50 protein-coding genes, 1 tRNA gene and 2 pseudogenes are annotated in these 57,671 nt (G+C 45.5%); 35 read left to right on the top strand and 18 right to left on the bottom strand.

Going from position 1 to position 57,671, the window contains the following annotated elements; translation table 11 throughout:
* The 5 genes and pseudogenes from BG260_RS14510 to BG260_RS03130 form a co-directional block, all read right to left on the bottom strand.
* Nucleotides 1-424: pseudogene (locus tag BG260_RS14510) on the bottom strand (paraslipin); the annotation flags it as partial.
* Nucleotides 421-1,374: pseudogene (locus BG260_RS03115) on the bottom strand (SPFH domain-containing protein). The pseudogenes BG260_RS03115 and BG260_RS14510, both read right to left, overlap by 4 nt.
* 2 nt (nt 1,375-1,376) lie before the next feature.
* Nucleotides 1,377-1,874 (bottom strand): NfeD family protein, encoded by a 498-nt coding sequence (locus BG260_RS03120; RefSeq protein ID WP_069130492.1) that lies wholly within the window; start codon nt 1,872-1,874, stop codon nt 1,377-1,379.
* A gap of 164 nt (nt 1,875-2,038) precedes the next feature.
* A complete protein-coding gene (locus BG260_RS03125; protein ID WP_069130493.1) occupies nt 2,039-2,329 on the bottom strand; it encodes a hypothetical protein in 291 nt (96 codons plus the stop codon).
* Between the two features lie 71 nt (nt 2,330-2,400).
* Nucleotides 2,401-3,090, bottom strand: a complete 690-nt coding sequence (locus BG260_RS03130) for an SOS response-associated peptidase (protein WP_069130494.1) — start codon at nt 3,088-3,090, stop codon at nt 2,401-2,403.
* A gap of 144 nt (nt 3,091-3,234) precedes the next feature.
* On the opposite strand from BG260_RS03130, the gene BG260_RS03135 reads away from it, so the two are divergent.
* The 4 genes from BG260_RS03135 to BG260_RS03150 all read left to right on the top strand — a co-directional run bounded on the left by BG260_RS03135 (nt 3,235) and on the right by BG260_RS03150 (nt 7,700).
* Complete coding sequence (locus BG260_RS03135) at nt 3,235-4,563, top strand: DNA polymerase Y family protein (RefSeq protein WP_069130495.1); 1,329 nt, start codon at nt 3,235-3,237, stop codon at nt 4,561-4,563.
* A gap of 107 nt (nt 4,564-4,670) precedes the next feature.
* On the top strand, nt 4,671-5,858 hold the full coding sequence (gene kbl, locus BG260_RS03140) for a glycine C-acetyltransferase (RefSeq protein ID WP_069130496.1): 1,188 nt from the start codon (nt 4,671-4,673) through the stop codon (nt 5,856-5,858).
* Between the two features lie 92 nt (nt 5,859-5,950).
* Nucleotides 5,951-6,907, top strand: coding sequence for an NAD-dependent epimerase/dehydratase family protein (locus tag BG260_RS03145; RefSeq protein WP_069130497.1), 957 nt, complete (start codon nt 5,951-5,953; stop codon nt 6,905-6,907).
* A gap of 169 nt (nt 6,908-7,076) precedes the next feature.
* Entirely contained in the window at nt 7,077-7,700 is a 624-nt protein-coding gene (locus tag BG260_RS03150; RefSeq protein ID WP_069130498.1) for a trimeric intracellular cation channel family protein, read from the top strand.
* 150 nt (nt 7,701-7,850) lie between these two features.
* Here the strand turns inward: BG260_RS03150 and BG260_RS03155 are convergent, their stop codons facing one another.
* Entirely contained in the window at nt 7,851-8,795 is a 945-nt protein-coding gene (locus tag BG260_RS03155; protein ID WP_069130499.1) for a DNA-3-methyladenine glycosylase family protein, read from the bottom strand.
* Nucleotides 8,796-8,971: 176 nt separating this feature from the next.
* On the opposite strand from BG260_RS03155, the gene BG260_RS03160 reads away from it, so the two are divergent.
* From BG260_RS03160 to BG260_RS03180, 5 genes are all read left to right on the top strand, one after another.
* A complete protein-coding gene (locus tag BG260_RS03160) occupies nt 8,972-9,187 on the top strand; it encodes a DUF433 domain-containing protein (protein WP_069130500.1) in 216 nt (71 codons plus the stop codon).
* Nucleotides 9,184-9,516 carry a DUF5615 family PIN-like protein gene (locus tag BG260_RS03165; protein WP_218089716.1) on the top strand — a complete coding sequence of 111 codons (333 nt, stop codon included), beginning with the start codon at nt 9,184-9,186 and terminating at the stop codon, nt 9,514-9,516. The genes BG260_RS03160 and BG260_RS03165 overlap by 4 nt, the downstream gene beginning before the upstream one ends.
* 162 nt (nt 9,517-9,678) lie before the next feature.
* Nucleotides 9,679-11,658 carry an alpha/beta hydrolase family protein gene (locus BG260_RS03170; RefSeq protein ID WP_083750069.1) on the top strand — a complete coding sequence of 660 codons (1,980 nt, stop codon included), beginning with the start codon at nt 9,679-9,681 and terminating at the stop codon, nt 11,656-11,658.
* Nucleotides 11,659-11,821: 163 nt separating this feature from the next.
* Nucleotides 11,822-13,138 carry an amidohydrolase gene (locus tag BG260_RS03175; RefSeq protein ID WP_069130502.1) on the top strand — a complete coding sequence of 439 codons (1,317 nt, stop codon included), beginning with the start codon at nt 11,822-11,824 and terminating at the stop codon, nt 13,136-13,138.
* 195 nt (nt 13,139-13,333) lie between these two features.
* Entirely contained in the window at nt 13,334-16,261 is a 2,928-nt protein-coding gene (locus BG260_RS03180; RefSeq protein WP_069130503.1) for a BamA/TamA family outer membrane protein, read from the top strand.
* A 73-nt stretch (nt 16,262-16,334) separates the two neighbouring features.
* Here BG260_RS03180 and BG260_RS03185 read toward each other — a convergent pair whose 3' ends face one another.
* The gene (locus BG260_RS03185) at nt 16,335-17,114 is read right to left on the bottom strand and encodes an outer membrane lipoprotein-sorting protein (RefSeq protein WP_069130504.1); all 780 of its coding nucleotides are present in this window, start codon (nt 17,112-17,114) and stop codon (nt 16,335-16,337) included.
* 130 nt (nt 17,115-17,244) lie between these two features.
* Between BG260_RS03185 and BG260_RS03190 the strand changes: the two genes are divergently transcribed.
* Genes BG260_RS03190 through BG260_RS03200 form a run of 3 tightly spaced genes read left to right on the top strand, consistent with a single transcriptional unit; the run spans nt 17,245 to nt 20,025 of the window.
* Nucleotides 17,245-18,432: a M20 metallopeptidase family protein gene (locus BG260_RS03190; RefSeq protein ID WP_069130540.1), complete on the top strand. Its 1,188-nt coding sequence runs from the start codon at nt 17,245-17,247 to the stop codon at nt 18,430-18,432.
* Nucleotides 18,433-18,436: 4 nt separating this feature from the next.
* Nucleotides 18,437-18,931, top strand: coding sequence for a WbuC family cupin fold metalloprotein (locus tag BG260_RS03195; RefSeq protein ID WP_069130505.1), 495 nt, complete (start codon nt 18,437-18,439; stop codon nt 18,929-18,931).
* Nucleotides 18,928-20,025 (top strand): NAD(P)/FAD-dependent oxidoreductase, encoded by a 1,098-nt coding sequence (locus BG260_RS03200; protein ID WP_069130506.1) that lies wholly within the window; start codon nt 18,928-18,930, stop codon nt 20,023-20,025. The genes BG260_RS03195 and BG260_RS03200 overlap by 4 nt, the downstream gene beginning before the upstream one ends.
* Nucleotides 20,026-20,106: 81 nt before the next feature.
* Here the strand turns inward: BG260_RS03200 and BG260_RS03205 are convergent, their stop codons facing one another.
* Complete coding sequence (locus BG260_RS03205) at nt 20,107-20,655, bottom strand: NUDIX hydrolase (RefSeq protein ID WP_176719421.1); 549 nt, start codon at nt 20,653-20,655, stop codon at nt 20,107-20,109.
* 417 nt (nt 20,656-21,072) lie between these two features.
* On the opposite strand from BG260_RS03205, the gene BG260_RS03210 reads away from it, so the two are divergent.
* Nucleotides 21,073-22,302: a S8 family peptidase gene (locus BG260_RS03210; RefSeq protein ID WP_069130508.1), complete on the top strand. Its 1,230-nt coding sequence runs from the start codon at nt 21,073-21,075 to the stop codon at nt 22,300-22,302.
* Nucleotides 22,303-22,450: 148 nt separating this feature from the next.
* On the opposite strand, the gene BG260_RS03215 is transcribed toward BG260_RS03210, so the two are convergent.
* A complete protein-coding gene (locus BG260_RS03215; protein ID WP_069130509.1) occupies nt 22,451-23,083 on the bottom strand; it encodes a methyltransferase family protein in 633 nt (210 codons plus the stop codon).
* A 118-nt stretch (nt 23,084-23,201) separates the two neighbouring features.
* Between BG260_RS03215 and BG260_RS03220 the strand changes: the two genes are divergently transcribed.
* Nucleotides 23,202-24,119 (top strand): PfkB family carbohydrate kinase, encoded by a 918-nt coding sequence (locus tag BG260_RS03220; RefSeq protein ID WP_069130510.1) that lies wholly within the window; start codon nt 23,202-23,204, stop codon nt 24,117-24,119.
* 6 nt (nt 24,120-24,125) lie between these two features.
* Entirely contained in the window at nt 24,126-24,716 is a 591-nt protein-coding gene (gene rdgB / locus BG260_RS03225; protein ID WP_069130511.1) for an RdgB/HAM1 family non-canonical purine NTP pyrophosphatase, read from the top strand.
* Nucleotides 24,717-24,756: 40 nt separating this feature from the next.
* Here rdgB and BG260_RS03230 read toward each other — a convergent pair whose 3' ends face one another.
* Nucleotides 24,757-25,137, bottom strand: a complete 381-nt coding sequence (locus BG260_RS03230) for a GxxExxY protein (RefSeq protein WP_069130512.1) — start codon at nt 25,135-25,137, stop codon at nt 24,757-24,759.
* Between the two features lie 166 nt (nt 25,138-25,303).
* Between BG260_RS03230 and BG260_RS03235 the strand changes: the two genes are divergently transcribed.
* Entirely contained in the window at nt 25,304-26,845 is a 1,542-nt protein-coding gene (locus BG260_RS03235; RefSeq protein WP_069130513.1) for a sodium:solute symporter, read from the top strand.
* 40 nt (nt 26,846-26,885) lie between these two features.
* Here the strand turns inward: BG260_RS03235 and serA are convergent, their stop codons facing one another.
* The 3 genes from serA to purF are packed head-to-tail and all read right to left on the bottom strand — an operon-like array spanning nt 26,886 to nt 30,591.
* Entirely contained in the window at nt 26,886-28,475 is a 1,590-nt protein-coding gene (gene serA, locus BG260_RS03240; protein ID WP_069130514.1) for a phosphoglycerate dehydrogenase, read from the bottom strand.
* Nucleotides 28,476-28,486: 11 nt separating this feature from the next.
* Nucleotides 28,487-29,089 carry a ribosome biogenesis GTP-binding protein YihA/YsxC gene (yihA, locus tag BG260_RS03245; protein ID WP_069130515.1) on the bottom strand — a complete coding sequence of 201 codons (603 nt, stop codon included), beginning with the start codon at nt 29,087-29,089 and terminating at the stop codon, nt 28,487-28,489.
* Nucleotides 29,089-30,591 carry an amidophosphoribosyltransferase gene (gene purF / locus BG260_RS03250; protein ID WP_069130516.1) on the bottom strand — a complete coding sequence of 501 codons (1,503 nt, stop codon included), beginning with the start codon at nt 30,589-30,591 and terminating at the stop codon, nt 29,089-29,091. The genes yihA and purF overlap by 1 nt, the downstream gene beginning before the upstream one ends.
* Before the next feature lie 122 nt (nt 30,592-30,713).
* Between purF and BG260_RS03255 the strand changes: the two genes are divergently transcribed.
* Nucleotides 30,714-31,172, top strand: a complete 459-nt coding sequence (locus tag BG260_RS03255) for a MauE/DoxX family redox-associated membrane protein (RefSeq protein WP_176719422.1) — start codon at nt 30,714-30,716, stop codon at nt 31,170-31,172.
* Here the strand turns inward: BG260_RS03255 and BG260_RS03260 are convergent, their stop codons facing one another.
* The 3 genes from BG260_RS03260 to BG260_RS03270 form a co-directional block, all read right to left on the bottom strand.
* The gene (locus BG260_RS03260) at nt 31,173-32,036 is read right to left on the bottom strand and encodes a mechanosensitive ion channel family protein (protein WP_069130518.1); all 864 of its coding nucleotides are present in this window, start codon (nt 32,034-32,036) and stop codon (nt 31,173-31,175) included.
* Between the two features lie 228 nt (nt 32,037-32,264).
* Entirely contained in the window at nt 32,265-33,743 is a 1,479-nt protein-coding gene (locus BG260_RS03265; RefSeq protein ID WP_069130519.1) for a DegQ family serine endoprotease, read from the bottom strand.
* A 255-nt stretch (nt 33,744-33,998) separates the two neighbouring features.
* Complete coding sequence (locus BG260_RS03270; RefSeq protein WP_069130520.1) at nt 33,999-34,427, bottom strand: Hsp20/alpha crystallin family protein; 429 nt, start codon at nt 34,425-34,427, stop codon at nt 33,999-34,001.
* Between the two features lie 418 nt (nt 34,428-34,845).
* On the opposite strand from BG260_RS03270, the gene BG260_RS03275 reads away from it, so the two are divergent.
* Nucleotides 34,846-37,236, top strand: coding sequence for a glycoside hydrolase family 31 protein (locus tag BG260_RS03275; RefSeq protein ID WP_069130521.1), 2,391 nt, complete (start codon nt 34,846-34,848; stop codon nt 37,234-37,236).
* A 299-nt stretch (nt 37,237-37,535) separates the two neighbouring features.
* Here the strand turns inward: BG260_RS03275 and BG260_RS03280 are convergent, their stop codons facing one another.
* Complete coding sequence (locus tag BG260_RS03280; protein ID WP_069130522.1) at nt 37,536-38,936, bottom strand: class II 3-deoxy-7-phosphoheptulonate synthase; 1,401 nt, start codon at nt 38,934-38,936, stop codon at nt 37,536-37,538.
* Between the two features lie 203 nt (nt 38,937-39,139).
* Here BG260_RS03280 and uvrA point away from each other — a divergent pair, with 203 nt between their 5' ends.
* From uvrA to BG260_RS03340, 13 genes are all read left to right on the top strand, one after another.
* Nucleotides 39,140-41,980: an excinuclease ABC subunit UvrA gene (gene uvrA / locus BG260_RS03285; protein ID WP_069130523.1), complete on the top strand. Its 2,841-nt coding sequence runs from the start codon at nt 39,140-39,142 to the stop codon at nt 41,978-41,980.
* 102 nt (nt 41,981-42,082) lie between these two features.
* Nucleotides 42,083-42,640, top strand: coding sequence for a hypothetical protein (locus BG260_RS03290; RefSeq protein WP_069130524.1), 558 nt, complete (start codon nt 42,083-42,085; stop codon nt 42,638-42,640).
* Nucleotides 42,641-42,757: 117 nt separating this feature from the next.
* The gene (gene secD, locus BG260_RS03295; protein WP_069130525.1) at nt 42,758-44,563 is read left to right on the top strand and encodes a protein translocase subunit SecD; all 1,806 of its coding nucleotides are present in this window, start codon (nt 42,758-42,760) and stop codon (nt 44,561-44,563) included.
* Between the two features lie 42 nt (nt 44,564-44,605).
* Nucleotides 44,606-45,535: a protein translocase subunit SecF gene (secF, locus tag BG260_RS03300; protein ID WP_069130526.1), complete on the top strand. Its 930-nt coding sequence runs from the start codon at nt 44,606-44,608 to the stop codon at nt 45,533-45,535.
* A 31-nt stretch (nt 45,536-45,566) separates the two neighbouring features.
* Nucleotides 45,567-45,911, top strand: coding sequence for an STAS domain-containing protein (locus tag BG260_RS03305; RefSeq protein WP_069130527.1), 345 nt, complete (start codon nt 45,567-45,569; stop codon nt 45,909-45,911).
* Between the two features lie 68 nt (nt 45,912-45,979).
* Complete coding sequence (locus BG260_RS03310) at nt 45,980-47,257, top strand: adenylosuccinate synthase (RefSeq protein WP_069130528.1); 1,278 nt, start codon at nt 45,980-45,982, stop codon at nt 47,255-47,257.
* A gap of 11 nt (nt 47,258-47,268) precedes the next feature.
* Nucleotides 47,269-48,375: a RuBisCO large subunit C-terminal-like domain-containing protein gene (locus tag BG260_RS03315; RefSeq protein ID WP_069130529.1), complete on the top strand. Its 1,107-nt coding sequence runs from the start codon at nt 47,269-47,271 to the stop codon at nt 48,373-48,375.
* On the top strand, nt 48,368-48,820 hold the full coding sequence (locus BG260_RS03320) for a cupin domain-containing protein (RefSeq protein ID WP_069130530.1): 453 nt from the start codon (nt 48,368-48,370) through the stop codon (nt 48,818-48,820). Before BG260_RS03315 ends, BG260_RS03320 begins: the two co-directional genes overlap by 8 nt.
* Before the next feature lie 145 nt (nt 48,821-48,965).
* A tRNA-Gly gene (locus BG260_RS03325) sits at nt 48,966-49,037 on the top strand.
* A 67-nt stretch (nt 49,038-49,104) separates the two neighbouring features.
* Nucleotides 49,105-49,371, top strand: coding sequence for a GIY-YIG nuclease family protein (locus BG260_RS14515; RefSeq protein WP_069130531.1), 267 nt, complete (start codon nt 49,105-49,107; stop codon nt 49,369-49,371).
* 171 nt (nt 49,372-49,542) lie between these two features.
* On the top strand, nt 49,543-49,788 hold the full coding sequence (locus BG260_RS14575; protein ID WP_083750071.1) for a GIY-YIG nuclease family protein: 246 nt from the start codon (nt 49,543-49,545) through the stop codon (nt 49,786-49,788).
* A gap of 150 nt (nt 49,789-49,938) precedes the next feature.
* Nucleotides 49,939-50,925, top strand: a complete 987-nt coding sequence (locus BG260_RS14325; RefSeq protein WP_069130532.1) for a DnaJ C-terminal domain-containing protein — start codon at nt 49,939-49,941, stop codon at nt 50,923-50,925.
* 71 nt (nt 50,926-50,996) lie between these two features.
* Nucleotides 50,997-51,785 carry a S1/P1 nuclease gene (locus tag BG260_RS03340; protein WP_083750072.1) on the top strand — a complete coding sequence of 263 codons (789 nt, stop codon included), beginning with the start codon at nt 50,997-50,999 and terminating at the stop codon, nt 51,783-51,785.
* Nucleotides 51,786-51,788: 3 nt separating this feature from the next.
* Here the strand turns inward: BG260_RS03340 and BG260_RS03345 are convergent, their stop codons facing one another.
* A complete protein-coding gene (locus BG260_RS03345; RefSeq protein WP_069130533.1) occupies nt 51,789-52,316 on the bottom strand; it encodes a macro domain-containing protein in 528 nt (175 codons plus the stop codon).
* A gap of 462 nt (nt 52,317-52,778) precedes the next feature.
* Here BG260_RS03345 and BG260_RS03350 point away from each other — a divergent pair, with 462 nt between their 5' ends.
* From BG260_RS03350 to BG260_RS03365, 4 genes are all read left to right on the top strand, one after another.
* Nucleotides 52,779-53,222, top strand: a complete 444-nt coding sequence (locus tag BG260_RS03350) for a hypothetical protein (protein ID WP_069130534.1) — start codon at nt 52,779-52,781, stop codon at nt 53,220-53,222.
* Nucleotides 53,223-53,465: 243 nt separating this feature from the next.
* Entirely contained in the window at nt 53,466-56,102 is a 2,637-nt protein-coding gene (clpB, locus tag BG260_RS03355) for an ATP-dependent chaperone ClpB (RefSeq protein ID WP_069130535.1), read from the top strand.
* Nucleotides 56,103-56,328: 226 nt separating this feature from the next.
* Nucleotides 56,329-56,556 (top strand): hypothetical protein, encoded by a 228-nt coding sequence (locus BG260_RS03360; protein WP_069130536.1) that lies wholly within the window; start codon nt 56,329-56,331, stop codon nt 56,554-56,556.
* A gap of 65 nt (nt 56,557-56,621) precedes the next feature.
* Nucleotides 56,622-57,593, top strand: a complete 972-nt coding sequence (locus BG260_RS03365; protein WP_069130537.1) for a 6-bladed beta-propeller — start codon at nt 56,622-56,624, stop codon at nt 57,591-57,593.
* The last annotated feature ends 78 nt before the right edge of the window (nt 57,594-57,671 follow it).

Genomic DNA, 57,671 nt, shown 5'->3' on the forward strand with positions numbered 1-57,671 from the left:
ATCTTGGCCCGTTCCTCAAATGTTTCGTCAAGGTCGAGAAGTCCAATCACAGACCGGGTTGTGGTTTGAGCGAGCTGCACCGCCGCATATCGATAATTGGTGATTCCATAACTGGCGTTAACGGGATCAACTACACTCAGATAAAGAACGCCATCCACTTCAACTTTCACATTATCCTTTGTGAAACACTCTTGAGGTTCAACCTCAATGTCTCTTCACACAGATCCTGCTTGTATACCACCTTATCCACAAAAGGAATGAGTGCGTGAAATCCGGGGCCTAGCGTTTTGTGATAGTTTCCGAGACGCTCTACGATGTGCGCATATTGGTTAGGTACCAGGCGCAATGCCTGTAAAAATTTGAATGTCAGATAGATCGCAAAAATCGCCAGTACAACCTGGCTAATCATATTTAATGTACTCATGATGTTGGCCCTTGTGGATTAGCTGATGAGGTTGAGTGACTGTTTTGGGTATGTTTCTTAAGTGTCCCAACCCCTTCAAAAAAGATCTTCAAATTGGCAGTTTCCGTTGGCAGCACCGAAACATTGGTGTTCTTAATTATTTTGCCAAACTGATCGATATATTGCTCTACGAGCTTGGTTTTAACTGCGATGTCTCCGCCCGGTTTTTCAATGGCCCTGGAAACCCGCCGGATACCATTGGCAGTAGCGGTTGCAACCAGTTCAATCTCTTTAGCGCGTCCTTTTGCTTCGTTGATTCGTCGCTGTCTCTGAGCTTCAGAGATTAAAATCTGACTTTGCTGCTCTCCCTTTGATTCGTTAATTCGAGCCTCTCTGTACCCTTCAGAGTTCGTGATTTCAGCACGTTTTTCACGTTCAGCCTCCATCTGTTTCTCCATGGTGTCCACGATATCATTTGACGGGCTGATGTTCTTAATCTCGTAGCGCATCACTTTAATGCCCCAGGGATCTGCGGCTTTGTCAATTTCCTGAACAATATTCTCGTTCATCATGTCGCGCTCCGAAAACGTGTCATCGAGGGTAATTTTGCCGATTTCGCTCCGCATGGTGGTTTGCGCAAGATTCACGGCTGCAGCGATGTAATTGGATATCCCATAACTGGCGCGATACGCATCCATCACCTTAATGTAGATGAGCCCGTCTACAGCTACTTCAATATTATCTTAGGTAATGCAGGTTTGGCTGGGTACATCAATCACCTGCTCACGCATCTCCTGCCGGTATGCGGCACGATCCACAAAAGGGATCATAAAATGAAACCCCGGAGATAGTGTCTTTTTATACTTTCCCAGGCGCTCCTGGATCACTTCTTCACGGAATTCCACAATGATGAAAAGGCGGGTTACAATCACAAAGAGGATTGCAAAAAATATGAGTAGTGCTGTCCACATATTCAGTTTTTATTTCGTTTTTTATGTTGCTCTTTAGAGGGATCTTTTACGCCCAAGGGCTCAACAATCCAGGTTGTATTTTCGCGGTATTGGATTCGTGCTTTTTCGCCCGCTTTAATGGTACCGTCAAGAGATTTGGCTCTCCAGCTTACTCCATCAAGCCGAATTCTCCCGCTGTTATCCTCTTCATTGATCTCTTCAATAACTTCCACTATCTGATCCATCGCCTCATAATCTTCGTCTGCATACTTAAAATAGCTTTCGGGCTTTAAATATTTTTTGATGAACGGCCGAATGGCGATAGTTAGAACCACTGATAAGATCAACCAAACGGCTACAGAAGATCCCACGCTCGAAAGCAGGCCAAAAAATCGAAGAACTCCCACGGTGAGACCGCTAAACCCTAAAAATAGAGCAACACCTCCGGGGAGTGCCATTTCAAGCAGCATCAGTAGAATACCACCGCCCAGAAATATCCAGGTTACTAGATCTGCATCCATATCGTATATATAGATTGATGTTTTTTGATTAGGAAGGGATTTGTACGGTTAAAATCTACAAAGGTTATCCTGTAAATTGAGATCTGCTAAAGATCTTATATCTTTCACACTGTTTATTTAAGTAGATAGTAACCTTACAAAGTCACCGGGTCTATACAGCTTTTTTATCCAAAAAACAGTTCGCTGTCCACCTCCTGTACCACGCGCCAGATCATGGTGCCGGAATCAAAAACGAGGTGAAAATATCGCTCTTCTTTGGTCAAAACCACATAGTGGTAGTGATAGGCTTTGCCGACCCTTTCGCGATGCGTTTGGCGGATTTGCTTAATCCGGTGCTTCTCTCCGTTGCGAAGTTCAAACCGGTAGGGCGTAACTGCGTGAGGCAGATCGGGGGTGCGGAATCCCCGCATGACATTGAGTACATTAATGGGCGGATATTTCTCTTCTTTGTTCATACTGCTTCCTCTGAATTGTGGAGAAACAGTTTAAACATATATCACACATATATCAATATGTGTGCAGAATTTTATGAGAAAAGATCCCGGTAGGGGTTGATGAGCTGCTTTCCTGAATTTCTGGCACTGTTCACATCTTTGCCAACCCGGTAGAAAGAGATGTCATCATTTGGCCAGGGACGCAGCAGGTCTTTGAGGGAGTCTGTATCTGCGTTTTCCGGGTCCAGCCAGATATCCAGTTCTTCATCCAGCAGCATGGCCGGCATCCGGTCGTGAAGTTCAGAAATGGGTTTGTTGGCTTCGGTGGTGATAATGGTGAAACTTTTGATGGGAGCCTCACCCTCTCTCTGTGGCTTCCACTCCTCATAGAGCCCGGCAAAGTTCATCAAGTCGGATCGCTTTTGTGTAATGTAGTGAGGAATTTTTTCACCTCCGGCTTTCTTCCATTCATAAAATCCATTTGCCGGGATCACACATCGTTTTGACTTGAAGGGTGAAGCATAAGACTTTTTCTGCTCCAATGATTCCGCCCTGGCATTAATCATCGAGTAGCCCGAGTCGATCTCTTTTGCCCAGAATGGAATCAGCCCCCAGCGATACTTGTCAATCTTTCGCTGATCTTCCCGCTGAACAATGACCGGCATATGCAGGCTCGGCGCCACATTGTAATTTTCTTCCACTGTGAATATCCCTTCCGGAGTTGCTCCGTATTTCTGCTGTAACTCCTGCAAGGTGGCTTTTAAAACGTAGCGTCCGCACATAGTGAGTGATTTATATGTCAGTGGGGTTTATTGAATGGTAAAGATAGGGAGAATTTTGGCGCCTCGTTTGGCTTTGATGATAGCGGAATAACAACCATAAAAATATATGTATGAAATATGTAAATAAACTTTTTATACTGTGGTATGGACCCGAAAAAGTATACCGATTATGATCTGGAACAGGATGTGCATCGCATAACGCTATACAGCACGGTAGCGAAAGAGCATCAGCACATTTCCCGTAAAAAAAGATTATATCTGCATCTGGATATGAACTGTTTTTACGCACAGGTAGAACAGCAGGCGTATAATCTCTACGGGTTACCGGTAGCGATGGGAGGCTGGCGTAAGCCGAACGGGGTGGCACGCGGCATTGTGGCTACAGCCAGTTACGAGGCGCGTTCGCTGGGAATAAAAACCGCCATGAGCGCATTTGAGGCATCACAAATTTGTCCATACCTGGTGTTTAAACAGATCGATTATGATAAGTACAAAGCGATCAGCCGGCAGCTGAAATCGATCCTCGACTCCTATTCACCGGAAGTGGAGAAGTACTCGATGGATGAGTACTTCATGGACATCACATTTTTGCTAAAAAAATCACGACATCAATTGGAAGGATATGCCCGGAAACTAAAAGAGGAAATTTATCGGAAGCTGGGATTGGTCTGTTCGGTGGGCATTGCAACCAGTAAAACCTATTCAAAACTGGCGTCAGATCTGCAGAAGCCAAAAGGGCTGTTCCTGATTCTCACACCGGATGATGCCGCCCAATATATCTACCCGCTCCCGATTGATGAAGTGTGGGGAATTGGAAGGCGCCGCTATGAGCACCTGAAAAAGTACAACATCCACACCATTGCCGATACGGTTAAGCAAGGGAAGGTGCCGTTTCAGAAACTGTTTGGAGAGATGCAGGGGCAACTCTTTTGGGAAACGGTAGCCGGACGAGACAAAGCGCGGGTGCTGACCGATCAGGTTCATATTCCGGATGAAGTCAGTTACATGCACACATTTTCGGACTGGACGGATAATCCCATTGAAGTGAAGGGCGAGATTGTCAAAGCCGTACGGAAAGTCTGCTACCGAATGCGTGGATATCAGCGAAAAGCAAGGCGCTGGGGTTGTCACATTCGCTACCAGGAAGCGCATTGGGATGGACATTCGTTTTCATTTACCACACCGGGGTTTACCAACCTGGACGACTATGTATTGGACGCATGCCTGACTGAAGCGATGCGAATTGTGAACAGTGCGCTGCAGAGAAATATCAAAATCAGGGGGATTGGCCTGCACACCATCGAAATGCAGCAGACCGAGCAGGGCGAACTATTTTTTCAGGAAGATAACGACCTGAAAGGGTTGACCCGGGCGGCCGACTGCCTGAATAACTGTTACGGACCCGATACAGTAGCAAAAGCGGCTATTCACGAAAGCGTAAAGGGGAAGACTCATTTTGTGAATCGGAGCTAACAGGTTGAACGGCGAAAAAATCGACGCTATGCCGGGCAAAAGACTCCTCATTTTTTCTTATTTTCAATCCGAAAATAGAGCAACTCATCAACTAAATCTGCCATACAATGTATTCAAACCTGAAAGACGATCTGCGAGCGGAACTGGATCAAATCAAAAAAGATGGACTGTACAAAGAGGAGCGGGTGATTACCACGCCACAGGGTGCCGTCATCAAAACCACAAAAGGGGCTGAGGTGATCAACTTTTGTGCGAATAACTACCTGGGACTATCATCTCATCCACGGGTATTGGAAGCGGCAAAAAAGACGATTGATGAGTATGGTTATGGGATGTCTTCGGTTCGATTTATTTGCGGAACTCAGACGATTCACAAAGAGCTGGAAGCAAAAATATCTGAATTTTTAGGTACCGAGGATACCATTCTCTACGCAGCTGCATTTGATGCGAACGGTGGAGTTTTTGAGCCGCTTCTTGGCAAAGAGGATGCCATTATTTCTGATCAGCTGAATCACGCTTCTATCATTGATGGAGTTCGGTTGTGCAAAGCTCAGCGATATGTGTACAAGCATAACGACATGGCAGACCTGGAAGAGCAACTGAAAGCAGCTTCCGGAGCCCGAACAAAAATCATCGCCACAGACGGTGTTTTCTCCATGGATGGAACCATCGCCCAGCTTGATAAGATTTGTGATCTGGCGGATAAGTACGACGCTTTGGTAATGAGTGACGAATGCCACTCAACGGGATTTGTGGGTAAAACCGGCCGAGGTGTACACGAATACAGAGATGTGATGGGACGGGTGGATATCATTACAGGAACCTTAGGTAAGGCACTTGGCGGGGCATCCGGTGGATTCACATCAGCACACAAAGAGATTGTGGATATGCTGCGACAGCGCTCACGTCCATACCTTTTTTCAAACACACTGGCTCCTGCTATTACCGGGGCATCCATTGAAGTGTTGAAGCTGTTGAGTGAAACAACAGAATTAAGAGATAAGCTGGAGGATAACACTACCTATTTTAGAAAAGCAATGACCGATGCCGGTTTTGATATAAAACCCGGAAATCATCCCATTGTGCCGGTGATGCTGTATGATGCAAAAGTGTCGCAGGATTTTGCCGAAAAACTTCTGGAGAAGGGAATATATGTGATCGGATTCTACTACCCGGTTGTTCCAAAAGGAGAAGCCCGGATTCGCGTTCAGCTATCTGCGGTTCATGAAAAAGAGCACCTTGATAAAGCGATCGAAGCATTTACAGAAGTGGGTAAGGAGCTTGGTGTGATATGATAAATAAGTAATGAATCTCAGAGTTCCCCTTCTGAGTTAAGGAGGGGAATGTTCTACCATAACTGAAATTGAGAATAATATAGACTGTAATAATGAGCAGAGTATTAGTAACCGGTGCTTGCGGACAGCTGGGAAGTGAACTGACTACTGAACTGAGAAAAATTTATGGCACAGAGAATGTAATCGCGTCCGACATTCGTGAGGCCAATGATCAAATAAGTGAAGGTCCGTTCGAATATCTGGACGTGATGAATAAAGAGCGGATTGAAGAGATTATAGAAACGTATGATGTCTCCATTATTTATCATCTTGCTGCGTTGCTCTCAGCCAACGCCGAAAAAAATATAGATCTGGCGTGGAAGCTTAATATGGATGGCTTACTCAATGTGCTGAAGATCGCAAAGGAAAAGAGTCTTGAGCGTATTTTCTGGCCGAGTTCAATCGCTGTTTTTGGTCCGGATACTCCAAAAAAAGATACTCCTCAAAACACACCGACCAATCCAACCACGGTTTATGGTATTACGAAAGTTGCCGGAGAGCAGTGGTGTGCCTATTTCCACAATAAATTTGGCGTGGATGTTCGCAGCCTCCGATATCCGGGACTGATCGGCTACAAATCGATGCCGGGTGGAGGTACAACCGATTATGCCGTGGATATTTATCACAAGGCCCTGGCCGGTGAAACCTTCTCCTGTTTTCTTGAAAAGGATGCCGCTCTCCCGATGATGTATATGAGTGATGCCGTAAAAGCGACAATTGATCTGATGCAGGCGTCCGAAGACCAGGTGAACGTGCGAACCAGTTACAATGTGTCAGCCATCAGTTTTACGCCGGAGGAGATTGCCAATTCCATCAAAAAACAAATTCCGGACTTTGAAATTGAATATGAACCGGACTACCGGCAAGAGATCGCCTCCTCCTGGCCGGATAGCATTGATGATTCGGCCGCCCGTTCCGACTGGGGATGGAAACACGAGTTCGATCTGGACAGGATGACAGCGGATATCCTCGAAAACCTACCTAAGATTATTGAAAAGGCAGAAAGATAAAATTCTGCGAAACTCTGCGAGAAAAATAATCTGGCCAAAAATGGGAGCTATATTCTAAACGAAATTTGATGGTTCTCGCTGAGTGACGCAGATGATCCGCGGAGTTGCGCAGAGTATTCAATACCATTCATTTTTTTCGTGGCAACGTAAATCATATAATGTTTAGCTGATGCCTATTGAACCTGAACAAATCATCCTGATCATTGAAGCCACAGGCACCTTCGCCTTTGCGGTATCGGGTGCAACGGCGGCAATCCGCAGCCGGTTTGACCTGTTTGGAATATTTGTTCTGGCATTTGCAACGGCCATTGGCGGCGGTACGATCCGCGACGTGATGATCGGAAATCTCCCCGTAAACTGGCTCACCGATACACTGGCCATCACCTCGGTTATTGCCGGATTTATCTTCACGCTTCTCATCTATCGGCGGATGAAAAAACTGGAGGGATGGCTCTTCGCCTTTGATGCGGCCGGACTCGGGCTTTTCACCGTTATGGGAACACAAATTGGCCTGGAAGCGGGAATGAGTGTGGGTATCTCCATCGCACTCGGAACCATCACAGGCTGCTTCGGTGGGGTGCTTCGGGATGTGCTGGCCGGAGATAAACCGCTTATTTTTCAGGAGGAGATCTACGCCATGGCTGCAGTCACGGGCGGAATTATATTTACCTTGATTTTACACTTCTTTGATACACTTTTTGTCGCTCAGCTAACCGGAATCGTTGTCATCGTACTCATCCGGGTCATCGTGGTGCGTTATAAAGTGGGTTTGCCGAGGATGAATGTCGACTAAAATCTAACCTGGCAACACCCTGCCTCAGCGAACCTCTGCGCAAAACTCAGCGTTTCTCTGCGAGAAAGATGATGAGGCTTATTTTTTGGAGTTATATTCTAAACGAAAATTTTTGTCTCTCGCAGAGTTGCGCAGAAGTTCGCAGCGGTTTTAACCACGCCCTTTCTTTTGGTTGATGACGTAGTTCAAAAACAGAAACTCAATGGCCGCTGCTTCATATCCTTTCCAGTTTTTGATCATTTTCAAGAATTGCTCCTCTGACGTATTTGAAGGATCGCCGCCATAGCTCATAATGATCCATTTTCGCAGCCCTTTCTCCTCATCACTTTTCATGTTGCTTGGAAAAACTGCTTCGGTCGTTTCGCGGAAGAGCATCAGATCTTGTGCCGAGGTTGGCCCGATTCCGCGAACTTTTGAGATTTTATCATAAAACTCCTGCGGATTAGCTTCTCTATCCAGATAATCCAAATCCACTTGACCGGCCAGGATATCCTGTGCGAGCCCAACCATATACTCACCTTTTCTAAGAGTCGGACCCATTTTTCGGATTTGAACCGGATCCGCTTTTGCTAGCTGAAAGGGACGTGGCCATGCGGGGAGAGTCTTGCCATGATGAGTTAAGTGAGTGCCGTAAGCCTCCCGAACCTTGAACGCCATCTTTTTGGCCGTAGGTTTATGAGCCATCTGCATCTGGATAATCCGGTTCATGATATCCTCGAGCAGTGTCCCGCGCGACATTCGTTTCAGACCGTAAAACTCTGTCAGCTTGGGACTAAGAATGGGATCATTTTCAGCCTGATCATACAGAGGACGAAGATCAAGGTGGGTGCCTAAAATCCTGGCCAATGTTCGATTTGCCTGATTGATTTCTTCTTTATTCAAATTTTCATCGGACTCAATATGAAACTCCGGCTTTCCCGGATCTCCGTTGAAAAAGATTGTGGCAACAATATCTCTTTCAACCAGCGGTATCGGCCGGGTAAACCCCTCTTCAAAAATGGTTTCAGGGTCATGCTCGTGGTCAAAGTAATTTTCCACATCGAGACAGATGAACCAGTCGTGCGGGGGAATAGATTTAAGCGTCCAGGAAGACATAAAATAGAGTGATTAAGGTGATATTGATTTTGAAAATCAAACTACAAAATGCTCGATAAACGTTCGGAAATATTTGTGAAATCACGAATCATAGATACAATTTGGCTTAAAATTTCTAAAATGATGGTTCGTTAACTATATTAATTGTACAGCATTTAATTTCTCATCATAGAATTATGGCCCCAGGTAACAATCCAATAGAAAAGCGAAAGGATGTTCTCGGGGGTACTCCGGTATTTAAGAGTACCCGTGTTCCTGTAAGCACTTTTTTTGAGTATCTCGAATTAGGCCATACGATTAATGATTTTTTGAACGATTTTCCAACGGTATCAAGAGAGCAAGCTATACAGGTACTTGAAAAATTCAAAGATCAACTGCTTCAGCCACAATGATTAAGGTTTTATTGGATGAATGCCTTCCAAAAAAATTGATCTACCGAATCAGGGAATTAGATGAGAATTTTATTGTGAAAACAACTCCGGATATGGGTTGGGCAGGCCTTACAAATGGAGAATTACTGGCAATATCAGAAAATAAGTTTGACGTGTTCATAACCAGTGATACGAATTTAAGTTTTCAACAGCCTATTCTTTCTACCACAATGCAGGTTATACTGATGAAAGCTCAAACGAATACGTATGACGATTTGCTGCCTTTGGTTAAAAAATTGCATTCTCTCATTAAAGACCATCAACCCGGTAAATTTATTAAAGTAGAATAAAAGGGAGAGTTTTTGATGGCTGACCTAGGGTATTATTAGTTGATATAACTCCTAAATTCGGTTTGGCATAAAAGAGACAACTTATAATTATCGGTATTTTTGCCTTTACCGATTTCTTATGGTTATTTCCGAGTATCTAAATATCAACCTCACTCTGAAAAAATGGCTCAACTACGTTACTTCCTTTTGACCACAATCATTTTCGCCTTAACCGGAATTCAATCCATCTATTCTCAAACCGTCATCGAAAGCTGGACGCCCGAAGCAATGGTTGACCAACCGGTTGTGGGGCCTCCCGCTATTTCACCGGACGGGTCGATGATTGCCTACACCATTCGTGAAACGAAAATGGAGGGTGAAGAGTCCGAATTTCTAACACACATCTGGGTTGCATCCGCTGACGGCTCTATGAACCGTCAATTCACCAGGGGCGATCAATCCGTGTCAAATCCACAGTTCTCACCGGATGGCCGGTTTCTATCATTTACGTCGCGCCGAAACGGAGAGAATCAGGTTTACCGGATGCATTTGAATGGAGGTGAAGCGGAGCAGATCACTCATGCAGAAAATGGAGTTGGCAGCTATGCCTGGTCGCCCGATGGAAACAAAGTGGCCTATACGATGAGAGATTCGGAATCGGAAGAGGAGAAAGAGCGTGCCCGTGAAAAACGTGATGTTACCGTGGTGGATACTAATTTTAAATTCTCCAGAATTTACGTTCAAACGGTTGGTGAAGATGATGCAAAAGCTCTTTACGCAGATGACGCTCACACTTCATCATTTGACTGGTCCCCGGATGGCTCAACAATTGTATTTGCCCATCAGCCAACTCCAAAAATTGATGACCGCTATAAGATGGATATCTCGACGGTGCCGGCCGACAGCGGGGCGGTTACGACACTTGTCGATTGGGAAGGAACGGACAGCTCTCCCCGTTACACACCGGACGGAAATTTCATCGTATTTACCTCTCATGGCAACGAGTTGGAGGCGATTGGATTACAGGATCTTTATGTGCTTGATTTAGAGAGTGGAGATATTCGTGATTTACCGCATACCTATGACAGAAATGCGAGTATTGTTGGGTTTGATACGAATGGACGGTTACTGATTCAGGAGCCCAGAAAAACAGTTTCGGCACTTTACAGGGTTTCACTTAACGGAGGTGATCCAACGTTGCTGACAGAAGAGGACGGGATTTATCGAGGTTTTGCGGTCAGTAATGATGGCAGTCATGTAGTTTTTAACTATCAAAACTCAGATCAGCCGGCTGAGGTTTATATGAGTGAATTGGATCAATTTTCAAAGCAGCAAGTGTCTGCATTGCATGATGAATCTGAATTCCCTGAAATGGGTAAGACCGAGCTGCTCACCTGGACATCTGATGATGGAATGGAGATCGAAGGACTGCTGACCTATCCGGTTGGTTACGAGGAGGGTGATCGGGTGCCGTTAATTCTGATGGTTCATGGCGGGCCGGCCGGTGTCTATTCTCAAACCTGGACAGGCGCGGGCAGTATCTATGCGATTCAATATTTTGCTGAAAAAGGATATGCACTTCTGCGACCGAATCCGCGAGGCAGTACCGGGTATGGTAAGGAATTCAGGTATGCGAACTTCCAGGACTGGGGCTTTGGTGATTATGAAGACCTCATGACAGGTGTCGATAAAGTAATTGAGATGGGTGTTGCCGACCCCAACCGCTTGGCTGAGATGGGATGGAGTTACGGCGGTTATATGACTTCGTGGATTGTTACACAAACAGACCGGTTCAAGGCTGTGAGTATGGGTGCAGGCTTGTCGAACCTGGTGAGCATGGTTGGAACAACGGATATTCCCGGCTATTTGCTGGGCCACATGGGTGGTCCGTACTGGAATGGCAATATGGAAACGTATGAGCGCCACTCGGCTGTCTATTATATGGACAATGTTGAGACGCCGACTCAGATTATTCATGGCTCGAATGATATGCGGGTGCCGCTAGGCCAGGGGCAGGAATTTTACTGGGCACTTCAGGAAAAGGGAGTAGATACAGAGATGATTCTGCTGCCACGAACCGGACATGGCCCTACAGAGCCCAAGCTAATTGCCGAAGTATCAACCCGAATTCTCGAGTGGTTTGATAAATATATTGAGCGGTAGAAGGAAAAACCGTCAGACCGCTCCAAGCGGTCTGACGGATTGAGTAAGCTACTCAAGAAAATCAGCTAAAAAAAGAATGATGCTCTCTCGCAGAACCCCGCAGATTAGACGCGGAGTTGCGCAGATTTATTAAAGTATTAATCGAAACAATAAACCTATCCACATGAAAAAGATCGTATTAACTCTATATCTGATTTTGAGTTTGGTGTTCATCTCAAATTCAGTTCAAGCTCAATCAGAAAATACTTTCAACTGGCAGGAGTATATCGACAATCAAACCGAAGAGCTCCACGAGAAAGTTGTAGAATGGAGGCGGCATTTCCATCAATATCCGGAATTGTCGAACCGTGAATTTGAAACCGCTGAGAGAGTTGCTGAGCATTTGCAATCTCTTGGAATTGAGGTGGAAACTGAAGTGGCTCACACCGGCGTGGTTGGAATTTTAAAGGGCGGGAAACCCGGTCCCGTTGTCGGTTTACGGGCTGATATGGATGCACTTCCCGTCAAAGAACGGGTGGATATTCCGTTTGCTTCGGAAGCTGTATCAGAGTATATGGGTGAGCAGGTTCCGGTGATGCACGCCTGCGGGCATGACACTCATATTGCAATGCTGATGGGCGTTGCAGAGATGCTGGTTCAAGTGAAAGATGAAATACCGGGTACGGTTAAATTTATCTTTCAGCCTGCCGAAGAGGGTACACCACCCGGCGAAGAGGGCGGTGCGGAGCTGATGGTAAAAGAGGGTGTTCTTGAAAACCCCGATGTGGATGTTGTTTTTGGCCTCCATATCAATTCGCAGACTCCGGTCGGCCACATCCGGTATCGTCCGGGCGGTATCATGGCGGCATCCAACCGATTTACGATCGACATCAAGGGGAAACAGACACACGGTGCACGTCCATGGGAAGGTGTGGATCCGGTTGTGACGGCAGCACAGATCGTGAATGGACTGCAGACGATTGTAAGCCGGAGAACTGAACTTACAAAAGAGGCGGCTGTGATTACGGTTGGCATTATGAGAGCCGGCGTTCGAAATAACATCATCCCGGAAGAGGCTTACCTGGAGGGAACCATTCGTACACTGGACACGGATATGAAAGAGAAACTGTTTGAGCAGATGCATCAAACTGTAGAGAATATTGCGGCGAGTATGGGAGCTGAGGCAACGTTGAATATTAATTCGGGTTACCCGGTAACTTATAACGATCCGGACCTGACTTCTGAGATGGCACCTACGCTGGAGAGAGTGGCGGGTTTGGATCAAACACACGTAGTAAATGCAATTACCGGAGCGGAGGACTTCTCGTTTTTTCAGCAGAAAATTCCGGGACTCTATTTCTTTATCGGTGGAATGCCACCGGATATGGACCCTTCGGATGCAGCTCCTCACCACACTCCGGATTTCTACCTGGATGAAGAGGGAATGAAAACCGGGGTTCGCGCCTTGGCCAATCTGACGATCGATTATATGATGAAATAGAAAACTCAGCGTGAATCTGCGTAAACTTCAGCGATCATCTGCGAGAAAAAGACCATGGTTCTCGCAGAGTCACGCTGATGAAACGCGGAGTTTCGCTGAGGAAGTCATCCGGAAAATTTGATACGTTCCTCTACTGTTTTCAAAGAGAATTGGTATTATCTTATCAGAAATCAAACAGATGAGCCAGTCCATTTTATGAAAACAGTAAGCACCCTATTTCTGTTGTTGATCGTTTTTACGGCAGATCTCTCAGCCCAAGGCTTCAACTCGCTGAACGGGCGGAATCATCCCTACTTGAACTGGCAAGTGGCAGAGACAGAGCATTTCAAAATTATCTATCCTGATCGGATCGGTGAAATAATTTCACAGGCCGCAGCGGTAGCCGAAGAGAGTTACAGTGCACTCTCTTCCAATCTTGAGGTCGAGTTTTCAAAGAAAATTCCGATCTATCTTTCTGATGAGGACGAAATTGTAAACGGATTCGCCAACCCGATTGGGAAAGGGTACACCGCAATATGGGTCAATCTGAACGACTATGCCGATACATGGACCGGAAGCGAAAAATGGCTTCGAAAAGTGATTGCTCACGAGCTGGGACACATCTTTCACTTTAAAGCAGTCTGGTCTGATTTTGGGCTGCTGAATTATCTGATTGCTGATCCACTTCCCCGGCACTGGACGGAGGGACTGGCACAGTATCAAACCGAATATTGGGACTCCCAGCGAGGAGACAGGTGGCTCAGAAAAGCCATTTTTGATAGCCGCCCGGGTTTTAATGACGGCCAATCGATTGAGAATGGAAGGCTTCTATACGCTGTCGGAAACTCTCAGCTTCGATATTTTACCGAGACGTATGGCGACAGTTCACTGGTGAATTTGCTGTCTCACCGTGACAAAGCCCTGGGCCTGGAATACCACGATTTCAACAGCGCGTTTGATGAGATTGTGGACGGCGGGTATCGTTCTTTCTATGAGGAGTGGCGAAAGCATATGAACATTTACTACAACTCTCTTGCATCGCAAATGGAGCGTACCGATTCACTGGGTACGGACAAAATCTCCCTTCCCGGCCAGTTCTATTTTGATATGGCGGTGAGTCCGGACGGTTCTCAGCTTGCGGTACTCTCCCTTCAATCACTGGCTCGCCCGGTTCGGTATCTACATATTGTTGAGAATGATTCAACCCGCAGCAGCCGGAAAGTGACCGAGGGATCCATCAACTCAGATCTATCATGGAGTTCGGATGGATCAGCAATCTATTATTCGCGAACCGTTCGGGGAGAAAGATCCTCCCTTTTGAATGATGTTTACAGACTCGAGGTAGAGTCAGGAAAGGAAGAACGACTTACCCACAGCCGGAGGGCGAAATATCCCACACCGGGTCCCCTTGAGGACACTATTGCATACATCGTGAATGAAAACGGTACCGGGAACCTGTTTCAGCTCGATTTAGTAACGGGCGAGGAGAATCGAATCACAAATTATCGGGGAGATATTCAGGTTATCCATCCGGTTTGGGTACGAACCAAACAGGCGTGGCTGATTCACAAATTTGATGAAATGGGGAATCGGCTGATGGTTTTAGTAGACCCGCTTTCGGGGAGGGAGACGGTGATAGATCATGGGGACGTTGACAATCGGCGGTTTGTGCTTAATCCGGCCGGTAATAAGGTTGCGTTTACATCACTCAGGGATGAAGTTCCCAACGTGTTTCTATACGATTTTGAAACCGAAACCGAGCAGCGTGTTACCAATCTGTTTACGGGTGGTGAAGCCTACGGCTGGTTTACCCTGCAGGATTCACTTCAGTCTGAAAAGCTAATTGTAAAAGCGAGCGAGAGTAAGCGAAGTGATCAGATCTATTTTGTGGATGCAAACAGATCGTACTATTCGGGAGACTATGAGTTGAATCCTGCTTATGCAAGCTGGCGTGACAAGCAAGCGCCAAATTGGATTCCATCATCGGTTGAGCCCAATCAAGCACTCATTCAGGACAGGTACGACTATCAACCGCTGAAAAATATCAAACATGCTGCCACCATTGTATTACCATATTACGGTGATTCTGAAAACTGGGGACTTTTTGGTACTGTCGGATTTACAGAACCGCTTGGGAAACATTTGATAGCGACAACAGGGAATCTTTCATTTGGGAATCCAGATCACTCCTATGGGATATTGAGCTATATCAACAATCAGCTGTATCCCACTATTTCTACGTCGATTTATAAGACACCGGGCAACGCCTATTTTTACGGTGATACGTTCCTGGTTGAGGAACTGATTGGCGGTGATATTACTGTGAATCTGCCGGTGGATGCTTTTGAAGCGCCCTACCAAAACGGAAGCGTTTATGCCAGGCTGCGGCATGTACTGGTTCGCCCGTTCGATCGGGATGCTTTTTCCGATTCATTTCTAACACCGGTTCCCGAACGAGCCAGACAATCGGATCTGACGATTGGCTTTCAGATAAAAAAGCAGAGGCCGTGGCGAAATAATGTGATTCACCCGCTGGATGGCTGGGGGGTGCGTGGCCTGCTAACCGGCGCAGAAAAAATGTTGGGCTCTGACGTGCGTTTTGCCACAGCAGATTTGAGTGCATACTCAGTGTTTCCATCGATCGGATTGCAACGATTTTATGTGTATGGCCGGTATCAGCAGCAATGGGGATCTCCATTGCCACAGGATTTTATTGGATTCTCAAGATTGGATAACATCCATCTGAACCTGCCCGGTGAGGTTCCGCTGGATCTGTTCAATCAGGCTGAAAGAGTTCGCGGCTACCGGAGTTTTATTGCGGGAAATCGTGTAGCATTTGGAAGCATAGAATATCGAGTTCCGTTTCTGCCATCACTGAACACAACGATTCTGGGTTTGATTGATTTGGGATCAACTTCCGTCTCACTCTTTACCGATGCAGGCGTGGTTTGGAACGCCAGGTTTGAAGATGGATCAACAGGAAATGAGGAGAGATGGGGTGCAGGAGCAGAGTTAAAAAATTCACTCAATTTTGGAGGCATTCGAATTGCACATGCAATCGGTATTGCACAGCCGACGAAGGAGCTGTTCACAGATGCCGACTACGATCTCTACTATCGGGTAAGAGCAACGGTTCCTTTTTGATTAGATGTGAGAAGTGAGTCTTGAGTCATGAGAAAAATCCTCAAGTCTCATGACTCATATCTCAAGACTAATGCTAAATCCCCCTTCTCAATCCGCGTTCGGTGAATCTCCAATCTTCAATGGAGGTGTTGATCTCCCTGTCACTCCAGGTGATTTCTGTTTTTCGGTCTTCACGCAGATCGTACATTGTCATTTTGGCTGGGCTCCAGAGCTGATCCGTGATCTGCTCCAGATTTTCAGCTTCCAGTCTTTTGATCTGCTCACCTTCGTTATTGAAATAGTGAATTTTCTGAAGCGCGTATTTCTCTTTCAAAATTTCAAACTCTACATACGCATATTGGTCAGATCCCGGTTTTGAAGCCCGGACAAGATAGTACTCATCATGCTCTTCCAGCCACTCGAATTCATAGTCGTCCGGATCCTGATCTCCAAGATCTTCATACGTAAAATCACTTCCCATAAAGCGGTCACCTCGTTCAGCTGACCCAATAGTTTGTATTCTTCCGACCGACGGTAGAAAAAGACGTTGATCTGTATTTCCACCTTCACGAACGGTTAAAAATCCTGTTCCCCTTACGTTGCCGGGATCAGAAAAAATGATCAGGCTTTTATTATCATCACCATCCACCACGTTCCAGGACTGCATGGTTCTGGATCGGGTACGCCCACGCGGATCGGTAATCACCATCTCCATCCGTGCTGTTTCAGACTCTATGGAATTTCTGCGGTCATCCACCTCTTCAAAAATAGATCGGGCCTGTTCTTCGTCGGTGATTCTCTCCTGGGCTGAGAGATGATCGGTGAGTGTAAAGAGGAGCACTCCGGCAATTAAAAAAGTAAGTTTTTTCATCATATTTATTCTGTTTTCCTGAAAAACACTTCGGGATTTTCAAACGTTCGACATAGAAAAATCATACGATAAAAATGGATATCAGAATGGCTATATTTGAGCGAGTATGTCTATTGAATTGAATGAAAAGATCATGTCAGATTTATCGAGTCAACTAAAGAAGAAAGCCGAGGAATATTTTGATTACATGGTTTCGGTGCGCCGCCATCTTCACAAGAATCCCGAAGTAAGTTATAAGGAGTACGACACCACCGAATTTATTTTGAATGAGCTGAAACAGATGGGAATAGAAACTCATCGGCCGCTGGAGACAGGATGTATTGGAGTTATTGAAGGAAAGCCGGCAGATCGGGTGATTGCCCTCCGTGCCGACATCGATGCGCTTGCCATGGATGAAGATGGTGAGGCGAAGCATGAGTTTAAATCTGTAAGGCCCGGTGCGGCTCACTGCTGCGGACATGATGCACACACCGCCAACATGTTGGGTGCAGCCAAAATATTGATGGATTTGAAAGATCATATTTCGGGAAAGGTTGTTCTGATATTTCAACCCGGAGAGGAGAAGCTTCCCGGCGGAGGACGATTGATGATGGAGTCCGGATTTCTGCAGAAACAGGGAGTTCAGAAAGTGTTTGGCCTTCATATGAATCCAAATTACGAAGTAGGAAAAATCGCCACCAAAACGGGCCCGCTGATGGCGCGACCGGATGAAGTTGAGATCGAAATTTATGGGAAAGGCGGACACGCGGCTTCCCCTCACGAAACCATCGACCCGATCGTGCTGGCCGCTCAGGTTATTACCCAGTTTCAAACCATTGTGAGCCGAAACATTAATCCAACCGAGCCAGCAGTTGTGACCATAGGAAAAATTAATGCGGGTTCAACCTATAATGTGATACCGGAAAAAGTGAAGATGCTGGGTACCGTTCGCACATTTTCGCGGGATACCGCCATGCTCATCAAGGCAAGAATGGAGGCGATTCTGAAGGGTGTTGTAGAGGGAGCCGGCGGCAGGTTTGATTTTCGTTTTAATGAGGGATATCCGGCAATAGATAATGAAGAAACCTGTACACAAAAAGTGATGGAGACGGCAAAAGAGCTGTTTGGTGAGGATCAGCTAATTGAGCTGGATACACCGATTATGGGCGGTGAGGATTTTGCATTCTACCAGCAGGAGTTTCCGGGTGCATTCTACTTTTTGGGGTCCCGAAGTGAAGAGGCAGATTCCGGCTGGAGCTGGCATCATCCCAAATATAATATCGATGAGCGGGCTTTTTTGACCGGTGCCGCTTTAATGGCCGGACTTGCATTAAAAGAGTGAATCGATGAAGCTCGCATTTGATAATCCTGTTGGCCATTATTTTCAACTCTCTGAGAGTCAGATTGAAGAGGGATTGGAGGCATCTCGGAAAAGCCCGAGAAAGCGGATGATTCTGCCAATCCACCGCCGGCAGGAAGCGGAAGTGCAGCGGTTGATCAACTTCCTTCAGCCCGGGACCTATATTCGTCCGCACCGGCATCCGCTCGCTCACGCAACGGAAACGATCGTGATTATGAAAGGTTTGATCCGGTTTTATACGTTGGATGAATCAGGTAATATTCTGACAGACAATCTTCTAAAATCGTCATCAATACCTGCTGTGATAGATATCGAACCGAACACCTGGCATACATTCATTGTACTTGAAAAGGATACCATTCTGTTTGAGTGTAAAAAAGGCCCGTACAATGCAAAAACGGATAAAGAGTTTGCGCAATGGTCAGCCGACGAATCTGATCCAAATGCAATTGAAAAACTGAAAAACCATCTGAATCTATGAAACGAGAATTTTCATTCTGGGAACGGGAAGAGTGGCTGAAATCGCCGGATCTGCTGGTGATCGGTGCCGGAATTGTGGGAGCATCAGCGGCGCTTTTTTATAAAGAGAAATATCCCGATCACGATGTAATTGTAGTGGATAAAGGATTTGCTCCGGAAGGCGCCAGTACCCGAAATGCAGGATTTGCCTGTATTGGATCCGTTTCGGAACACCTGGCCGATTTGGAGATTGCCGGAGAAGAGACCGTTATGGGCCGAATTGAGCGCAGGTGGAACGGATTAAAAAAACTGAAATCAACTATGGGAGAAGAGGCGATCGGTTACGAATCGGTGGGCGGTCACGAGATTTTTACCGATGATCAGCTTTTTGAAGAGTGCCGCGATAAAATGGACTGGCTCAATCAAAAAATGGAAGTGGCTATTGGAGAAGCCGATGTCTATTCGGTGAAAGAGTTTGAAGGGTATCCGGCCATTTTTAACCGGCTGGAAGGTGCGATCAACAGCGGTTTGCTGATGAGATCCCTTCATCAAAAACTGGCTGAAGCGGGTGTGAGGGTTCTATGGAACAGTAAGGTCTCTTCAGTTGAAACAAAACGTGTGGAGTTTGAGGAGGGTGTGGCATTGACACCTCAGAAGATTTTATCGGCGGTGAACGGATTTACATCAAATCTGATCAAAAAACCGATCCAGCCGGCGCGGGGGTTTGTATTTGTAACCGAACTGATCAAGGATTTGAAATGGCGGGGTACGTTTCATCACGATCGTGGGTACGTCTATTTCCGGAATGTGGGTGATCGACTGCTGCTTGGCGGGGCGAGAAATTTGGCAAAGGATGAGGAGACAACGAATCAGTTTGGTGTGAATCCAAAGATCAAAGAGTATCTATACGGTTTTGCAAATGACGTACTCAAATTGCCTTCTGACTGGAAGGTTGATATAGAGTGGAGTGGCATTATGGGAATGACGGAAAATAAAGAGCCAATTCTGGAGCAAATTGAACCGGGCCTTTTTGTGGCTGCCGGATTAAGCGGGATGGGAATTGCCGTGGGGATGGAGGTTGCCTCACAGGCTGTAAATATGATAGAAATGGATTGAAATAGGCTACTGAAAAAGAGTTTCTCTCATTTCAAGGTGGGAATTTAGGGGAGCTTTACCTTGCTTAGTAAAAGCATTTAATTACTCCTCATTCAAAAACTTCTGATAAAGCTCCAGCAGTTCACTCATCATCATGGCCGTAGCTCCCCAAAGGGGCACCCGGTGGATATCCCAAAAAGGTACCACTAACTTGCGGTCTTGAAGCTCCCAGATTTCACGCTTTAGATACTGGTCTTTTAAAAGCTGATCCAGTTGTACAAATATGATCTCCTCAACCTCATTGGGATTTCGTGTCAACTCCGGTTTAGATTCCAAAAAACCAACAAATGGACTGATCCGGTTGTTACTTCTGTCGAGGTAAAGCGGGCTGATGTTGCCGGCTATATTAACCGTTGTTGGTTCTATTCCAATTTCCTCTTGAGATTCTCTCAGCGCGGTTTCAACCGGTGTCTCATTCACTTCAGAACGACCACCGGGAAAGCTGATCTGTCCGGCATGACGAATCGAGTCGGTTCTGAGTGTTAAAATTACCTGTAATTCTTCGTCCTGATCGGGAAAGAGAGGAACAAGTACACTGCTTGGATGGCCCAGGTTGTGGTCTGCCTCCCGGCGCATTGGTTTTCCGTTCACCGGGGAAGGGCACATTCTCTTCTGCGCGCTCCATCCGGGTAAAGACGACTGGGATAACTCTTTTAAATATGAAAAAAAGGGGTGTGTAGACATCAAAAAAATATTCTTAACTGAGAGTTAAAATACAGGGAACCATGCTCAAGTTCTACAATAATTGTTTAACGTTGAATTTTATATTTAACTGATGTTCGAAGAGAAACCGATTCACCTGAAATTTTTTAAACTGCTTATGTGATTGAGTTTAAAGAATTACTCAAAGGCACGAAGGTGTGTCGGCATGTGAGGGTATTTACAATTTGAAACAATAGTTATGCTTTGTTAATGTAGTTGGAACCGAAAAATGACGGTACCGATAATAGCTCATTATCCAAGAAAAAAACGTCATGAGTCATTAACCAAATCAAACAAAACAAACCTATGAGTAGACAGATTAAATGGACATTTGCAATTGCCGTATTGCTGATCGGGATGATCGGGTATGGTTGTAATGATGTAGCGAATATTGAACCGGATGAGCCGGAAGAGGAAGCTCTCGTAGCAGGCTCCATCATTGAGGGCAGTTATATTGTGGTAATGAAACCCGATGAGTCAGAGCTTGAGGTGAAAGGAAAAGCTTATATTGAAAATTTCCGTAACTCTATTTTATCGGATGCACAAGTTTCCGGTGATCGAGTAATTTCAATGTACTCAAATGCACTGTACGGGTTTTCTGCAACATTAAGTGATGTTCAACTTTCCCTGCTTAAAAATGATGAGAGAGTCTCTTATGTAGAGAAGGACAAAGTTGTAACACTGGCACCTCCATGTGGAACTCCAAATGGCGGACCATGTGATGACGACCCCGATGATGGAGGTGGTGATGATGGAAGTGGCGGTGATGCCGAAGCAATTGTACCTTGGGGAATTGATCGAGTTGGCGGTGCCGTTACATATTCCGGAAGTGCAGTTTCATGGGTAATTGATACCGGTATTCAACTGGATCACCCAGATCTGAATGTAGATGCTAACCGAGGCTTTACAGCTTTTTCAAGCGGACCGGACGGAAGAGATGCAGGAGATAGAAATGGTCATGGAACACACGTTGCCGGTACAATTGGCGGCTACAATGGAATTCTTGGAGTTGCTTCAGGAGTTGTTCAGGTTCCGGTAAAAGTTCTCGACCGACGTGGTAGTGGTTCAATTTCCGGAGTGATTGCCGGTGTAGACTATGTTGCCGCAAATGCCTCTTCTGGTGATGTTGCCAACATGAGTTTGGGTGGCGGTGCTTCTCAGGCATTGGATGATGCTGTTGTAAATGCGGCCAACCAAGGAATCCTGTTCTCCGTGGCTGCAGGAAATAGCAGTACATGGGCTGAAAACTCATCACCTGCCAGAGTTGAGCATCCAAATGTGTGGACTATTGCAGCTACAGATTCAAACGATAACTTTGCTTCATTTTCAAATTATGGGCCACCCACAAGTCATGCTGCACCCGGTGTAAGTATTCAGTCTACCTGGAATGATGGCGGTTACAACACCATTAGCGGTACATCTATGGCCGCTCCGCATGTGGCAGGTATACTGTTGGTTAACAATGGTAATGTGAATTCAGACGGACAGTCATCAACGGCTCCTGATGGTGTACGTTATCCGATTGCCGCACAGTAATGTTTAGTAAACGTGTGACTTATATTGACAGATAAGGTAAGCGCCCGGTTGAGAAATCAATCGGGCGTTTTTTTTTATGGGCAGTATTATCAAATCTGCGTAACTCCGCAGTTCATCTGCACTTTTCTGCGAGAACCAATTTGTAATCTTACTTTTGAATTCTGAGACGAGGTATAAAGCGCGGAACGTTCTTTTGATATTGAACATAGCTCTCCCCGAATCGCTGGATTAGATTCTTCTCTTCAAAGTAGGACCCGATCCAGAAGTAGAGAGCAAAGATGAGGATGGAATAGAGAAGATTTGCCGTCATGATAGGAGAGCAGACCAGAACCAACATCGCAAATGTATACATCGGGTGGCGCATATATCTATAGAGGCCCTTGGTAACCAGCCTGCCGCGCTGTGGTTCATCCAGATAGTTTGGCAGTTCTCCTTTACGAATATTTATGAGAACCTGTTTGATGCCAAGAAATACCATTCCGTTCTGGGTAAAAATCGATTTTAAAAAGAGCCATACAAAGACAGCCTGAAGCGTCAGCAGCAGGTAAAAGGGAATACCGCTTAATTGATAAAGAATTTGGTCTTGCGGCAAGTTAATCCACAAAAACCCGATCATGACAAGGGAGGTCAAGTTGTAAAGAGCCCGATACCATGCTTTTAGTTTCGGTGACAGCTTAAAGATTTTGGTTTTAAATGAGTGAGATGCAGTCAGACTGTGCATAACGGCAAATGCCAGAAATACGAGGGTGGGAATCAAATAGTCGGTTAAAAGGTTTGCCACGTTGCTGAACGGATGTTGGATTTGAAATTAATCGGGATGGAACGCAACAAAAGGGTAATGAATTTGCTATTTTCCATGCGTTAAAATGACGAATTAATCAGAATTAAAGAAAACATCTATGTCTCTTCTTGTAGTCGGCTCTGTGGCTTACGACAGTATTGAAACTCCATTCGGTAAAACAGATCGTATATTGGGCGGTTCCGCCACCTACATATCCCTCGCTGCCTCCTATTTCGCAAAAAAAATCAACCTTGTCGGTGTTGTGGGGAAGGATTTTGCCGACGAAGATATTGAACTATTAAAGAGCAAAGATGTGGATCTGGAAGGTCTTCAGGTAGATGATAGTGGAAATACTTTTTTCTGGAAAGGAAAATATCACTACGATCTGAACAATCGGGATACACTGGATACCCAGTTGAATGTGTTTGAACATTTTGATCCGATTATTCCCGATGCATACCGAGATTCAAAGTTTGTTGCACTGGGTAATATTGAGCCAAGCCTTCAGGAGAAAGTATTGGATCAGGTGAGTAAACCTGATCTGGTGGTGATGGATACGATGAATTTCTGGATTGAAGGCACTCCGGATGCGCTGAAGAGTACATTGAAACGGGTGGATCTTCTTGTGATCAATGATTCGGAAGCGCGAGAACTTGCGAATGAACCGAACCTGATTAAAGCAGCGGACAAAGTTCGGAATATGGGGCCGGATTCACTGATCATCAAAAAAGGGGAGCATGGCGCGCTGCTGTTTACAGGCGATGAGATTTTCTCAGCACCCGCTTATCCTGTAATTGATATTTTCGATCCTACCGGTGCAGGCGATACATTTCTTGGCGGACTGCTGGGGTGGTTGTCTTATACAGATGACCTGACTCCAACTAACATGCGAAAAGCAGTAATTTTTGGTTCCGTGATGGCCAGTTTTTGTGTGGAAAAATTTGGGCCGGAACGCTTGAAAGATCTGAATGAAAAGCAGATTTATGATCGCTACCGGGAATTCAGAGAGCTGAGCCAGATTCCGGAAGTGGAGTAACAAACGATGAAAAATCGACCGAAAATAATCTTTCTGGCATCAGGAAATCCTCATAAGATTGAGGAACTTCGCCAGGTTTTAACACCGCTGAATATAGAACTAAAGTCCACAATGGATGTGGATGAACCATTGGATGTTGTTGAAGATCAGCCCGATCTTCAGGGAAATGCCTTAAAAAAAGCGAAGGCCTGGCACGACAAAACCGGGCTTCCGTCCATTTCTGATGATACAGGCCTGGAAGTGGATGCCCTTGGCGGAGAGCCGGGTGTTTATTCTGCACGATATGCGGGGGATAATCCTACCTACGAAGATAATGTAAACAAGCTCCTGGCTGAGATGAAGGGGAAGCCGAACCGCTCAGCTCAATTTCGTACAGTAATCGCATTTGTCGATGGTTCAGATCAATATTTCTTTGAAGGTATTTGTCGTGGCATAATCATTAATGAGAAAAGAGGAGAGAAAGGATTTGGCTACGATCCGGTTTTTGTGCCCGAGAGATATGAAAAAACCTTTGCCGAGTTGAGCTCAGAAGAGAAAAACAAAATCAGCCACCGCGGAAGAGCCGTCCAAAAATTCATCGAGTTCCTGAAAAAATAAAAAGTTCACCGCAGAGACGCAGGGGATGTAATAGGGTTGATCACTTTAAATTATTGACTATCCGCTTAATGCCATATTTAAGTCTGGCTGAGTTAAAGTTCAGGAGGTAACCAAGCTTACAGTCAGTTAATTTTAGATAAGTGATTAACTGAGCTGTATGAATATTTAATAGGCCTTCTACAGATTTGATTTCAATAATCACTTTGTTCTCTACGATAAGGTCCAGTCTATATGCGCAGTCAATTTCAGTTTCTTTATATTTGATAGGCAGTTGAACCTCTGAAAGTAAACTTAAACCTCTTTTCTTTAATTCGTACAGTAAGCACTTTTGATATGTAGACTCCAAAAGACCCGGGCCTAACTGTGTATGCACTTCATAAGCTGAACTTACAATGTGAGTACCAATTTTATTTTCGTGCATGTCTCTCGAAATTATTTTGAATAATGACCACTTTCTCATAAGAGACATTTATTTCACAATCCTTACAAAAAATATTCACCGCGTCCTCAGCGTCTCTGCGGTGAAATCTTTTTGAATCCATTCACTAAATTCCTTTCTTTTACAGGTTCATAAACTAATTGGATTCATGGGATTTACTCTGCTCGACGGCGTTATTATTGTTCTCTACCTGGTGGCGGTTGCCGTGTTTGGCATCTGGTCGGCAGGTACACAAAAATCTTCCACTGATTATTTTCTGGGCGGACGAGAAATGCCATGGTGGGCTATTCTTTTCTCAGTTGTCGCTACAGAAACCAGTACCCTCACCTTTATCAGTATTCCGGCCGTAGCTTACGGTGGGAACCTGTTATTCTTGCAGCTCACTATCGGTTACATTCTCGGCCGTATTATCGTTGCCATTTGGTTTCTTCCGTCCTACGTGAAAGGTGAAATGACCACTGCTTACCAGTTCCTGGAGAAACGATTTGGTTCCGGAATGCGAAAAGCAGCCAGTTCAACCTTTATCGTAACCCGGCTTCTGGCTGATGGTGTACGACTCTTTGCAACGGCCATTCCCCTGGCCATTATTTTCCGGTTTGCCGGTGTGTTTGACGCATGGGGTGACGGATCGATCTATCTCCTTGCCATCTCAGTCATTGCAGTTATTACGTTGATTTATACTTTCCTGGGTGGAATCAAAGCGGTCATCTGGATGGATGTGGTGCAGATGGTCGTGTATATTGGCGGAGCACTCTTTGCACTGATGCTGATGCTGAGCAAGATCGATACGGGATTTGCCGAATCTCTGTCAATACTGAGTGCTGAAGGAAAACTCACGATACTCAACTTTGGCGGCGGACTTTCCATTCAGGAGTTTTTAGCCGATCCCTATGTATTCTGGGTTGCCGTATTTGGCGGGGCGGTGTTCTCCATTGCATCACACGGTACGGATCAACTCATTGTACAGCGACTGCTTGCCACCGGCAATCTCAAATCGAGCCAGAAAGCATTGGTTTGGAGTGGAATTGTAGCAGCAGCGCAGTTCGGGCTGTTTCTGTTTATCGGACTGATGCTCTACATCTTTTATAGCGGAGCTGATATTGCAGAACTTGGTTTGAGAACTACCGATGAGATCTTTGCCAAGTTTATTGTGGATCAAATGCCTGTGGGTGTAGCCGGCCTTATTATAGCGTCGCTTTTTGCAGCGGCTATGAGTAGCCTCAGCTCTTCACTGAATGCACTTGCCTCATCCACAACGTATGATATAATTAAGCCAATTTTTGGCAGTGAATGGGATCAGGAGCGGGAGCTCTGGATGTCAAGAATGACAACGATTGGATGGGGTGTCATACTAACCGGCTCAGCATTTCTGTTTACATGGCTGCAGCTCTCCGGAGATGAACAGCCTGCAATTGTAGAGCTGGGGCTGGGCATCGCCTCATATACGTATGGCGGCCTGCTTGGAATCTTTATGCTCGGCCGTCTCTTCCCTCACCCGGATAAAACAGATGCGATGATTGGTTTTTTTACCGGTCTGATCTCCCTGTTGTTTATGGTGGAAGGGGCTCTTCAACAATTTCTACCCGGTGAGCCTCTTACAATCGCCTGGCCACTCTACACACTGGTTGGCGGAGTGATTGTAATTGCAGTAGCCAATGCTTCATTTTATGTACGAAAATGGATCAGATGATAAATTGATCACTCAAATCTCCCGTTTAAATTCTAAATAACTAAGACAAAGAGATATATTTCACATTCTGAATTCCGTCCAGTTTACAGATCTCTTTAAACTCATCATTGGTAAGCTGTTTATCTACAATAACCGCTGTGATGGCATGAGTTCCCTTACCGGCCCGGCCAAGGCTCAACGCCCCGATGTTGATATTTTTAGCTGCAAGTGAACTAGCCACTGAGGCGAGCATACCCGGTTTATCCTGGTTCTGATACATCAGAATATCACCCTCCAGGCGGAGTTCGATACCATAGCCGTCAATTTCCACAATCCGGTAATCTTTTGGCCCAAATACAGCCGCGGAGATCTTTTTGTAGGGAGCATCCTCACCCAGTTCAATAGACACCAGATCCTTATACATCTTTCCATTACTGCTGGTTGTTTCACTGATCTTCATCCCGCGCTCTTCGGCATAGTGCCGCGCATTGATTAGGTTTACAGATTCAGAAACATATTCGGAAAGCATTCCTTTCAAAATTCCATCCGTCAAGATATCGGCAAACTTTACACAGTCGCCGGTATATTCGAATGAAAACTTATTGCTGTTGTCCGGCATGATCTGACCGGTCACTTTCCCGAGTTTTTCGGCCAATTCAACATAGGGCTGAACTTCCTTATTTGTGAGCAACGAGATCGATTTACCGTTCAGGCTGCCCTTGTAATTTTTGTTCTCCAAAGCGTCGGAAATCTGGCTGGCAATTTGGACGGCAACTTTTTCCTGAGCCTCTTCTGTAGAAGCCCCAAGATGAGGTGTACAGATTACGGCCGGATGTTCCAGGATTTTATAGAGGTCGGCTGTTGGGGGTTCGGATGAGTAGACGTCCAGGGCTACACCGGCAATGGCTCCACTTTCAATCAGTTTTGGAAGATCTTCTTCCTTGTAAATTCCACCTCTTGCACAGTTAACCAGTCTCATTCCATTTTTGATTTTATCCGAGCTTTCAAGCGAAATCATTCCGCGTGTTTTATCGGTCAGCGGAGTGTGAACCGTCAGGTAATCTACCGTGGATAAAAGCTCATCAAGGTCAAGAAGCTGCACTCCGATCGAACTCGCATGGTCTTCTGTGGTAAATGGATCGTAGGCGTAAACATCCACTCCAAAAGCTTTCATTCGGGTGGCCACTTCTGAGCCGATCTTGCCCAGCCCTACAATGCCCAGTTTTTTCCCGTGAACTTCAGTGCCCATAAAGCTTTTACGATCCCATCCACCGTCTTTGACTCGAGCGACAGACTGAGGAATATTTCTGGAGAGGGCGAGAATCATTCCACAAGTATGCTCAGCAGTTGAGATGGTGTTCCCATCCGGAGTGTTCATCACCAGAATACCTTTTGCCGTGGCCGCAGGGATGTCGATGTTATCCACGCCAACACCGGCCCGGCCGATGACTTTTAGCTTATCTGCGTGTTTAAGAAGCTCTTTTGTGATAGTCGTGCCGCTTCGCAATACAACGGCATCGTACTTTCCAATCTCATTTTTTAGCTCGTTGTCTGAGAGTTTTTCGGGAATGTGGGTTTCAACTCCTCTCTCTTTGAATATTTCTGCACAGGATGGATCAACATTGTCTAATAGTAAAGCTTTGTAGGGCATGAGAACTCTGTTTATTCGTTAAGGTCGTAATCTTTGAATTCAGTTATCAGTGATTGAATCTCTTGAACTCCTTTTCCGGTATCACCCGAACAGGGAATAACGGGGACTTCTATATTCATTTTTGAGAGAACATCATTCACTTTTTTTTCGGATTGAGTCAGTTTGTTTTTAGACAGTTTATCTGCTTTGGTGAGAAGCACAGCAAACGGTTTCTGTTTGCTGGCCATCCAATAGAAAAACTCCTGATCGAGGCCGGTTGGATTATGACGGCTGTCAACGAGATGAAAAATGAGTTTCAGCGGTTTTCTCATCAGAAGGTACTGTTTGATGTCTCGCCCCCAGCGATCGCGCTCTTTTTTAGGGACTTTGGCGAAACCAAATCCGGGCAGATCAACAATATAGATCTCATCATCAATCTTGTAGTAGTTCATCTGCTGTGTTTTTCCCGGCGTGTTACTTGTGCGGGCCAGCTTTTTCTGATTGGTGATTTTATTAATCAACGTAGACTTGCCAACATTTGAGCGTCCGGCAAAACAGAACTCAGGCAGAGACTCTTCCGGGCACTCTTTGATGGATGGCGCACTGGTGATGAACTCTGCTTTTCTGAAATTCATTAAACAATCTCGTTCTCTTCTTTTTCTACGCCAAAATCGACCGGTACCGGGTAATTGCCGGTAAAGCAAGCTGTACAGTAGTCGTGCTCGGAGTCGTTAGCTTCCTTCACGGCTTCTACTAATCCATCAGCAGAGAGATATCTTAAGCTGTCTACTCCAATCTCTTTGGCAATAGCGTCAACATCGCGGTTAAACTTGTTTGCAATCAGTTCTTCGGGGCTTGGAAAGTCCATTCCGTAAAAGCAGGGATGGGTGATTGGAGGAGAACTAACCAGGAAGTGAATTTCCAATGGATTCGCATCACGGATCATGTCCACCAGGTAGCGGGATGTGGTTCCCCGAACCACGGAGTCGTCTACAATAATGACGGGGCGTCCTTCAATCACTCCTTTTACCGTATTGAATTTCGTTCGAACTTTCTGCTCACGCGATTTTTGACCGGGTGAGATAAACGTCCGGCCAACATAGTGGTTACGGATCAGCCCAATGTCGTATTTACAATCCAATCCCGCCTTTTGATTTTCGTGAGCGTACCCGATAGCTGCCGTGTTGCTTGAGTCGGGAACCGAAATCACAATAGGTCGGCGATCTTCCGGGCTCGACTTTATCACTTCATTTAAGGGATGCTCTTTGGCAAGCTGTTTTCCAAGATTTCGGCGGATTTTGTCGACCATCTCGCCAAAAATTTTACTGTCCGGCCGGGAGAAGTAGACATACTCAAAAATACATTGACTGCTTTTAGTGCCGGATTTTGGCTCAAGATAGAGCGATTTCGGCTGTTGATTCTTTTTTGCTTCCCGGTCGATGATAACAACCTCGCCCGGCTCAACATCGCGGATATACTCTGCGCCAATAATATCAAATGCACAGGTTTCGCTGGCTACGGTATATGCTCCGTCAATTTTTCCAAGAGCAAGCGGGCGAAAACCGTTGGGATCGCGTACGGCAATCAGTTTGTCATCTGTCAAAATCACCAAGCAGTAAGCCCCTTCAATTTGCCGGAGGGCATCCATGATCTGGTCCATCTGATCCTCTTCTCTGCTGTGAGAAATCAAATGGAGGATCAGTTCGGTGTCGGACGTACTTTGAAACAGAACACCCTCATCCCTGAATCTCTCGCGCAATGTTCGTGCATTTGAGAGGTTACCGTTATGGCCGATCGCCAGATTGCCCTTGCGATAATGAACTCGAAAGGGCTGAATGTTTGCCGGATTTTTGGACGATCCACTTGTTGAATAGCGGTTATGGCCAATTGCCGAGCGACCTTTCAGCTCGCGTTGAAAGATCTTTGAGTCATCAAAAACGGAAAGCACAAGGCCAAAATCCTTGTGCATCGGCATGATGTGCCGATCTTTCTTATCATCAAAGTAGGTTGTTACAATTCCGGCCGATTCCTGTCCGCGATGTTGCAATGCGTGAAGGCCATAGTAGGTGAGGAGCGCAGCGTCTTCGTGGTCGTGAATGCCGAAAATGCCGCAGTAGTCATGAGGTTTATCGATCATGCCTGGGGTTGAGTAATCAGGGGTTATCATGAATTTAAAAGATAGGCAAAAGCGTTGTAAATAACAGATGAAAAAGGGAGATGACAGATACGTTTTTCTTTTCAGATTCGTATACTACACCTATGGAAAAATCTACATTCATACCCATTCTTAAAATCGTCTTCAGAGTCATTTTAGGCGTTTTGTTGCTAATTGCCGGCTATCTGAAAGTTCAGGATAATACAGCCCTGTTTGAATCAATTGCCTACATCACGTGGATTCCACTGTTTCTGAAGTCGGCCATTATAGACACACTTCCCTGGATTGAGATTTTAGTTGGTGGATTGCTGGTTTTTAATCTGTTGGGTAGGGTAGTCAAGCCGGCCGCACTGATGATTTATTTCAGCTTTTTTATTTTTGCAATCTACGGACTCGGAGCCGGAATCGAGGGTGATTGCGGATGTTTCGGAGATCCGGAAAGCGGATCTATCCTTGCCACTCTACTGGGAAGTGAATTTGGCTGGAAAATGGTTATTCGAAACGGCCTGTTCCTAACCATGGCTGCCGCCCTTTTTATACCGGCTGACAAGAGAACGGACTAACTATTTTTTACCGCTTACATTTACGTTAACCGGCCGCATGTCGATAGCGGTTGTCATGTCTGAGCTGAAGGTAAATCCATTTTCGATGAGCGCCTTACGGGCTTGTTCCATTGCACGGGTCCGGACCACCCCCAGGCTCAACTCCTGATCTTTGGCACTGATCCAGAAAAACGCCTGAATGTCTACAAATGAGGGATCAAATCCTTTTATTGAGGTTGATGGAGCCGGCTTTTTTAAAACTCCTTTCGTTTCAGAAATAGTCTTTAGAATAATATTCAGTGCCTTCTCTACGTCATCGTTGTAATCAATTCCAACAGTGAAATTACCCCTGCGAAGCCCATCGAGAGTGTAATTGCGAAGCGGCTTGGTGAAGAGCTGGGCGCTGGGTACAAACACATCGCTTCCGTCGGGCGTACGAATGTGTGTTTGACGAAGCTGAATACTTTTTACCCTCCCGGTAATGTTCTCCGTTTCTATGACGTCATCGGTGTTAAACGGACGGCTGAAAGCCAGGAAAAAGCCTGCAAGAAAGTTTTCACCGATATCCTTGAAAGCAAAGCCAAGCATTACGGCTGTGAGACCGCCACCGGCAACCAGGCTGGCTGCCAATGTGCTGTAGCCGATTAGGTTAAGGAAAATGATGAACGCAATAAAAATTCCGACTCCGGAGGTCAGTTTCCGAAAAAATTCGTGGTAGGTAACCGGCATATCGGTACGTTTCAAAATTCGAACGACAATGCTGGCTACAACTCGTCCGATGAGATAGATGATAAGCGCAATGGCAATTGCGATGGTCAGCCGGGGTAAAAACTCAATAAACTGGTCTATTTCAAGTAAAAATGAATCGATGAGAGATTCCAGCATGCCTGATTGATTAGGTTCGATTTTATTGGCCAAAATCTGAAACAGCTCACAAAAAACCTAATGACTGATTTTCCCGGATCGCTGAAATGTACCTCAGGGATGAACTCCACGATTATTGAGATTATCTTTCCAAAATTTGTATAAAGGCTAAAGCATGATAGCACAAAAAATAAGCCTCTGCCTGAAATCAGACAGAGGCTCAACCTTAACCATTAACATAAACCAAAATTATAACTCGAACGCCACGAAAATGTTTCGGCCCTGGCGATTCACTCTCAATAGTGCCACTTCATTTCCTTCATCAATCAAGGCTTGTACAGCGCCGTAAAATTCATCGGGTTGTGTTACCGATGTGCCGGCTACCTGTGAAATGACATCTCCTCTGCGTAAACCTTGTGAGTAGGCACCGCTAGATTCATTTATTTCACTGACGACCACACCAAAAGCCTGTGACTGAAGGTTCAGCTGCCGGCGGATGTTATCTGTCAACTCTACTACGGTAAACCCGAGCTGTTCTCTGAGTTCTTCACGATCTGAACTGCTCATCTCTTCAGCAATCTGTTCTGTATCAAGCTCACCAAGCTTAACGGTGAATTTTTTAGTTTCGCCATCACGAAATACCGTGATATCCACTTCAGTGCCGGGCTGTGAATTGGCAATGGTTACCCGGAAATCATAAAAATCGCGCACACGCTGGCCGTTCAGTTCAACAACCACGTCTCCTTCCTGAAGTCCTGCTTTTGCAGCCGGCCCATCTTCCACAACATCACCTATCACAAATCCGCGAGGATTTTCCATTCCAAGTGCTCTTGCCATGGTTCGGTCCACTTCACCGCCTAACGAAATTCCAAGATAACCGCGTGCAACTCGTCCGTCTGTGATCAGTGCTTCCATCACATTCCGGGCCATGTTGATCGGGATGGCAAAACCAAGCCCCTGATTACCGCCGCTTCGGCTGGCAATGGCGGTGTTAATTCCAATCAGTTCACCATCCACATTAATGAGCGGTCCGCCGGAATTTCCGGGGTTTATCGCTGCATCGGTCTGGATATAGTTTTCAAAATCATTAAGGCGAAGTCCGGAACGGCCGCTTGCGCTTACAATTCCCATGGATACCGAGTGTGCAAACTGGTTACCCAGCGGACTGCCAATTGCCAGAACCATCTCTCCAACCCGTAATTCATCACTGTCTCCCAATGGAATTGCACTGAGATTGTTATGATCAATTTTAAGGACGGCAATGTCGCTTGCGGGGTCTGTACCGATAATTTCGGCATCCAGTTCATCACCGTTGTAAAGCGTGATTTTAATCTTGTCCGCATTGTCAATCACGTGGTTATTGGTAATGATATAACCATCTTCCGACACAATTACACCCGAGCCGAGACCCTGACGCTGAAATTCCCTCTCCTGGTCAAACCTCGGGTCGTCAAAAAAGAATGAAAAAGGGGAGCGCTGTCGCTGACGCACAGTTTGTGTAGTGTTGATGGTTACAACTGTGGGATTGGTTCGCTCTGCGATATCAACAATTGCGCTGTTAAAATCTCTCAGACTGTTTGAGGATTGACCGGCAGTAGGCGTTGTTGTCTTAAATTCAGGAAGCTCATTGGACTCTGATCTCTGATCCGGATCATTCCCGATGTTTAAACCGATGAGGAAAAATGCCACAGCTACCGCGGCAATAATGCCTTTTGTTATTCTGTCCATAAAATTTATCTGTTATGTTTTAATTTGGCGGGCAGCCATCATTCATCCTGATAAACTGCTTTTCCGCAACCCATTGTTACATTTTTCTGCTGATTATCCGACAAATTTGATGTCAGCAAAACCGCAGATTTTCTAACATGTTGACGGCCTAATTTATTGCACAAAAAATGCCGGAGACACTTGTCAAAGGATCTCCGGCGCTAACTAACCTGCTCTCTTAGGGGACATATGAGAACAGCTCTTACTACTAACTACTTATTTAATTTTAATCTGTTTTTTCATCTTCTCTTCGCTCTTGTCGATGGTGATATTTAAGATTCCATCTTTGTACGAAGCGTTGATGCTGTCATCGTTTACATCATCAGGAAGCTGGAAGGATCGGGTGAATGTTCCGTAATGGCTTTCCACTCTGTGGTAGGTCTTGCCATCTTCCTCTTTTTCAAATTTTCGCTCTCCGCTGATTGTCAGTCGACCTTTTTCCAGATCAATCTGGATTTCGTCTTTCTTCATACCGGGAAGAGTTACATCTATAACGTATTGTTTCTCGGTTTCTGATATATCAATTTTAGGAGCGAACGAATTTTGTCGGTTTACGACTGCATCATTGAAAATTTCATCCATAATGTCTGAAAAACGTTTGCCAAAAACATCTGTTCCAGGTTGGGAATATCTTACAAGTGCCATAATGACCTCCAATTTTTAAGTTTGTGTTGTAAATCTTTTAGTTCAATTGTTCACTTATAAACGTTGCAACTGAAGTGCCAACCCATCTATTCATGTCAATTCTGACAGATTCGTAAGAGTTACTATGAAGTAGTTTCAGGACGGATGATCTGCCCGTGACCGGCTGTCATTCCTGAAAAGACAGACTGTCTTTGAGCCACTGCAATTCTGACTGACCTTCAGTATTTATTCAAGTTTTAGATATTATACCCAGGATCGACCTGCCATCTGTCGCAGGCTTTCAGCCTGATTTGGATCCGGACTATTTCTTGATGATCTTGGGTCTGTGACCCAAGTTGGGTTTTTTAAGGCTTTCAGCCTTTGTATTTTTTGCGAACGAATTGTTACCGATACCAATTTTAAATTCTCACTGTTGAATATGTTCAACGTTCGATTTTTTCCCCTTTTCGCTGTTCTTTTACTCCTCCCCGGATTGATTCCCGTCACTGCCCAGGAATCGGAAACATTCCACTACAATGTTACGGATGATCATTTTCGGCTTGAACTGGATCGAGGAGTTTATGAAATCTCATTCTACTCACCCGAAGTTGCAGAGGTGATATTCTATGAGCATGATTATACAGAATATGCCCCATCGCATGCAGTAGTGTTGGACAAGAATTTTACTTCTTTCGATGTGGATGACAGCGGTAATGATGTTGCACTGCTAACCGAAGGGCTTCACATTTTCATCGAAAGGCCCTCCGGGAAAATATCGTTTTACTACAATGGGAAAAAACTGATTGAAGAGCGAAATGGATTTCAATCTTCGGATGAAGGATTTGAAGTGGATTTCAACATCACAGAAACGGAAATTTTAATGGGTGGAGGTGCCCGGGCTTTGGGGATGGACCGGCGCGGTCATCGCCTTCAGCTTTACAATCGTGCTCACTACGGATACGAAACCCGATCTGAATTGATGAACTACACCATCCCGATGGTTCTTTCATCCAAAATGTACGCCATCCACTTTGATAATCCCACCGTCGGTTGGCTCGACCTAGATAGTCAGTTTAACAACGTGCTCTCATTCGAGGCAATTTCCGGACGACAAAGCTACCAGGTTATTGCCGGGAATCGCTGGGAAGAGATTGTTGAAAATTACACACGGCTGACCGGATTTCAGCCACTTCCACCGCGCTGGGCACTGGGGAATTTTTCAAGCCGTTTTGGGTATCGGTCACAGGAGGAAGTTCTCGAAACGGCAAGGACGTTCCGGAATGAGAATGTACCGCTCGACGCTATCATCCTAGACCTCTATTGGTTTGGCAAGGAGGTAAAAGGAACCATGGGCAATCTTGCTTTCGACCGAGACTCCTTTCCTGAACCTGAACAGATGATCGATCAACTGGAAGAGATGGATGTCAAAACCGTGCTAATCACCGAGCCGTTTGTTCTCACCACATCCGATCGATGGGATGAAGCTGTTGAAAATAATGTACTGGCAACTGACTCTCTCGGCAACCCCGCTACCTACGACTTCTTTTTTGGGAACACAGGCCTGATCGATGTTTTTAAACCGGAAGCACGCAATTGGTTCTGGAATATCTATCAGGAGTTGATTGAGATGGGAGTTCACGGTTGGTGGGGCGATCTGGGCGAGCCGGAGGTTCATCCTGATTGGGTTCAGCACGAAACCGGCAGCGCCAACGAAGTTCATAACATTTACGGCCACGAATGGGCAAAGCTTGTTCACGAGGGGTATAGAGAAAACTATCCCGATGTTCGTCCATTCAATTTGATGCGTGCCGGGTATTCGGGATCACAACGATTTGGGTTGATTCCATGGTCGGGTGATGTGAATCGTACCTGGGGCGGGCTTCAATCACAACCGGAGATTTCTCTTCAAATGGGTCTGCAGGGCTTGGCATACATGCACTCCGATTTAGGAGGTTTTGCCGGAGATCTGGTGGATGATGAAAAATATGTCCGGTGGCTTCAATATGGTGTTTTTCAGCCAATTTACCGTCCACATGCGCAGGAGAACGTTCCCTCTGAGCCGGTTTTCAGAAGCGAAAAAGCGCTGGATCTCTCACGCAAAGCGATTGAGCTGCGATACAGGCTGATGCCCTACATCTACACCCTTGCATTTGAAAATTCCACCACCGGAATGCCGCTAATGCGGCCTCTCTTTTTTGAAGAGCCGGATAACCACGAAATCTATAAAGTGGCCGGAACCTATCTCTTTGGAGATGACATACTGGTTTCACCGGTTATGGAACCCGGTAAGAAAAAACAGACGGTATGGTTTCCGGGAAAATCCAACTGGTTCGATTTTAACTCAGGTGAAAAGTTTGAAGGCGGCAGTAAGACGGAAGTAGAGGTTGCAGAAGAAACTATCCCTACGTTTGTAAGGGGGGGGACGATCATCCCGATGATAGAATTGGTGCAATCTACTGAAGACTATTCAGTAGAAACGCTCAAGCTACTTCAATTTCACGACCGTACCGTTCCGTACTACACAACATCCATTTACCATGATGACGGCTCAACCTATGACGCTTATAAAAAAGGGAAGTATGAAATGCTTCATATCTCTTCATCCAATCGGGAGGGAAAATCAGTCTTAAAGTTTATGGCGGAGGTTGGGGGAAACTTTGAGTCAGAGACGGAGCGAATTCACCTGGAATTGAGAAATGTAAAACGATCGATCAAGAGTGTCCGGTATGACGCGGAGCCCGTGGATTATAGGCTAAGTGGTGATTCTTTAAAAATTGATTCGATCTACCTTACAAATTCTCGGCATACTCTAACTATTGAGTGGGAATAAAAAAGCAGCCCGGCTCCCCATCCGAAAATCTAAAGAGCTGTATGCTCTTTTATCATTATCAGAGAGATCAATTCTTTGGTTAAATTATTGATCGGATGTACCTGTTACTCAATCGGGTCTTTTTAAAGACATTCCAAACATTGATCATACCCGGCTTTCTGTCCGTTGTAGGTCAGCGGTAATGAGCCACAAAGCACTGTGACTCGAAGGTATACGAAGTCGTCAACAAAAAAAGGCAGCACTCAAACCTCTCGGTCAAATGCTGCCTTTAAAATAGTTTGTAATTTGAAATCAAAAATTTACGATCTGTAGCTCTTATTCCACTCCCTGGCTACAAGAAATGCCATTTCGAGGCTCTGTTCGTAGTTCAATCGAGGATCACAGTAGGTTTCGTAGTTGGTGCCCAATCCGGCTTCATTCAGCCCGTTTGCTCCGCCCACGCATTCGGTTACGTTATCCCCGGTGAGCTCCAGGTGAACACCGCCCAGATAGCTGCCTTCCGCGCGATGAACGGCAAACGTCTCCTTAATTTCATCCAGGATATCATCAAACCGGCGGGTTTTTACGTTGTTCTCGGTTGCGAACGTATTCCCGTGCATCGGGTCGCAGCTCCACACGACCGGGTGACCGGCTTTCTTCACCGCTTTGATATACCTCGGCAAATGCTCCTTCACTTCATCCACACCCATCCGGGAGATCAACACAATTTTTCCGGCCTCGTGATTTGGATTGAGCTTGTCCATAATTTCGATCGTCTCATCCACATCAAACGGAGGGCCCACCTTAATTCCAATCGGATTTTCAATCCCGCGCAGATACTCCACGTGAGCTCCGTCAATCTGCTTGGTTCGGTTACCAAGCCATACCATGTGCCCGCTCAGATTGAACCACCCCGCTTTTCTCGGCACCTGACGTGTCTGGGCTGAATCGTAATAGAGATTCAGCGCTTCGTGCGAGGTGTAAATATCCACCTTATGCAGCGTACTGAACGTGTTGGGCGTGATGGTTTCCATAAAGTTGATCGCCTTATGAATCGAGTTCACCATCGCTTCGTAGTCTTTGTAATACTCGTTATTCTGCATAAAATCGAGCTCCCACTGTTCGGGATGCTGCAGATCGGCAAAGCCTTCATCAGCCAGCGCGCGAAGGAAGTTGAGCGTCAGGGCTGATTTTTCATATCCTTTAATCAGGCGCTGCGGATCGGGAGTCCGGGCCTCTTTATTCGGCTCAAAACTGTTGATCAGGTCGCCGCGGTAGTTGAGCATCTCTACGCCGTCAATCGTTTCGGAATCTTTGGACCGCGGTTTGGCGTACTGACCTGCAATTCGTCCCACCCGCAAAATTGGTGTTCCCATTTCGTGCACCAGGATAAAACTCATCTGGAGCATCACCTTCAGCATGTTCACAATCTTGGGAGCCGTGCAGGCATCAAACGTCTCGGCACAATCACCTCCCCACAGCAGAAATCCTTCACCCCGCGATACGTTCGCCAGTTTGGTTTTGAGCGCCTCGATCTCCCACGAGGTAATAAGCGGGGGCAAACTTCTAAGTTCCCGGTATGCATTCTCCAACTCTTCTGAATTGGGATAGGGCGGCAGCTGCTCAATCGGTTTGGAATTCCAGGAAAGCGGACTCCATCCGTTTTCATTCGGTTTCAGTTCGATGTTGAGCGGATTTGCAGTTTTGGGGTCGGTTGTCATTGAGTGAACATACTTGAGATTTCAAAAAGAACTCTAAAAATAAGGGGAATTCTGCGTAAAGCCTATTTTTTTGCTTCTGCTCAAATCTTAACAAACCCCGAATGTGATTCGTTTTTTATTTGTTTGATCCGTATGCCTTTCCGTTAAACGTTTCGTATTTTTGACGGTTGCCTAATTGAATTCTGAATACAGTCAGTACACTTTTGAAAAATAACATCATCATCCGCGGAGCGCGCGAACACAATCTCAAAAATTTCGACATCGACATTCCCCGGGAGCAGCTCGTGGTTTTCACCGGTCTGTCGGGATCGGGTAAATCCTCCCTCGCCTTCGATACGATTTATGCGGAAGGACAACGACGGTTTATGGAGTCGCTATCCGCCTACGCGCGTCAGTTTCTCGGCATGATGGAGCGTCCCGAAGTGGATTTTATCGACGGGCTCTCCCCTGTAATCTCCATCGATCAGAAAACAACCAACCGCAATCCGCGCTCAACGGTTGGGACCGTTACAGAAATCTATGACTTCTTGCGTCTTCTTTACGCCCGTATCGGTGTACCCTACTCCTACATCTCAGGCAACAAGATGGAGAAGCAGACATCCGACCAGATTGTACAGGCAATTATGGAACTGCCCAAGGGAACGAAAGCGTACTGCATGGCACCCGTGGTTCGCGGACGAAAAGGACACTACCGAGAGCTGTTTGAACAGATGCAGAAACAGGGATTTGTAAAAGCCCGCGTGGACGGTGAGCTGATTGACCTGGAAGGAGAGATCAAGCTGGATCGCTATAAAACACACAATGTGGAAGTTGTGGTGGATCGGTTTGTGATCTCACCAAAGAGCGAAAAACGAATATCCGATAGCGTTCACATGGCGCTGGAAATGGCCGATGGCAACCTTATTCTCGGTGTACAGGAAGATGGTGAAATTACCGATAAAGTTTTTTCAAAGCATCTTTACGACCCTGAAAGCGGTCTCTCTTACGAAGATCCCGCGCCAAATTTATTCTCATTCAACTCTCCATATGGAGCCTGCAAAGCGTGTAACGGACTTGGCTACCGGTATGATGTGAGTCGTGAGCTCGTCATTCCAAATCCGGAGCAGACCATCGCCGAGGGAGCCATTCGATTCCTCGGAGAACCACGTGATATTTTTGTATTCAAACAGCTACAAGCAGTCCTGGATTCAGTAGAACTTGATTTCCACACACCAATCAAAAACTTCCCTGAAGAAGCGCTCGACCTGCTTTTTGAAGGGGGCAGAGATCAGAAATTTAATGTGAGCTACGATTTTAAAAACAGCAATGTAACCTACAAACACTCTTATGCCGGTTTGAGGTCGATCATTCGGGACCAATATGAAGACAGCAAGTCGAATAAGCAGAGAGACAAAGCCAAGGCGTACCTCTCCAAAATTGACTGCCCGGAGTGCGGCGGCGGACGACTCAACAAAGAGGCTCTATCATACAAAATTGACGGGTTTGGCATTCAGGATCTGGTCAATCAGGACATCCGAAAACTGAGACTAACAGTTGGAAACCTGAAGCTGACTGAACGCCAGCGAAAAATTGGCCAACAGGTTTTAAAAGAGGTCATCGACCGGATCGATTTTCTATTGAATGTAGGACTCGATTACCTGACGCTAAACCGTGAAGCTCAAACTTTGAGTGGCGGAGAAGCGCAGCGAATCCGGCTTGCCACACAGATTGGTACACAGCTGGTCGGGGTTCTCTACATTCTGGACGAACCGAGTATTGGATTGCATCAGCGGGATAACATTAAACTGATCAAGTCTCTGGAAACGCTGCGCGATTTGGGTAACAGCGTTATTGTGGTGGAGCACGACCGGGAAACCATTGAACATGCCGACTATGTAGTTGATTTGGGCCCGGGTGCCGGAACCGAAGGCGGGCACATCGTTACGCAGGGTAAGCCCGACGAGCTCGATCCCAAAGCGATGACCACCAAATTTCTCCGGGACGAAGAGGTGATTCCCTATCCCGAAAAACGGAGGAAGGGTAGCGGTAAATCACTATCCATTCATAAAGCTCGCGGCCATAACCTGAAAAATGTAGATCTCAGCATTCCGCTTGGAAAATTTATCTGTGTAACCGGTGTGAGCGGAAGCGGTAAAAGCTCACTGATCAATCAAACACTGGTTCCGATTCTATCCAACGAATTTTATAACTCAAAGTCTGTTCCCCTTCCTTACGATCACATTGAAGGTTTGAAAAATGTAGACAAGGTGATTTCGATCGATCAAAGTCCGATTGGCCGAACTCCGCGATCCAACCCCGGAACGTATACCAAGGTGTTTGATCAAATTCGATCACTCTTCGCTGAGCTGCCAGAGTCTAAAATCCGCGGTTACGATCAGGGACGCTTCTCTTTTAATGTAAAGGGCGGCCGATGCGAAGCGTGCCGGGGAGATGGTGTTCGAAAGATTGAGATGAATTTCCTACCTGATATCTACGTGGATTGCGAAACCTGCAACGGCAAACGCTACAATCGCGAAACGCTTGAAATTCACTACAAAGGCAAAAACATTTCCGATGTGTTGCAAATGCCGATCAGCGAAGCTGAGGAGTTTTTTGATTCGGTTCCGTCCATCAAACGAAAACTGGAGACGCTGAACTCTGTCGGGCTTGGATATTTAACACTTGGCCAGTCGAGTACCACACTCAGTGGCGGGGAAGCTCAGCGAATCAAACTATCTCGCGAATTATCAAAAATCGGTACCGGCGACACGATCTACATTATGGATGAACCGACTACCGGCCTCCACTTTCAGGACGTGAGAATGCTGGTAAATGTGATCCAGAAACTGGTGGAAAAGGGAAATACCGTTATCGTGATTGAACACAACCTGGATCTGATCAAAGCGGCCGACTGGATCATTGATCTCGGACCGGAAGGCGGCGAAGGTGGCGGAGAAATAATTGCCGAAGGCACACCGGAGGAGATTGCACAGGTTGAGGAGAGCTTTACAGGGACATTTTTAAAGCAGGAGTTTGAGAGAGCAAAACCAACGGTGGGAAGTTAGCAGCTAAGAGTATTTCGGTTTTCCGCCCGTGGAGTAGTATCTGCGTTTTCCTCAAAAATTAATTTGTCAACCGCGTGCCTACTGCCTATTTTTGACAGTCTGATGAAAAAGCGGTTTACACATATTATTCGTACCACAGTCATCTCTTTTTTGATGACCGGACTGTTGGCACATTTGGTGGTCCCGTTTACGAGTCATGCTCAAAAAACGGCTTTCACACAGTGGCTCAACCAAAATGTAGCCTCAACCGGTGAAGATTCTGAAAATGAACTCCGCAGTGCGATTCTCAAATTGCCTGAGCAGGTTTCCGATTTTAGAGTTTTGGTTGAACAGGCGTCTCATCTGATCTCCAGTAACAAAGAGGATTTTCGCCTAAACCGTTCACTCCCCGAAGACAGCAGTGATCAGGTTACATCGTGGCTGGTTGGCCAATGGAATCTTTTTCAGCAGCAGCAAACCGGAACGGATGCTCTGCTGCCTGAAACTCCTGTTCCATCCCAAAAATGGATAACATCCAATAGTTTGTGTAAGCTGTTTGCAGCCGTTCAGGGGAATTTGAATACTTTTCATGATTTTGAATCAAATTTCAACTACACCTACTTTTCTCCCCGGTTTTCTATTCAGCCACTGATTAGCGGTATCAGTATTAACGCGCCGTAGATTTTTCTGCCTGGGTCGGAGCGGTTTAACCGTTTGCCAGCCTGCTATCCTATCTTTTTAAAAACTGCCCTATTCAGGGTGTTCGATTATCAATCACAAAACTTGAACGAATCATATATGAAAGGTCAAAACAACGGGTTTAAAATCGGTTCCATCGTTGTCTTTTTAGGACTGACGCTCTGGTACCTATTCCCAACTTTACAATGGAATTTAGAACAGCGCCATATGGCCGATATGACTGAATCAGAAAGGATTCAGTATCAGACCGAAAATCTTGAGAAGTTGAACAGACTTCAAGAGAAATCTCTCTCCCTCGGTCTTGACTTGCAGGGCGGGATGTATGTAACGCTGGAAATTGAGACTCCACAACTGGTATTTGAACTTGCAGGTGACTTTGCAGATCAGAATTTGAGGGAAATAATTGACGTAGCCGCTGAGCGTGCTTTCGAGCAGCGAACAGACTTTATCGACGAGTTTGTCAATGAGTTTGAGTCGCGCGATCCCGATGCGATGCTAAGTCGTTACTATCGGTCAGATGCTCAAAACATCACCCGTAGATCAACGAATGCTGAAATTACCGAGTACTTGAAAAATCAGCGGGATGAAGCGGTAACCCGCGCCATGGAGATTATCCGTTCTCGTATTGATCGTTTTGGTGTGACTGAACCGGGTATTCTTCAGCAGGGTACCAACCGGATTGTAGTTGAGCTTCCGGGTGTAGACGACGAAGAGCGTGTACGTGATCTTCTGCGGGGAACAGCGCGTTTGGAATTCAGAATGGTAGCTGAACCCGACGAGATCAATGCTGCAAAACAGCAGGTTGTTAACTATTTCCAGGAAAATCAGGAAGAACTTGAGGAGCTTGGCGAAGATAATTTGTTAGAAATTTTCAACCCAAATGGACGGAACCAGTACGTGTTTGGATATGCTGCCGCTCCGGATACTTCCACAGTTAATACTCTCCTAAAGAAAGAGGAGGTACAGCGACTCATTCCGCGAAACATGTCACTTATGTGGGGGGCTCAGCCATTTGCTACCGATAGCGGTCTGGAACTATTTGAGCTGATCGCCGTGCGAAGCCAGATCGAACTGACCGGTGATGTGATTGATGAAGCTCGTGTAGCTTTCGATCCAACCACCAACGCAGCCGAGGTGTCCATGACCATGAACTCTGAGGGTGCTCGCCGATGGGCGCGAATTACAGGAGCCAATATCGGCCGTCCTGTTGCTATTGCACTTGATGGATTTGTCGTGTCCTACCCAACCGTTCAAAATGCGATTAATAACGGGCGTTCTTCTATTACCGGAATTGGAGGCGTTCAGGAAGCGGAAGATTTGGTAAACATTCTGCTCTCGGGTGCCCTGCCTGCACCGCTCGATATTGTTGAGGAACGAACCGTAGGAGCGTCGCTGGGTGAGGCTTCGATTAAAGCCGGTCTCTACTCAACGCTCTTTGGGCTCACCGTGGTAGCTCTGTTTATGATTGTTTATTACCGAACCGGAGGTGCCATTGCAGACATCGCACTCATCCTGAATATCATCTTTATCCTCGGGATTTTGGCAGCCTTCCAAGCCACGTTAACCTTGCCCGGTATGGCCGGTATTGTATTGACGATTGGTATGGCGGTAGATGCCAACGTACTGATATTTGATAGAATTCGTGAAGAGATGCGAGGAGGTAAAACGCTCAGGGCTGCTATTGATAACGGGTACTCTAACGCCATGAGCGCTATTGTTGATGCGAACGTAACCACATTCTTTGTAGCAATTATCCTCTACAGTTTTGGAGTAGGGCCGATTAAGGGATTTGCCGTAACACTGATGGCAGGTATTGTAGCCTCTCTCTTTAGTGCGATTGTGATTACACGTGTGATTGTGGATTACCTGACACGCGATAAAACAGCAACCGTCAATTTCGGTTAATCACTCACGAATTTAAACAGTTTAAAAAATAGGTAATACATTATGAGATGGTTTGAAACACCAAGTTTCGATTTTATACGAGGACAGAAGATCGCGTATCTATTTTCAGGTACGATGATCGTGATATCCATTGTGGCCATTTTCGGCCTGGGACTGAATTATGGAATTGACTTCCGGGGCGGAAAAGAGTTCGTTTTTGAGTTCGATCAGCCTGTGGATGTTGTAGAGTTAAGGGCAGAACTGACTGAGCCGCTGGGCACCGGAAATGCACCGGAGATTAAACTCTTTGGTTCCGATCGTGAAATTCTGCTTCGAACAGATGCGGAAGGGGAGATTGATGTAGTTCGGGAAACCATCATGAGCACATTTGCTCAGCTATATCCCGACGCCACCGTAACTGTGGAGAAAACCGACCTTGTAGGCCCACGATTTGCTGAAGACCTTCGCCAGGGCGCACTCTACTCCATTATCTTTGCGTTGGCGGTCGTGTTCATTTACATTTTTATCCGGTTTAAAGGGTGGTATTTCTCAGCCGGCGCGATTGCCGCACTGGCCCACGATGTGCTGATTGTACTCGGGGTTTTTACACTGATGGCCGAATTTGCTCCGTTTGATATGAGTATCGATCAGACAATTATCGCAGCTTTTTTGACTATTGTCGGTTATTCGCTGAATGATACCGTAGTAGTATTTGATCGTATCCGCGAAAACTCTATTATATATAAGACAATGGCGTTTAAGGATATGGTCAACAAAAGCCTGAACGACACATTGAGCCGAACTGTAATCACTTCGGTTACTACCTTGTTTGTAGTAACTGTGCTGTTTATATTCGGCGGAGAGGTGCTTAAAGGTTTCGCATTTGCGCTCGTACTTGGCGTAATTTTAGGGACTTACAGTTCACTCTTTGTTGCCAGCTCGCTTGTTTTAGAGCTTCAGAAACGAGCCATGAAGGCAAAGGCAAAATCTTGATTGTTAACTAACAAACTAATGGGTAAGTGATATGAGCTTTAATGTTTCTGAACGCTACAATTCTGTAGTCATCGAAATGAAAGGGAATGTAATGGGCGGTCCTGACGCTGTAAATCTGAATGAGTCTCTTCATAAGCTCATCGACGAGGGCAAAAAGAATGTTGTTGTTGATCTGAGTAAAGTGAAATTTATGAACTCCTCAGGGCTGGGAATGCTCATTGGCGGGCTGACTACTCTTCGGAAAGCAGGAGGAGATCTCCGAATCGCAAACGCTTCAGATAAAATTGAAAGCTTGCTGATGGTTACGAAACTCATTACCGTTTTCAAGCATTTCCGATCTGTTGACGACGCAGTTGCCTCTTATGAAGAGAAGTAACTCATCCGCTTACAACTAAACTTTTAACGAAGGAGGTGTATCCATACACCTCCTTTTTTTTGGAATCTATGGCTGTACGAATTATTATCGGCGCTCAATGGGGCGACGAAGGAAAAGGAAAAATTGTTGATCTGCTAAGTAAAGAGTCGAACTATGTTGTACGATATCAGGGAGGGGCAAATGCAGGCCACACCCTGAAATTTGACGATAAAACGATCGTTCTTCACCTCATTCCATCCGGAATGTTTAACGGAGATTCGAAGTGCATTATCGGTAACGGTGTTGTTATCGACCCAATCGCACTTGTAGAAGAGATCAAAGAAGTAGAACAACTCGTGGATATTGACTTGCACGATCGCCTGTTCATCAGCAGTTCAGCTCACGTTATTTTACCCTATCACAAAGTACTCGATCAGGTAAAAGAGAAGAGTCGCGGCAGTGATGCGATCGGTACAACCGGGCGAGGTATTGGTCCGGCGTATGTAAGTAAAGTATCGCGGGTAGGTATTCGAATGGGGGATCTGCTAAATCCGGAACTTCTTGAGGAGAAAATCAGGAAGAATCTGGCAGACATCAACAATGCTCTGAAGCATGTATATAACGAGCCGGAGTTGAATGCAGATGAGATGGTTTCTCAGCTCAAACCTGCAATCGATACGGTAAAGAAATATATTTGCAACACTACGGAATTGCTGCATAATGCTGTTGAGATGAACGAACCGATTCTTCTTGAAGGAGCTCAGGGAAGTTTACTGGATGTGGATCACGGTACCTATCCGTATGTTACTTCCTCTTCACCTACAGCTGGCGGTGCATGTACCGGGAGCGGTGTTCCGCCACTTGCAATAACTCACTCACTTGGCATTACAAAAGCCTACTGCACACGTGTGGGCAATGGGCCATTCCCAACTGAGCTGGACGATTCTGACGGGGAAAAACTTCGGAAAAACGGACAGGAATTTGGTGCTACAACCGGAAGACCACGGCGATGCGGCTGGCTTGACTTGATTGCACTCAAATATGCTGTCAGATTAAATGGCATGAATGAGCTCGCTCTCACAAAGCTGGATGTGATGGATGATTTCGAAACCATCAAAGTGTGTACGGGTTATGAGCTGGATGGTGAGACAATTGATCACTATCCAACCGAGACAGATCAGGTTGAGCGACTGAAACCGATCTACAAAACTTTTTCCGGCTGGCAGAGATCTACGCGTGACATCTCTTCGTATGACGAACTGCCGGAAAACGCCCGGACTTATATCGAGTTTATCGAAGAGTTTATAGGGGTAGATTTTACGATTGTATCCACCGGGCCGAAACGCTCAGAAACCATTGTTCGCTAAGTCTGTTGTTGATGAGCACTAAGAACTCATTTTGGGCTCAGTACCACGTCAAGGCATCCGGCCGGGCTGATGCTGAGTCTAAAGCTGAGATGATCGCCATTGAACAATCCGTTGAGATGCCTCCTGAGGTTGTACCGGACTCAGCGAAGGGCAACATCGCTTACGTCACTGAACTTGAGCAGGTGAACGCTGATATCTGGTCAGCGACCATCACCTTCAAGACGGCTCTTTTTGATTCAGATATTACACAGTTTCTGAATATCCTTTTTGGCAATATCTCGCTCCAACCCTGGTGCAGTTTGGTAGATGTAGATACCGATGTAATCAGTCAAACATTTCAGGGGCCTTCATTTGGGATTGAGGGTGTAAGAGAGCTTTTGGGCATTTCGAACCGGGCACTCAGCTGTGCCGTAATTAAGCCGATTGGCACATCCAGCAGAGAGCTTGCGACAATGGCCGAGCAATTTACATGTGGCGGTATTGATATTATAAAGGACGATCATGGGTTAACCAATCAACGATCCGCTCCATTCAAAGAGAGGGTTCAATTCTGTCTTCGGGCTGTTCGGGCAGGTGAACAAATCTCCGGAAAAAAGTCGCTCTACTTCCCAAATATTACAACATCTCCTCTTAAAATCGCCGACAACTACAAGCTCGCTTCCGACTTAGGTGCTGATGGCGTATTGATTGCTCCTCAGCTAATCGGGCCGGAAACGGTTCATGAACTTGCAAGCTTGGGAGGCCTTCCGATCATGGTTCATCCTGCATTTAGCGGTTCCGTACTTAAAACGCAGGGTGGAATCTCTCCAATTCTTTATTTTGGAAAACTCATGCGAGCGTTGGGATCAGATATTTCCATCTATCCAAATGCAGGCGGAAGATTCTCATTTTCAAGAGATCTTTGTAAATCAATAAACAGCACCTGCCGATCAAAATTGGGTAATCTTCAATCCACCTTCCCGGCACCCGGCGGGGGTGTTCGTTTGGATACAATAGCTGAGTTGGTTCGGGATTATGGTGTGGATACACTTTTTTTAATTGGCGGGAGTTTGTACAAACAGGGAGATTTACGTGATGCTGCCCAAGAATTTCAAAAAGCGTTAGATAGCCATGAGTGATCGGTCAAAAGTGATTAAAGCCACACCGGACGGATGGGAATCTATATCCAGACGTGAATACAAGACGGAAAAAACAAATTTTAAATCTGTTTCACGGTATTCACTTTTAACCGACGACTATCCGGATCTGAACTTTCACACCCGATATTTTGAAATTGAGCCCGGAGGCTACTCATCTCTGGAGATGCATCGACATCCTCACAGCGTTGTAATTTTAAAGGGAGCTGGCTCTGTAGTATTAGACAACGAAATCAAACAGGTTCAAGAACACGATGTGATCTTTATTTCACCCAATACCATTCATCAGTTTTTAGCTGATACGGACCGGGAATTAGGTTTTCTATGTACAGTTGATAGATACCGGGATAAACCGGTCATTCCGGATGACACTGAGATATCCAATAGAATAACTGACAAAAAAGTTTTGAAGAAAATCAGAAAATAACCTTGAAAAGGTCCCTCCGACAATCGTATATTTACTGCTCTTGAAAAATCGGGAGTAGCTCAGTGGTAGAGCATCCCGACGCCTCGGGACCAATGTTGGGGGCGCGAGGTTCATTGATTTACTGAATTTTAAACACCAAATACCAGCGGGAATAGCTCAGTGGTAGAGCACAACCTTGCCAAGGTTGGGGTCGCGGGTTCAAATCCCGTTTCCCGCTCACTTATTAAGGCTCAATTTGTTCATCCAGATTGAGCCTTTTTTATTTATGCCTCAATTCAAGAGATATGTTCTATACCTACATTTTATATAGTCTGTCAAAGGACGGGTATTATATCGGATACACATCTTCAACTCCTCAAGATCGATTAAACCGACACAACAACGGCATGACTCACTCCACTAAATCAGGAATTCCCTGGACAATTGTTTTCTCCAAATCTTTTGATGATAAATCAGACGCATTCAGGTTCGAAAACCTCATAAAAAGACAGAAAAGCCGGAAATTTCTTGAACGACTGATAAACTCAGACGAAAATGAATGTAATTTTTAGCTCAGCGGAAGAGCATCCCGACGACTCGGTACCAAGGTTGGGGGCGTCCCGAGCAATTCGGGATTTCCCGCTCATTAAAAAGCTCAAAACAATGTTTTGGGCTTTTTTTGTTTGAGTATCTAAACTCAGTTGAGATGTATTTCACCTATATAATCTTCAGCTCGTTGCCAGATCAGTACATATAGAGGTTATACTGCGGCAACACCTCAGGGCCGGTTGGACCGGCATAATAATGGAATGACTCGCTCAACGAAATCGGGAATTCCGTGGGAAATTGTCTTTTTTAAATCTTTTGAGAATAAGTCTGGTCCCATCAAGTTTGAGAACTTTATCAAGAATCAAAAGAGCCGTGAGTTTCTTGGGCGACTTGTGAACTCAGGGGTTAACGAATGTAATAAATTGACACGCGTATTATAAATGTTGACCGGAAGGGTGTTGATCTATTTTCATTATGCGATACGCAGATCGTCCATTCCGTCAGTTTGTACTGCCAATACAGCAATGAGGAGGGCAGTGGCATTACTTTTGCAATTATGAGTAGTAAAATATGGATATGATCAACTGATTATGGACTATAAAGATTACTACAAGACGCTGGGCGTATCCCGTGACGCTACACAGGAGGAGATTAAGAAAAAGTACCGGAAGATGGCTGCAAAGTTTCATCCTGATAAGAATCCGGGAAATAAGCGCGCCGAAGAAAAGTTTAAGGAGATTGGTGAAGCGTATGAGGTATTGAAAGACCCGGAGAAGAGAAAACTGTATGATCAGGTTGGTTCTGATTGGAAGAAATATCAGCAAGCCGGTGCCGGTGCCGATGACTTCAATTGGCAGCAGTATGCAGGTCAGGGCGGCGGCAGGCAACGAACCAATATAAATATGGAGGACCTTTTTGGCGGCGGACAACATTCTTCAGGAGCCGGCAGTCCATTCTCCAGTTTTTTTGAAACCCTATTCGGCGGCGGCCAGTTTGGGGGGAACGGAGGAGATCCGTTTGGAAGACAAACATCACAAACGTACTCCGGTGCACGATCCAGGCGCCAAAGCCGGGTAGCGGATACAGAGGCTCAAATCAATGTGGATCTTGCGGATGTGATTCGGGGTGTTGAAAAACAGCTTCGTATCGGCTCGGAGAAGATGAAGGTTAAGATTCCGGCCGGTATTGAGGATGGAAAACGCCTTAAGCTGAAGGGTAAAGGTAAGCCCGGACACGGTGGTGTGAAGGGAGATCTTTATCTGAAGATTAATATTAATGAACCGGACGGGTATGAACGGAAAGGGAAAGACATTATTCAAACCGTCGAGGTACCGGTTTATCAGGCCGCACTCGGTGGGGAGTTAACGGTGCAAACATTGGATGGAAAAGTGAAATTGAATATTCCACCGGAAACTCAGAATGGCAGCATGTTTCGACTGGCAGGAAGAGGCTTGCCAGAGTTTAATAATCCGGGTAAACGAGGAAACTACTTTATTAAAATCTCCCTCCGGATTCCTGAAAAATTGAGCTCAGAAGAGAAAAAACTCTATAAAAAACTCTCAGAGCTTCGGTCATAATTTTGCGTTAGTCAGTTCGAATAAATGGTGATATTTTACTGTATCACACCAACGATTAAAAATCTATTTAGATGAATATCTTAACACTTTTTTTCGCACTTCTCATCATATCACCTTTTGAGGTAGATACTCATAACAATGAAAAATGGGGGCAAATCGGGCATTATGTGACCGGTGAAGTGGCTGATGCTTACCTTCAGGACGATGTTAGAGAGCGTGTATATGAAATACTGGATGGCAGAAGCATGGCGCTATCATCGGTTTGGATGGATGATATTCGATCGGACAGTGAGTACGACTACACGAGGACCTGGCATTGGGCTACAATCCCGGATGGAAAGACCTACGAAGAGGCTGAGCAGGATGAGGGAGGCGATATTATCTGGGCTCTCGAAACATTAATTGAGGAGCTGAAGCAGGGAGGGTTGACTGAAAAAGAGGAGAGAGATAAACTCAGAATGGTCATGCACATGATTGGCGATATCCATCAGCCGCTTCATGTGGGAACAGGTGAGGATATGGGTGGTAATCAGGTGCGTCTTCAGTGGATGGGGAACGACTCAAACTTGCACAGGGTGTGGGACAGTGACATTATTAATTCTCTTCAGATGAGTTACACAGAAATTGCCTGGGAAATTGATTACATCTCTGAAGAAGAGGTTGAAGAACTGCAAAGCGCTACGGTTAGAGACTGGGCATACGAATCGATGAGTATGCGCGATCGTGTTTATAATTTGCCGGATAACATGAGAATCGGTTACGAATACCGATATGTAAACCGTGATGCTATTTTTGACCAGCTTTTAAAAGCCGGAATTCGAATGGCCGGAGTGCTCAATGAAATTTACGGTGAACGGTAGTTTTTAATACTCTTTGAATACCTGCAGGTGGAGGTTATAGTCTGCAGCAGAATAGAGAACAAATCGTATATATTTTACATGATTCAGCTCAGCGGCCTTTTCTTTAACTGCTGAAAAAGCAACCTGAGCTGCTTCTTTCATTGGATAACCGAATGCCCCTGTTGAAAGTGCCGGAAATACAATCGACTCAATCTTATTCTCTTCGGCTACCTGTAACGCATTCTGATAACATTTTTTAAGCAACTCCTCCTCAGGTTTATCTTTGCCATAAACAGGACCAAGGCAGTGGACAACATACTTATTGGGCAGGTTTGGTGCTTCTGTAATGACGGCTTCTCCCGGTTTAATAGGCGCGAGCGGGCGGGTTAACTCCTCCAGCTCAGGATCTCCTTTCCCATGTATGGCACCGGCTACACCACCTCCCGACTTGAGTTGGGCATTTGCAGCATTCACAATTGCATCACAATCGGGCTGGTCAGATATGTCGCCGGTCATCAGTTCGACCATCACTTCATTAAACTCTACATGCATAACGGCTTTATTAGATTCTTTGCAGGTATTTCATTCCCTTAACATACAGGTTAAAGAAGGAGCTGCAAAATGAATTTCGCTCTCAATTTCCCGAGTTGTCCGATGTCAAAACGACAAAACAGGCAGCCCGAAAAGCGTTTACATTATCGATATAACAGAATTTTTATATGATTAATTGTCAGCTAAGCAGAAAAAATATCAAAAAGCGCTTCCCATTGATGGTGGAAAATGTAAGGGCTTTTTTATTGCAAAAAAGTTAAGTGTGATTAGTCTAAAAAATGATTACAAAATTGCACATGAAACCAACCTAAACTTTAGAAACGCTTTCATGTAAAAATGTCATATAAAATGATTGAAGATGTTTAATGCGGATGGCACATCCACTTGAAGTGCTATTGAGAACGAAACTATCTTTTGAGTCAATCAAACATTCAAGTAAGTAAACGTAAGAACTCAAGTGTTATGAAGAATTCAATCCATATAATTTTCATTATTTCTCTGTTCATTTTATCAATTACAACAGAGGCTTTCTCTCAAGACGTTCAGAGCTACACTATAAGTGAATCTCAAACCGAACGCCTGGAAGAGGGTTTGATTTATGGGCTTTCATCGGATGTTTCCGGTGTAGTGGAGTCAGCGCTATTTAATATGATCAGCTACAAAGTTGAGTATCCAGAATTTTCTTCGGATAAAGTTATAGCAACTGCCGCAGCCATTGCTGAAGATCATCCATCAGAAAGAGTGCAAAAGAAAGCTCAACTGGCTGTGGATTATTACACCCATCCCGACAACTTTCCACAGAGTGAGGTTCTAATCGCTGAACTGGATTATACGAACCAGGATCGTATTTTCGATTTTCTGCAACGAGGAGTGAACTCCGGACAGTTTACATCCACACAAGAGTAACTGTTTAAAATTGAATTGAGGGTTAATGGAAACCGTTTGTCATAGAGCAATATGGCAGACGGTTTTTTGTATTGGATGCAATTGAGGCAGTGTCATAGAGTAATACTCTGCCAAATAGAGAATCTGTTGCACAGGTTGTCGGGTGCACTGCAATTCCGACAGGTTCGGCCTACAGGGTACGGTTTTAGCTTCTGTATCAATAAATCTGTATCAATAAAAAAGAAATTATAAACAGGAGCTAAAATGAATTTCAATAAGTTTACGATTAAGGCACAAGAGGCTGTACAGGCGGCACTTGAGCTGGCTCAAAATGCTAACCACCAGGCTGTGGAGCCGGCACATATTCTAAAAGCGCTGTTAAGTGATTCGGAAAATGTGACGATTCAGATACTGAAAAAGATCGGCGTCAATGTTTCGTCGCTGTTGGATCAGTTGGAGGAAAAGATTAAATCCTTTCCGGTTGTGAAAGGGGCATCCGTTTCCGGTCAGTATCTGTCGAACAACACGAAGGCAATGTTTGACAAGGCTCAAAGTGAGGCTACAGAGCTTGGAGATGAGTATATCAGTTCCGAGCATATTCTGCTTGGGATGATGGGTGCATCATCCGAAACAAGCTCACTGCTGAAGGATCAGGGGGTGAAGAAAGACCAGGTACTCCAGGTTTTGAAGGATGTGCGAGGAAGCCAGACAGTGGATGATCCAAATGCGGAGAGTCGCTACCAGGCGCTGAAAAAGTATGCCCGAAACCTGAATGAGCTGGCAGAGAAAAATAAGCTGGATCCGGTTATCGGGCGAGATCAGGAGATTCGCCGTGTGATGCAGATACTCTCACGCCGAACCAAGAACAATCCCGTTCTGATTGGTGAGCCAGGCGTGGGTAAAACGGCCATTGCCGAAGGATTGGCGCTGCGAATTGTACGCGGAGACGTACCCGAAGGGTTGAAATCAAAACAGATTGTGGCACTTGATATGGGTGCATTGGTGGCCGGGACCAAGTTCCGCGGTGAATTTGAGGAGCGCCTCAAGGCCGTGGTGAAAGAGGTGATGGATTCCGATGGGGAGATTATCCTCTTTATTGATGAGATCCATACACTCGTGGGTGCCGGCGCAACGGAAGGATCGATGGATGCGGCCAATATTTTGAAACCGTCGCTGGCCCGTGGCGAGCTGCATGCGATCGGTGCTACTACGTTGACCGAATACAGAAAATATATTGAGAAAGACAAGGCGCTCGAACGGCGACTGCAAACGGTCTTTGTGGGAGAGCCATCGATTGAAGATACAGTATCGATTTTGCGCGGGCTTCAGGAGAGATATGAGGTTCACCATGGAGTGCGGATTACAGACGCGGCTATTGTAGCCGCCGCAGAATTATCTCATCGGTATATTGCGGATCGATTTTTACCGGACAAGGCCATTGACCTGATTGATGAAGCCGCTTCACGACTGAGATTACAGATCGATTCAATGCCTGAAGAGCTCGACAGCATTGAACGCCAGATTCGGCAGCTTGAGATTGAGCGGGAAGCCCTGAAGCGTGAAAATGATGACGCGAAACTGAAAGCAAATGAAAAAGAACTCGCTGACCTGGAAGAGAAACGGAAATCAATGCGGGCACAGTGGGATCACGAAAAAGGGCTGATCCAGAAAACCCGTGAATTGAAGCAGGCGATCGAAACGGCTCGCAATCAGGCCGATAAAGCGGAACGCGAAGGTCAGTATGAAAAGGTAGCTGAACTGCGCTACGGGACCATTACACAGCTTGAGAAAGATCTTGAAGAGACGAAAGCCAAACTGGATGATGTTCAGGAAGGCAGATCTTTGCTGAAAGAGCAGGTTGAAGCTGAAGAGATTGCAGATATTGTGAGCCGATGGACCGGAATTCCGGTCAACAAGATGTTATCCAGCGAGCGTCAAAAATTGCTCAAGTTGGAAGATGAACTCCATAAGCGGGTGATTGGCCAGGATCAGGCTATCGAGGCGGTCTCTGATGCAGTAAGGCGATCAAGAGCCGGCCTGCAGGATGAGAACCGACCGATCGGGTCGTTTATGTTCCTGGGATCCACCGGTGTGGGTAAGACGGAACTGGCAAGATCACTGGCTGATTTCCTCTTTAATGATGAGGACGCCATGATTCGGATCGACATGAGTGAATATATGGAGAAACACAGCGTGAGCCGGCTGATCGGTGCCCCTCCCGGATATGTCGGATATGATGAGGGTGGCCAGTTAACCGAAGCGGTTCGACGAAAGCCCTATTCTGTTGTATTGCTTGACGAGATCGAAAAAGCTCATCCCGATGCCTTTAACATACTGCTGCAGGTTCTGGATGATGGCCGACTAACAGACAACAAAGGCGTAACGGTCGATTTTACCAATACGATTGTGATTATGACCAGCAACATCGGGTCCCATTTAATTTCAGAGCGGATTGAGAAGAGCGGAGGCGAAATGGATGATGCCACCTACAGAGAACTTCAGGACAAACTCTTTGAACAGCTGAAGAAAACCATACGTCCTGAGTTCTTGAACCGTATTGATGATGTGGTTGTATTCCATCCGCTCGATCAGCGACATATCCGGCAGATTGTGGATATACAGTTGCAGCGTGTTGAGAAGATGCTAACCAAGAACAAGGTATCACTATCAGTGAGTGATAAGGTGAAAGACTGGCTGGCCGCTCGAGGATACGATCCGGTTTACGGAGCCCGACCGCTGAAGCGTGTTATTCAAACTCAGATTGTCAATCAGCTTGCCAAACAGTTGATTCAGCGAGAGGATGATAGCGAAGGCATTGAGTTTGAGGCTACTGTCAGCAAAGATGGAAGCAAACTTGAATTTGCCGAAGTGTACAACGATGCCGAAGCATGGGCTGATTAAAATTACCCCGGCAGACCGCTCCGTACGTCGGAAAATTAAATTCAATAAAAAAACCTCCAAGGTTTTCGAAATCTTGGAGGTTTTTTTATGGCTTACACATTGAAGTTAGATAATCACTCTGATGTGAAGAATTCCCTTGTTTAAATTGAATCTAAACAAGAGGGGGGGGTACTTTGGTGGAGCCATTTGGGGTATTTATGAGAAACATAAATCAAATCAATAGGTTATGAAAATAATAGAAAAAGTCTTACTAATAACTGTTTTAGTAGTTGGAGTTAATTTAGCAGATAGTGATCCAGATCTCCAAGATTGCGCAGATTTGACAAATAATTGTGTAGCAACAGCAGACGAACAATATGAAAATGGAAATTACTCCGAAGCACAGTGGCATATGTTTGTCGATAGTATTTGCCCAAATGCCGGGATGCAATGTGCTGTAGAAATAATGGATTAATATTAATTACAAATTTGCATCAATACTGCCATTTAAGTGGCAGTATTTAATTTTTATATTAAGATATGAATCAGCTGTTATTTATTTGTATTTCATTATTCTTCTTGGTTCAAACAGACTATAAAATTGGTGATGAAATAAGTAAACCAGAGTTAAACGGTACTTCATTCTATGATATACGTGATTTTAAAATAGAAGATGAAAAAATCTACATCGCGGATTTCAGAGGGCTGAACGTATACGCTTTTAATTTGAGTGGAGAATTGATTGGAAAAAGTGGAGGAGAAGGACGAGGACCAGGCGAATTCGTTCATGGACCAAGAATTATCACTCCAGCTGAAGACAGAGTTTATGCAATTGGAATGATGCCGTTCTTTTATGTTTACGATAGTTCGCTTACCTACTTGAAGCATGAGTATTTTATTAATAACCCAATAAATTCATACGACATGCATTTCTGGGATAATAAATTGTTCATTGCATTGACTCAATTTTATGAAGAAGAGCTCATCGTATACGATTTAGAAAAGGGTTCCCAGGAAAGTGTCTTTCTGGATTTTGAATTGCAGCCGGGTTTATTGGCTGAGTATAATATGTTTTCTATTGGATCATACTGGTTGTTTGCCTGGAACTATCAAAATAAGTTTCGTTTATATGATAAACACTTCAACCTAAAACGAGAATTTTCAATTGATGGAATACCAAAAATTGCGGATGGGATTAATAACGAACTCCGAATGATTCCAAATGAGGCAACATCACATCGACAGAAGGTTTACAGTTTAGGTACTTTTATGCCAATGGGTACTTTTTTTCGAGGTTTTGTTGTGCTCAGTGAGGATCATTTTTTGGTTCAGCTAGGAACACAAACCGGTGGCTCTAATCTTGCAAAGATTTTGGATGTTAGTGGCAATGTGGTACAGGAAATTACTTTGCCACAAAGAGGTAAGGTTCTAGGATATTCACAATCCGAAGGAGCTCTTTACATGCTCAATCAAGAAGAGACAAACGTTGTTGCTTATGAGTTTTATGAGTAATTGAATCTAGTGGATACAGGCTTGTCGAAGCCGATGGAAAGTGAACATTTTACCCGTCTGCCCGCACAAAGCGTCCTG

This window comes from Rhodohalobacter halophilus (genome assembly GCF_001715195.1).
Lineage (GTDB): Bacteria > Bacteroidota > Rhodothermia > Balneolales > Balneolaceae > Rhodohalobacter > Rhodohalobacter halophilus.

Bases quoted from the DNA above. Each gene is read 5' to 3' on its own strand.
- BG260_RS03165 (WP_218089716.1), top strand. From the start codon at position 9,184: ATGATTAAGGTTTTATTGGATGAATGCCTTCCAAAAAAATTGATCTAC.
- BG260_RS03210 (WP_069130508.1), top strand. From the start codon at position 21,073: ATGAGTAGACAGATTAAATGGACATTTGCAATTGCCGTATTGCTGATC.
- BG260_RS03340 (WP_083750072.1), top strand. From the start codon at position 50,997: ATGAATATCTTAACACTTTTTTTCGCACTTCTCATCATATCACCTTTT.
- secD (WP_069130525.1), top strand. From the start codon at position 42,758: ATGAAAGGTCAAAACAACGGGTTTAAAATCGGTTCCATCGTTGTCTTT.
- BG260_RS03350 (WP_069130534.1), top strand. From the start codon at position 52,779: ATGAAGAATTCAATCCATATAATTTTCATTATTTCTCTGTTCATTTTA.
- BG260_RS03130 (WP_069130494.1), bottom strand. From the start codon at position 3,090: ATGTGCGGACGCTACGTTTTAAAAGCCACCTTGCAGGAGTTACAGCAG.
- clpB (WP_069130535.1), top strand. From the start codon at position 53,466: ATGAATTTCAATAAGTTTACGATTAAGGCACAAGAGGCTGTACAGGCG.
- BG260_RS03270 (WP_069130520.1), bottom strand. From the start codon at position 34,427: ATGGCACTTGTAAGATATTCCCAACCTGGAACAGATGTTTTTGGCAAA.
- serA (WP_069130514.1), bottom strand. From the start codon at position 28,475: ATGCCCTACAAAGCTTTACTATTAGACAATGTTGATCCATCCTGTGCA.
- BG260_RS03200 (WP_069130506.1), top strand. From the start codon at position 18,928: ATGAAACGAGAATTTTCATTCTGGGAACGGGAAGAGTGGCTGAAATCG.
- BG260_RS03145 (WP_069130497.1), top strand. From the start codon at position 5,951: ATGAGCAGAGTATTAGTAACCGGTGCTTGCGGACAGCTGGGAAGTGAA.
- purF (WP_069130516.1), bottom strand. From the start codon at position 30,591: ATGATCGATAAACCTCATGACTACTGCGGCATTTTCGGCATTCACGAC.
- rdgB (WP_069130511.1), top strand. From the start codon at position 24,126: ATGAAAAATCGACCGAAAATAATCTTTCTGGCATCAGGAAATCCTCAT.
- BG260_RS03180 (WP_069130503.1), top strand. From the start codon at position 13,334: ATGAAAACAGTAAGCACCCTATTTCTGTTGTTGATCGTTTTTACGGCA.
- BG260_RS03315 (WP_069130529.1), top strand. From the start codon at position 47,269: ATGAGCACTAAGAACTCATTTTGGGCTCAGTACCACGTCAAGGCATCC.
- BG260_RS03345 (WP_069130533.1), bottom strand. From the start codon at position 52,316: ATGCATGTAGAGTTTAATGAAGTGATGGTCGAACTGATGACCGGCGAC.
- BG260_RS03230 (WP_069130512.1), bottom strand. From the start codon at position 25,137: ATGCACGAAAATAAAATTGGTACTCACATTGTAAGTTCAGCTTATGAA.
- BG260_RS03175 (WP_069130502.1), top strand. From the start codon at position 11,822: ATGAAAAAGATCGTATTAACTCTATATCTGATTTTGAGTTTGGTGTTC.
- BG260_RS03265 (WP_069130519.1), bottom strand. From the start codon at position 33,743: ATGGACAGAATAACAAAAGGCATTATTGCCGCGGTAGCTGTGGCATTT.
- BG260_RS03155 (WP_069130499.1), bottom strand. From the start codon at position 8,795: ATGTCTTCCTGGACGCTTAAATCTATTCCCCCGCACGACTGGTTCATC.
- BG260_RS03160 (WP_069130500.1), top strand. From the start codon at position 8,972: ATGGCCCCAGGTAACAATCCAATAGAAAAGCGAAAGGATGTTCTCGGG.
- BG260_RS03120 (WP_069130492.1), bottom strand. From the start codon at position 1,874: ATGGATGCAGATCTAGTAACCTGGATATTTCTGGGCGGTGGTATTCTA.
- BG260_RS03135 (WP_069130495.1), top strand. From the start codon at position 3,235: ATGGACCCGAAAAAGTATACCGATTATGATCTGGAACAGGATGTGCAT.
- BG260_RS03235 (WP_069130513.1), top strand. From the start codon at position 25,304: ATGGGATTTACTCTGCTCGACGGCGTTATTATTGTTCTCTACCTGGTG.
- BG260_RS03360 (WP_069130536.1), top strand. From the start codon at position 56,329: ATGAAAATAATAGAAAAAGTCTTACTAATAACTGTTTTAGTAGTTGGA.
- BG260_RS03290 (WP_069130524.1), top strand. From the start codon at position 42,083: ATGAAAAAGCGGTTTACACATATTATTCGTACCACAGTCATCTCTTTT.
- yihA (WP_069130515.1), bottom strand. From the start codon at position 29,089: ATGAATTTCAGAAAAGCAGAGTTCATCACCAGTGCGCCATCCATCAAA.
- BG260_RS03320 (WP_069130530.1), top strand. From the start codon at position 48,368: ATGAGTGATCGGTCAAAAGTGATTAAAGCCACACCGGACGGATGGGAA.
- BG260_RS03305 (WP_069130527.1), top strand. From the start codon at position 45,567: ATGAGCTTTAATGTTTCTGAACGCTACAATTCTGTAGTCATCGAAATG.
- BG260_RS03365 (WP_069130537.1), top strand. From the start codon at position 56,622: ATGAATCAGCTGTTATTTATTTGTATTTCATTATTCTTCTTGGTTCAA.
- BG260_RS03190 (WP_069130540.1), top strand. From the start codon at position 17,245: ATGTCAGATTTATCGAGTCAACTAAAGAAGAAAGCCGAGGAATATTTT.
- BG260_RS14325 (WP_069130532.1), top strand. From the start codon at position 49,939: ATGGACTATAAAGATTACTACAAGACGCTGGGCGTATCCCGTGACGCT.
- BG260_RS03260 (WP_069130518.1), bottom strand. From the start codon at position 32,036: ATGCTGGAATCTCTCATCGATTCATTTTTACTTGAAATAGACCAGTTT.
- BG260_RS03185 (WP_069130504.1), bottom strand. From the start codon at position 17,114: ATGATGAAAAAACTTACTTTTTTAATTGCCGGAGTGCTCCTCTTTACA.
- BG260_RS03150 (WP_069130498.1), top strand. From the start codon at position 7,077: ATGCCTATTGAACCTGAACAAATCATCCTGATCATTGAAGCCACAGGC.
- BG260_RS03275 (WP_069130521.1), top strand. From the start codon at position 34,846: ATGTTCAACGTTCGATTTTTTCCCCTTTTCGCTGTTCTTTTACTCCTC.
- BG260_RS03125 (WP_069130493.1), bottom strand. From the start codon at position 2,329: ATGAACAAAGAAGAGAAATATCCGCCCATTAATGTACTCAATGTCATG.
- BG260_RS03220 (WP_069130510.1), top strand. From the start codon at position 23,202: ATGTCTCTTCTTGTAGTCGGCTCTGTGGCTTACGACAGTATTGAAACT.
- BG260_RS03170 (WP_083750069.1), top strand. From the start codon at position 9,679: ATGGCTCAACTACGTTACTTCCTTTTGACCACAATCATTTTCGCCTTA.
- BG260_RS03310 (WP_069130528.1), top strand. From the start codon at position 45,980: ATGGCTGTACGAATTATTATCGGCGCTCAATGGGGCGACGAAGGAAAA.
- kbl (WP_069130496.1), top strand. From the start codon at position 4,671: ATGTATTCAAACCTGAAAGACGATCTGCGAGCGGAACTGGATCAAATC.
- BG260_RS03195 (WP_069130505.1), top strand. From the start codon at position 18,437: ATGAAGCTCGCATTTGATAATCCTGTTGGCCATTATTTTCAACTCTCT.
- BG260_RS03255 (WP_176719422.1), top strand. From the start codon at position 30,714: ATGGAAAAATCTACATTCATACCCATTCTTAAAATCGTCTTCAGAGTC.
- secF (WP_069130526.1), top strand. From the start codon at position 44,606: ATGAGATGGTTTGAAACACCAAGTTTCGATTTTATACGAGGACAGAAG.
- BG260_RS14515 (WP_069130531.1), top strand. From the start codon at position 49,105: ATGTTCTATACCTACATTTTATATAGTCTGTCAAAGGACGGGTATTAT.
- BG260_RS03280 (WP_069130522.1), bottom strand. From the start codon at position 38,936: ATGACAACCGACCCCAAAACTGCAAATCCGCTCAACATCGAACTGAAA.